Below are 56,125 nucleotides of genomic sequence, written 5' to 3' on the forward strand. Positions count from 1 at the left end.
GGGTCTCGCCGCTCCCGCATGATTGCGCGCGAGGTCGCCGCTCACGGAGTTCCGTGATGGCGGCCTCGAAGTCTTCGAGGCTGTCGAACGCCCGGTACACGGACGCGAAGCGCAGGTAGGCGACGAGGTCGAGTTCCTGCAGGGGACCGAGGATGGCCAGGCCCACGTCGTGCGTGGTCAGCTCGGCGCTGCCGGTCGCGCGCACCGCCTCCTCTACCCGCTGGCCCAGCTTGGCGAGGGCGTCCTCGGTGACGGGCCGCCCCTGGCACGCCTTGCGCACACCCGAGATGACCTTGGTGCGGCTGAAGGGCTCGGTGACCCCGCTGCGCTTGACCACCATGAGTGAACAGGTCTCCACCGTGGTGAAGCGGCGGGAGCAGTCGGGGCACTGGCGGCGCCGGCGAATCGAGGTCCCGTCGTCGGTGGTGCGACTGTCGACGACCCGGCTGTCGGGGTGCCTGCAGAAGGGGCAGTGCATGGCTCCCAACCCTCCTTCACAGCACGACTGAATAGCCTCTTCAGGCCCGGTCAGGGGCCCTCGAAGCGGTCTCAAGCATAGGCGATGACCGCACCCCCGATGGACGGGGGACCACAACTTCTGGGCGGCTGGAACAATCCAACCACTAGATCTTGGGTTCAGCCGCGCATTTGGCCCAGAGCGCGTGTCGCGCCGGAGGGCGGCCGGAAGGCAGCGTAAGGCCGACCAAGAGGGTACGGGAAGCACCCGGACGACGGACGACCGGGCGGCCACCCCGCGACGGCTGCGCGCAGGACGCCGCGCTACGGTCCTGGGGCGGCCGCAAGCACCGCCGAAGCCCGTGGCGGCGTTCCCGGCGACACGCGGTCGTCGCGCACCGTAGGCGGCCTCATACACCTGGCAGTGGACTCCCGACAGTCTTTTATTCGTTTTTCACTCGAACGTGTGTTTGGCGCAACCTTTCGAAAGCTACTACCGTTGTGCAGCCAGGGAGACCATTCGAGAGGGGCCGCCGACGTGACCACCACCGCAGACAGTGCCATCATCACTGCCCAGGACCGCTCCCAGAGCCGACTCGAGCCGGTGCATGCCATGAATGACTCAGTCACGAACACGGAGGGTCCGGAGCCCGGGCGCCCAGCGCGCTCGCTTCCCGGACGACCTCCCGGAATCCGGGCGGACAGCTCGGGGCTCACGGACCGGCAGCGGCGGGTGATCGAGGTCATCCGGGATTCCGTGCAGCGACGCGGCTATCCGCCGTCGATGCGGGAGATCGGTCAGGCGGTGGGCCTCTCCAGCACCTCCTCCGTCGCCCATCAGCTGATGGCGCTGGAGCGCAAGGGCTTCCTGCGCCGCGACCCCCACCGCCCCCGGGCGTACGAGGTACGCGGCTCCGACCAGCCGAGCACGCAGCCGACGGACACCACGGGCAAGCCCGCCGCCTCGTACGTGCCGCTGGTGGGCCGGATCGCCGCCGGTGGGCCGATCCTCGCCGAGGAGTCGGTGGAGGACGTCTTCCCACTCCCCCGCCAGCTGGTGGGGGACGGCGAGCTCTTCGTGCTCAAGGTCGTCGGTGACTCGATGATCGAGGCGGCGATCTGTGACGGCGACTGGGTCACCGTGCGCCGCCAGCCCGTCGCGGAGAACGGCGACATCGTGGCAGCCATGCTGGATGGCGAGGCCACGGTGAAGCGCTTCAAGCGCGAGGACGGCCATGTCTGGCTGCTCCCGCACAACGCCGCGTACCAGCCGATCCCCGGCGACGAGGCGACGATCCTCGGCAAGGTCGTCGCGGTGCTGCGCAGGGTCTGAGACCCGCACCTCACGCTCTCTGGGAGAAGGGGCCCCGGACCGGCTTCGCGCCGGTCCGGGGCCCCTTTTCGTGTACGCCCCTGCGGGAGGGTGTACGCCCCCCGAGGGGCTACCGCCCGTCCGCCTTGGCCGCCGCGTCGATCGCGGCGAGCGAGCGGCGGGCCTGGTTGCGGTCGGTGGTGTACCAGAAGCCGGGGAGCGAGGCCCGCAGATAGCTGCCGTAGCGGGCGTTGGCCAGGCGCGGGTCGAGCACCGCGACGACGCCCTTGTCCCCCGTGGCCCGTACGAGACGGCCGGCGCCCTGAGCCATCAGCAGCGCGGCATGCGTGGCCGCCACCGCCATGAAGCCGTTGCCCCCGGCCTCCTCGACCGCCTTCTGCCGCGCGCTCATCAAGGGGTCGTCGGGCCGGGGGAACGGGATCCTGTCCATGACCACCAGCTGACAGCTCGCCCCGGGCACGTCCACGCCCTGCCACAGCGACAGCGTGCCGAAGAGGCAGGTCTCCGGATCGGCGGCGAAATTCTTGATCAGCTCGCCCAGGGTCTCTTCGCCCTGGAGCAGGATCGGCTGGTCCAGCCGGCCGCGCAGCTCCTCGGCCGCCGCCTTGGCCGCCCGCATGGAGGAGAACAGCCCCAGTGTGCGCCCGCCGGCCGCCTCGATGAGCTCGGACAGCTCGTCCAGCATGTCCGTGCGGGAGCCCTCGCGTCCCGGGGTCGCCAGATGCCGCGCGACGTACAGGATGCCCTGCTTCGGGTAGTCGAACGGCGAGCCGACGTCCAGGCCCTTCCACTGCGGGACGTCCTCGCCCGCAGTGCCCTCCGGAGCGAGCCCCAGGGAGGCGCCCACACCGTTGAAATCGCCACCCAGCTTGAGCGTGGCCGAGGTGAGCACGACGGAGCGCTCGGCGAACAGCTTCTCGCGCAGCAGCCCGGAGACGGAGAGCGGGGCGACGCGCACCGAGGCCCCGAACCGGTCGTGGCGCTCGTACCAGACGACGTCGTACTCGGAGCCCTGCGTGATGCGCTCGGCGACGGCGTGGACGGACTCCACCGAGGCCAGCGCCTGCTTGCGGACCGCGTCCTCGTCCTGGACGGACTTGTCCCGCGTGGCGCCGATCGCGGAGATCACCGTGCGCGCGGCGTCCCGCAGGGCCATCAGCGCGTACCCCAGATCCTCCGGGACCTCCTCCAGGCGGCCGGGGAGCGCCAGCTCCATGACCCGCTCGAAGCCCTCGGAGGCGGTCTGCAGCGCGTCGGCCGCCTTCTCGTTGACCAGCTTCGCGGCGCGGCGCACCGCGCGGTTGACCTGGCCGGGGGTGAGCTCGCCGGTGGCCACACCGGTGACCCGGGAGACCAGCTCGTGGGCCTCGTCCACGATCAGCACCTCGTGCTGCGGGAGCACCGGGGCGCCCTCGATGGCGTCGATCGCCAGGAGCGCGTGGTTGGTGACCACCACATCGGCGAGCTTGGCCCGCTCCCTGGCCTGCTCGGCGAAGCACTCCGCCCCGTAGGCACACTTGCTCGCGCCCAGGCACTCCCGGGAGGAGACCGAGATCTGCGCCCAGGCCCGGTCCGAGACGCCGGGGGTGAGATCGTCCCGGTCGCCCGTCTCCGTCTCGTCGGCCCAGTCGCGCATGCGCAGCAGGTCCTGGCCGAGCTTGCTGGACGGGGCCGCCGCCTCGAACTGGTCGAACAGCCCCTCCTCCTCGTCCTGCGGCACGCCCTCGTGGAGCCGGTGCAGACAGAGGTAGTTCGACCGGCCCTTGAGCATCGCGAACTGGGGGCGGCGGCGCAGCAGCGGATGCAGCGCGTCGACCGTACGCGGCAGATCGCGCTCCACGAGCTGGCGCTGGAGGGCCAGCGTCGCCGTGGCCACGACGACGCGCTCGCCGTGTGCCAGGGCCGGCACCAGGTAACCGAGCGACTTGCCCGTCCCCGTGCCGGCCTGGACGAGCAGGTGGGATTGGTCGTCTACGGCCTCGGCGACGGCGGCGGCCATGGCGGCCTGGCCGGGCCTCTCCGTACCGCCGACGGCGGTCACGGCGGCGTGCAGGAGCTCGGGGAGGGATGGCTTCGTCATAGCCCCGCCAGCCTACGGGGCGCCGCTGACATCGACGGGCACTCCCGGCCTCACTCGGTGGGGTGGAGCGGGTTGGCCACGCTGCCGTGGACCGCCGCGTGCGGGCGTACGGGCCGGTCGCGGTAGCCGTCCAGATGCAGCCGGTTCCGGTTCAGACAGAGGCGGTCGATGCGCGGGGTGAGCATGTCGAACATCTCGAACCGCTCCTTCAGCTCGGGGAAGCGGGCGTGGTAGCGCAGGATCTCCGCCCGGACGAGTGACCAGAACTCGCCCTCGGGGACGCCGAGCTGTTCCTCGCAGAGCGGGGAGAGAAACCTGAAGACACCGGTGAAGAGCCCGGAGTGGATGAACTGGGTGAGGAAGGCCGGTTCCTCGGTCAGCAGGACGCGGCGCACGTCCTCCGGCATGGTGTCGTGCTCGGGCAGCGGCTGCGCGCTCACGTTGACGTCGTCCACGAAGTCCTTGATCGCGAGGCGCACGGGCACGTCCTGCTCGTCGAAGACCACGATCGCGTTCTCGCCGTGTGGGGAGAAGACCGTGCCGTAGCGGTACAGGAAGTGCAGCAGCGGCGGCAGCAGGGCGGCGAAGAGCCGGGTCAGCCAGACGGTGGGCGCCAGCCCGGAGCGGGCGACCAGCTCGGCGGTGAAGGCGCGTCCCCCGGGGTCGGTGTGGAGCAGGGAGGCGAGGGTACGGGCCCGCTCCCCCGGCGCCAGGCGGGGCGGCAGCGGCTCGCGCCAGATCGCCCCGAGGATCTCCTTGAACTGGTACGGAGCCTCGGGAAGGTGGTCGTACAGCGGGTGCTCGACGGTGACCGAGGCGACCTCGCCGAGCAGGATCACGCCGCAGGTGTCGCGCAGGAACGGGTCGTTGTCGCGCAGCCCCAGCACCCAGCCAGTGACAGCGGGCGCGGCGATGGTGCGCTCGGTGGGCAGCCCGCGCCAGACCAGGGTGTTGAGGACCGACAGCGGCAGCTTGACCGTGTGCCGGTCGGGCCGCGCGAGGTTGGCGAAGGTACGGATGGACTGCTGCGGCAGGCGTACGTCCGGGTCGGCGGGCAGCGGCACGATGTCTCCGGCGGCGATGGCCGGCGCGAAGAGGGGCACGATCCACTCGTCCCACTGCCAGGGGTGGACCGGCAGGAAGTGGTAGCCGTCCGGGTCCAGGCCGCGTGCGCGCAGGCTGTCGGCGAAGGACACACGGACGGTCGCGTCGAGCTCCTGGGTGTAGAGCTTGTCCGGGGTGGACAGGGCGGGCACGCCCCGGTAGGCGGCGATCCGGTGGGAGACGGCGAGCCAGGGCAGCCGGACGGGCTCGCGGGCCTCGGGGGCGTAGCGGGCGGCGTCGGTGGCCGAGAAGCCGAGCCGGCCCTTGTTGGCGACGATCCAGGGGTGGCCGGTCTGGTGCCCCTCCAGCTCCGCGTAGCCGAGACCGGCCAGCTCGGCGGCGGTGAGCGCGGTGTGGTCGAGGCGGGCGTCCGCGGCGAGCGTGGTGGTCAGCTCGCGGAGGAGGTGGCCGAGCGTGGCACCGTCGAGGCCGAGGAGGCGGCGGGCCCGGGTCACGAACAGCAGCGGATCGCGGAAGGGAACGCTGCCCGCCGCGGGGTCGGGGCCCTCCGCTCGGATCGATCCCGGTTCCACGCGCCAGCTCCCGTACACACCGCGCCGGGCGGTGAAGGAGAGGCTGCCGCCGTCGTCCAGCGGGAGGGTGTACGTGCTGCCGCCGGCGGTTCGCGGAGCCGGCTCGATGACTTCCTCGTAGGCGAATTCACCGAGCATCTTCGCGAGCATCCGGGAGGCGGCCCGGTCCCAGGTCACCCGGTTGAGCTCCGGGGTGTCGAGCAATGCGGGCGGCTCCGTTGCGTCGTGGTGCGCAGGGTATTTCGGCACGGGGACTCCTCGGGTGGGAACCGATGGGGTTCGAGCGGTGCGGACGGGTCGGGGATGCGTTCATGGCCGGGTGGGGTGGGCTCGGTCGCGGACCATCAGCGCGGCCCGCTTCTCCGGGAGTTCGATCTCGGCGGAGAGGCGGAATCCGGCGCTCAGGAACGCGGAGACGGACGCGGCGTTACGGAGGTCGGGCTCGGCCACGACCCGTGTGCAGAGGGGGGCGTGGTCGAACACGAGGCCGGCCACGGCGCGCAGCAGCGCCGTGCCGGTGCCGCGGCCCCGGTGGCGGCTCTCACCGATGAGGAGGTGGACGCCCATGTCGTGCGGCCGGGACGGGTAGTGGCGGGCGAGCGGGTCGAGGTCGGCGCGGTACAGCTCCCAGTAGCTCATGGGTGTGCCCGACAGCACCCCGATGCACGGGGTGCTGTGGCTGCCGTCGGAGAGCTGGGGGGCGAGGTGCCGGGCGGTGACGCTCTCGTCGCCGGCCAGCTCCCAGAAGGCGGCCACGACGGGGTCGTTCATCCAGCGGGTGAGGGTCGGAAGATCGCGCTCCGGGCGGACGGGGACGAGCTGGAACTCGCCGGCCTGTGTGGGGACCGGGGCCCAGTCCGCCCGGAGGACGAGGCCGGCGGGCGCGTCGGGGGGAGACATCGTGGCGCTCCTCTCTCGGCTCACGGCGATCGGCTCTTCGACCTCGGGTCGCGGCCCGGCTCTCAGCCGTACAGGGGGTTGGTGATGGTGACGTAGACGGACTGGGTGTCGACGGGCCCGACGAGTTCGTCCAGTCCGTGCAGACGGGTCAGCATGTTGGCCTTGCAGCGCAGGCTCGGGTTTTCGAGCAGGTGGGCGGGGAAGGGCGAGCCCAGTTCGCACGCCGACTTGAGGAAGCGCCGGAAGGCGTCGATGAGCATCTGCTCGTCGGCGAGCCGCTGGGAGCCGAAGGCCCCGATCAGTCCGAATACGTTGTTGATGCCGAGGTAGTAGGCGAAGCGTTCGTCGGTGACGGCGTCGGAGACGAAGGTGTCGCTGACCGATCCGATACCGGGGAGCCTGTGGTCGAGCGCGGTGCGGTGCGATTCCCGGAAGTAGTAGCCCTGATTGTCACGGTAACGGCCGCCGATGGGCCAGCCTTCCGCGTCCAGCAGGACGAGGGTGTTCTGCTGGTGGGCTTCGAGCGCCACCCCTGCGTGGGCGTCCAGCCAGAGCACCGGGTGGACGACGCGTTCCAAGTAGCGCAGGAACCACTCGGCGGCCACCGCGGTCGTCGTCCGTCCGGTGGCCGCGGCGAGGCGGTGGACCACGTCGGCGAGGCGCGAGTGCAGACCCGTGCGGCCCGGCCAGGGGCGTGGAGCGGTGAGCCCGGCGATGCACACGGCGTCGTCGTACCGGTGGAAGGGGTTGTGCCGCAGCATCACATCGAGGCCGTGGACGGGCGCGCCGTCCGGGGTGTCGACGGCGAGCCAGGCGGGGTCGCGCACGATGTCGAAGCCGGGGTGCGCCGCGTGCCACTCGCGGGCGAGTCCGGTGCGGAGCAGCCGGTGGACCTCGACGCCCCGATGGAGCTCCTTGCGGAGGTTCTCCCGGCGTGAGTTGGTGATCCGGACGCCGAGGGAGAGCTTCAGCATCAGGTCGGTCCCCGGCCGGTGCACGGTGCGCACCGACGAGGTGGGATGCCATGGGGCGCCGTAGGGGCCGAGGTCGTGCAGGAGGCCGGCGTCGAGCAGGGCGGCGGCTTCGGGCCTGCTCCGCAACTCGCGGGCCTGCCAGGGGTGGAGGGGAATGGGCGCGGTGTGTTCGGGGAAGGCCAGGCCCGGGGCGTGCCGGGCGACGAGGTCGGCGGCGGGCACGGGGCGGCCTTGCTCGGTCCACGCGGAGTCGGTGGCCAGCACGGAGCGGTCGGCGGCCATCCAGTGGAGCGGGAAGGAGCCGTACAGCTCGGGTGAGTAGAGGCGCGCTTCGGCGTCGGTGAGCCCTTCCCTGCTCTTGGGCGAAGGATGCAGGGGGTGGCCGAGCAGGAGTGACTGTTCCGCGGTGAGGAAGAGGTCCGCCTCGTCGGGGGCGGCGGGCCGGCGGCGCCGCTCCTCGATGAACGAGGCGGTGCGCCGTACCGAGTCGGCGACCCGGCCCGCCATGTCGGCGCCGTCGTGGTGGCCGGCCTCCCGGCCGAGGAGGGCGGCCACGGTGACCGCGTCGGCGGTGGGCGCGGCGGCGGGTGCGCGTTCCAGGGCGGGGGGCCCGAAGCGGTGCCAGCCGGTGGCGGACCAGTGGCGGACGGGGACGAGCAGGGCGGTGCCGCTCGCGGGCAGCGGGACGCGCAGGGTCTCCCCGGCCGGGCGGGGCAGGTTGTTCTCGCGGACCCAGCAGCGCAGCAGGTTCTCGACGCCGGCCGCGTCGGCGGCGCGGAGCGGGTCGGGGTGGTCGAGGGGGTCGGCGGCCGGGTCGTCCGGGGCGGTCGCCGCCGGGGCTCCCGGGTGTACGGCGGGCTGCGGCGCGGTGGGGGGCCGCGACGCGTGCCAGAGGTCGTGCGGGGTCTCCTTCTGGCGCGGCACGGTCGTCGCCTCGACGGCGACCGTGCCGGGGGCCTCCGACTCGGGGAGGTGGCTGGGGGGAGGGCCGTCGGCCTCGGGCGCGGGGGTGGGGTTCACGGCGGTCTTCCTGTGCTGGTGTCCGTGGTCAGCGGAGCGATCCGGTCGGCAGGCGGCGGTGCGGTGAGCGCTCCGCCGCTGCCAGGGCGTCGGCGAGGCGGTCGACCACCGCTGTCGCCTGTTCGTCGGTGAGCGTGAGGGGCGGCAGCAGGCGTACGACGGTGGAGTACCGGCCACCGAGTTCGACGATGAGCCCACGGCTCAGGCACTCCTGCTGGACGGCGGCGGCGAGGACCGGGTCCGGCGGCGGTTCGGTGCCGGTGCCCTGCGGGCGAGCTTCGGGGTCCACGATCTCGACGCCGATCATCAGACCCCTCCCCCGGACGTCGCCGACGCACGGGTGGTCGGCGGCTAGAGACCTGAGGCTCGCCAGCATGCGGCCGCCGAGGACCCCGGCCCGTTCGGCGAGGCCGTTCTCGCGGACGTACGCGAGGGTGGCCGTGCCGGCCGCCATGGCGAGCTGGTTGCCGCGGAAGGTGCCGGCGTGGGCCCCGGGCTGCCAGGTGTCGAGCTCCGAGCGGTAGACGATCACGGCGAGCGGGAGGGAGCCGCCGATGGCCTTGGACAGCACCATGACGTCGGGCACGATTCCGCTGTGCTCGACGGCCCAGAAGGCACCGGTCCGGCCGACGCCGGTCTGGACCTCGTCGGCGATCAGCGGGATGGACCTGGTCTCGGTGACCTCGCGCATCCTGCGCAGCCAGCCGTCGGGCGCGGGGTTGACCCCGCCCTCGCCCTGGACCGGTTCGAGGATCATCCCGGCGGGGGCGGGCGTCCCGCTCTTGGGGTCGTCCAGCAGGTTCTCGGTCCAGCGGGCGGCGGTCCGCGCGCCGGCCTCGCCGCCGATGCCGAAGGGGCAGCGGTAGTCCTGCGGGAAGGGCAGCCTGGTCACCCGTACGTCCTCGGCGCCACCGGAAGCCGCGAGGGCGCCCTCCGTCATGCCGTGGTAGGCGCCGGTGAAGGCCAGCAGGCCGCTGCGGCCGGTGGCGGCGCGGACCAGCTTGAACGCCGCCTCGACCGCGTCCGTGCCGGCGGGTCCGCAGAACTGGACCCGGGCGTTGTCGGCGAACTGCCGCGGCAGGGTGCTGAACAGCTCGGTGACGAACGCGTCCTTGACCGGGGTGGCCAGGTCCAGCACGTGCAGCGGGGCACCCGAGTCGAGGACCTTCTTGATCGCCTCCAGGACGACGGGGTGGTTGTGGCCCAGGGCCAGCGTCCCCGCCCCGGAGAGGCAGTCGAGATAGCGCCGCCCGTCCGCGCCCTCGATGGTCAGTCCCCGGGCGCGCACCGGCACGATCGGCAGCGACCGGGCGTAGGTGCGGGCGGCCGACTCACGCAGCGACTGGCGGCGCAGGATGCCTTCGTGGGCGGCCAGGGGTGGCGCCGGAGCTGGTTCGGTCACGGCCACGGCTCTTGATCCTCCCGCTGTAACAGTTGCGTTGCACGTCAGTACGATTTCGCAAGGACGGCCTGCGAGGGTGAACGCTGTCTCCGTGCCCACCACGCGTACCAACGACCGAGGGGGCAAAGGATCACGGGTAAATCCGAAGATCCTTGCGGAGCGCAACCCTGCCGCGCACCGCCGACAGCGGCACCGGCATAGTGGGGGCCGCGCCGGGCTCGGGCACTCCCCGAAGACCGCGCTGCTTCCTGCCCGTTCGGCGGACCATGCGGCGCGCCGGTCACAAATGCAGTACGGAAGCGTTGAGTTACGAAGTCCCAGGGGGATCAGCAGATGCGTCTCGTTCGACCAGGAAACACCGCACGCCGTGGCAGGAGTGCGCGTCGCGCCTCCTCGCCCGTGCTTGTCACCGCCGCGTTCACCGCCGTCCTCGCGCTCACGGCGACCGCCTGCGGGCCGACCGAGGACGACGCGAACTCCGAGCCGAGCAGCAGCAGCTCGGCCGGTGCGACGTCGGACAACAAGATCGCCATCCCGGACGATCTGAAGGACCGGCTCAAGGAACACGGGATCGACATCGACAAGTGGAAGAACGGTGAGTGGAAGAACTGGGACAAGGACAAATGGCTGCGTGAGGCCAAGGACTACATCAACCCGATCATCGCGGGCCTCTGGGACCCCGACCGCATGCAGGACGCCGACAAGCCCCCGGAGAAGCCGGTCGACAACGACATCTCGGGCGACGAGGGCGTGACGGACCCGACGCCCGCGCCGGTCCGGGCCGTGGGCGTGAAGACGCAGTACCACGAGAACGCGCCGGCGTCGGGCAAGCTGTTCTTCGACGGCCCCGAGGGCTCGATGGTCTGCTCGGCCACCGTGGTGAAGGACCCGGCGCACCCCGGCAAGTCCAACATGGTGTGGACCGCCGGTCACTGCGTCCACGCGGGCAAGAAGGGCGGCTGGTACCGCAACATCGCCTTCGTGCCCTCGTACAACAACAGCGGTCTGTCGACGGCCGAGCTGCGGAACAACCCGCCGAAGGAGAAGGTCGCCCCCTACGGCATCTGGTGGGGCACCTGGGCGCAGACCTCCCAGCAGTGGATCGACCAGGGCGCCTCGGTCGGCGGCCTCGGCGCCCCGTACGACTTCGCCGTGCTGCACGTGACGCCCGAGGAGGGCTCGGGCGGCAAGTCCCTGGAGGAGACGGTCGGTTCCGCCCTGCCGGTCGAGTTCAACGCCCCGGCGGTGCCCAAGATCACCGACATGACGGCCACCGGCTTCCCGGCCGCGGCGCCGTACGACGGCCAGAAGATGTTCCAGTGCAAGGACAAGCCGGGCCGTCTGTCGCTCGCCCAGGACGACCCGACGATGTACCGCATCGGCTGCTCGATGACCGGCGGCTCCTCCGGCGGCGGCTGGGTCGCCACCGGCCAGGACGGCAAGCCCGCGCTGGTCTCGAACACCTCCATCGGCCCGGTGACCGCGGGCTGGCTGGCCGGACCGCGCCTCGGCAAGGAGGCCAAGGGCGTCTACGACGCGGTCAGCGACAAGTACGCGGACAAGTAACAGGCAGGGCCGCGCCCGCACGGGCGCGTACGACGGAAGCCCAGGGGCCTCCGGAGCGGCGACGTCCGCTCCGGAGGCCCCTGGCACGCAGACAGCAACTGTGCAGATTTCAGGGGGATTCCTTTTCATGCGATCCATACGTCCGCTGCTCGCCGCGACCGGTCTGGTCGCCGCGCTCGCGCTGACGGCCACGGCCTGCGGCCCCACCGAGGACGAGGGCGCCGACAAGCCGGCCGCCTCCGCCTCCGCGTCGTCCTCAGGCGGCGCCGAGAAGGGCAACGGCCTTCCCGCCGGGCTGGCCGACAAACTCAGGAAGCACGGGATCGACCCGGACAAATGGCGCGACGGCGAGTGGAAGAACTGGGACAAGGACAAGTGGCTGCGTGAGGCCAAGGACTTCGTCAACCCGGTCATCGAGGGGCTGTGGAAGCCGGACCGGATGAAGTCGGCGAAGGACCCGGCCAAGACCATGTCCGCCGGTGACTTCTCCGGCGACCAGGGCGTCACCGACCCGGAACCCAGGCCGGTCACCGCCCAGCGCGAGAAGACGCCGTACCACGACTACGCGGCCCCGGTGGGGAAGGTCTTCTTCGACTCCCCGAAGGGCCACATGGTCTGCTCGGGCACGGTCGTCAAGGATCCGAAGCACCCGAAGAAGTCCAACCTGGTGTGGACGGCCGGCCACTGTGTGCACGCCGGATCCGGCGGCGGCTGGTACCGCAACATCGTCTTCGTGCCCGCGTACAACGACCAGGGCAAGAGTGCCGCGGCGCTGGAGAACGCGCAGCCGCAGGAGATCGCCCCGTACGGCGCGTACTGGGCCGACTGGGCCAGCACCTCCGGCGAGTGGATCAAGGGCGGCGGGCCCACCGGCGGCGAGGGCGCCCCGTACGACTACGCGGTGCTGCACGTGAAGCCGGAGCACGGAACCAAGTCCCTCGAAGAGACCGTGGGCAATGCCCTTGCGGTGAACTTCGACGCCCCCGAGGTCGCGCGGATCAGCGCGATGGGTGCCTGGGGCTATCCGGCGGCCCCGCCGTACGACGGCCTGATCATGCACAAGTGCATCGACCGCCCCGGCCGGCTCTCGATCAGCCCGGCCACGCCCACGATGTACCGCATCGGCTGCTCGATGACCGGCGGTTCGTCCGGTGGCGGATGGTTCAGCGAGGGCAGTGACGGGAAGCTCGCACTGGTCTCCAACACGTCGATCGGCCCGGTCACGTCGGGCTGGCTGGCCGGACCGCACCTCGGCGAGGGCGCCGAGCAGATCTTCACGATGATGAGCGAGAAGTACGGCGCCCAGTAGCGGAGCCGCCCGTACGAAGGCCGGAAGGCCCGACCCCTCACGAGGGGCCGGGCCTTCCGATTGTTCCGGGTGCTGAGCGGCTCAGTGCACGGCGGGGATGAACGTGGCGAGCTCCGCGGCCAGCTCCTCGTTGACCCGTGCCTTGATCAGCGTGCCCTCCGAGGTGTGCTCCTCGGAGACCACTTCGCCCTCGGCGTGCACCCGGGAGACGAGTCCGCCCTGGGTGTACGGCACCAGTGCCTCGACCGCGACCGACGGACGGGGCAGCTCGCTGTCGATCAGCGCGAGCAGCTCGTCGATGCCGGCTCCGGTGCGGGCGGAGACCGCGATGGCGTGCTTCTCGTTGCGCAGGAGGCGCTGGAGGACCAGCGGGTCCGCCGCGTCCGCCTTGTTGATCACGACGATCTCGGGCACGTCCGTCGCGCCGACCTCGCGGATCACCTCGCGCACCGCGGCGAGCTGCTCCTCCGGCACCGGGTGCGCGCCGTCCACCACGTGCAGGATGAGGTCGGAGTCGCCGACCTCCTCCATGGTGGAGCGGAACGCCTCGACCAGGTGGTGCGGCAGGTGCCGTACGAACCCGACGGTGTCGGCGAGGGTGTAGACCCGGCCGCTCGGCGTCTCGGCCCGGCGCACGGTCGGGTCGAGGGTGGCGAACAGGGCGTTCTCCACCAGCACGCCCGCCCCGGTCAGGCGGTTGAGCAGCGAGGACTTGCCGGCGTTGGTATAGCCGGCGATGGCGACCGAGGGCACCTTGTTGCGCCGGCGTTCCTGGCGCTTGAGGTCACGGCCGGTCTTCATCTCCGCGATCTCCCGGCGCATCTTCGCCATCTTCTCGCGGATACGGCGCCGGTCGGTCTCGATCTTGGTCTCACCGGGACCACGGGTCGCCATGCCGCCACCGCCGCTGGTGCCGCCACCGCCCATCTGCCGGGACAGCGACTGACCCCAGCCGCGCAGCCTGGGCAGCATGTACTGCATCTGCGCCAGGGAGACCTGCGCCTTGCCCTCTCGGGACTTGGCGTGCTGGGCGAAGATGTCGAGGATCAGGGCGGTCCGGTCGACCACCTTGACCTTGACGACGTCTTCGAGGTGGATCAGCTGGCCCGGGGACAGCTCACCGTCACAGACGACGGTGTCGGCCCCGGTCTCCACGACGAGGTCACGCAGTTCGAGCGCCTTGCCGGAACCGATGTACGTGGCCGGATCGGGCTTGTCACGGCGTTGGAAGACGGCGTCGAGCACCTGGGCGCCCGCCGTCTCGGCGAGGGCCGCCAGCTCGGCGAGCGAATTCTCCGCGTCCTGCACAGTGCCCGAGGTCCAGACACCGACGAGCACCACGCGCTCCAGGCGCAGCTGCCGGTACTCGACTTCGGTGACGTCCTCGAGCTCGGTGGAGAGGCCGCCCACACGGCGCAGCGCGGCGCGCTCCGAGCGGTCCAGCTGGTCGCCGTCCCGCTCTCCGTCGATCTCGAAGCTCCAGGCGACGTCCTCTTCCATCAGGGCGTCGGCCCGCAGGCCCTCGGTGAGGCTCTCGGTGGCGTTCTCCGTGGCACTCTGCGCGTTGCGCGCGTCCTGGGGAAGGGAAGAAGAGGAGGTCATTGGATCCTTACGTCGATAGGAGTGGTTGCATCAGTCACAACGCGTGACCTGTGCGGAAGATTCCCGAGGGAAATCCCTCCGCTCCGGCCGCCTCGGCGACCCGTCGATAGTGGCACGGCCGGACGCGGGGCGTCACCCGGGTTTACGAAGCGGCCGGCGCGGTGCTGTGCCAGTCCGGGTGCCCCGGCATGGGCGGTGTTCTGGTCCCGTACAGCCAGCCGTCGAAGAAGGCGGTCAGATCGCGCCCCGACACCTGCGAGGCGAGCCGGACGAAGTCGGCCGTGGCCGCGTTGGAGTCGCGGTGCTTGCGGACCCAGAGCCGTTCCAGCCGGCCGAAGGCGTCCCGGCCGATCTCCTGGCGCAGCGCGTACAGGACGAGCGCGCTGCCGTCGTAGACGACGGGCCGGAACAGGCTGATCTTCTGGCCGGGCTTCGGGGGCGCGGGCCGGGCGGGCGGTCCTCCGGCCGCGCGCCAGGTGTCCGACCGGATATAGGCGTTCCGCATACGTGCCTCCAGCGGTGCGTCCATGTGGTCCTCGGTGTACCGCGCCTCGTACCAGCTGGCGTGCCCCTCGTTCAGCCAGAGGTCGGACCAGGACTGCGGGGAGACACTGTCACCGAACCACTGGTGGGCCAGTTCGTGGACCATGACCGACTCGACGTACCACGCGGGGAAGCGCGTATCGGTGAACAGGCGCTTCTCGAAGAGGGACAGGGTCTGGGTCTCCAGCTCGAATCCGGTCTCGGTGTCGGCGACGAGGATTCCGTAGTTCTCGAACGGGTAGCGGCCGACCTGCCGCTCCATCCACTCCAGCTGGGCGGGGGTCCTCTTGAGCCAGGTTTCCACCCGGTCGCGGTCGGCCGTCGGTACGACGTCGCGCACGGGCAGTCCGTGCGGGCCGGTCCGCCGCACCACGGTGGAGGCGCCGATGCTGACCTGGGCCAGTTCGGTGGCCATGGGGTGCTCGGTGCGGTAGGTCCAGGTGGTGCTGTCGCCGTTGCGGCTGCGGCCGGTGGACAGGCCGTTGGCGACGACGGTCAGATCGTTCGGCGCGGTGACGTGGAAGGTGAAGTACGCCTTGTCGGCGGGGTGGTCGTTGCCCGGGAAGACCCGGTGTCCGGCGTCCGCCTGGTTGGCCATGGCGAGCCCGTCGGCGGTGCGCACCCAGCCGCCGCTGTCCTGTTCGCCGGTGGGGTCGCTGGTGTGACGGACGGTAATGCGCAGGGGCACTCCGGCCGGGATGCGGCCCGCCGGCCGCACGACGAGGTCCTCGCCCGCGGTCTCGAAGCCGGCGCGCAGCCCGTTGACCGCGACGGAGCGCACGGCGCCCCGGGTGAAGTCGAGGTTGATCCGGTCCAGTGGCTCGGTCGTCCGTGCGTCGATGGTGGTGACGGCGTCGAGCGGCTCGTCGTTGCGGCCCTTGTAGGTGAGGCCGATGTCGTACGCGAGCACGTCGTACCCGGGGTTGCCGAGGTGCGGGAAGAGCGGGTCGCCGATGCCGAGGGGCACCGGGTCGGCGGGCAGGGCGGCGGCGACGAGGGCGGTCGACGCGGCGGCCAGCAGGGCGGCCCGCGAACGCCGGGAGAGGAACGGCATGGACTACGGCTATCAGCGCCGCCCCGCCGAACGGGCGCGGCGCGCGCCGGGCCACCCGAATGAGAACGCGGTTGACAGGCCCGGTACCCCAGAGCGCCCCGGACCTCAGAGCGTCCCGGCCGGATGCTGGGCGCGGCTCACGTCGTACACGCCGGGCACCTCGCGCATCGCGCGCATCAGCGCGGGCAGACCGGCCGCATCCGGGAGCCGCAGCGTGTAGGTGTGCCGTACGCGCTGTTCGCTCGGGGGCTCCACGGTCGCGGAGATCACCGCGGCGTCGGCCCCGGCGATCGCCTCGGTGAGGTCGGCGAGCAGCCGGGGGCGGCCGAACGATTCGGCGATCAGCGTCACCCGGCACGCCTGCTCGTCGCCCCAGCTCACCACGACCGGCGTCCGCCCGGCCGCCTCCATGCGGGCCACGGCGGGGCACTCCAGCCGGTGAACGGTGACGGCCGCGCCGCCGCGTACGGGGAAGCCGGTGACCTCGTCGGGCGGCACGGGTGTGCAGCAGCCGGCAAGCCGTACCGCGGCGTCCGGCCGCTCGGCCACGGCGGTCGCGGTGCGGGCGCGGGCGGTCCGCGGCAGCGAGGGCGGGACCGGCTGCGGGTCGGGGTCGGCCGGCACACCGGGCTGCCCGGCCTCCGCCGCCTGCGGGTGGGCGTCGAGCCAGCCGGTGATGGCGATGCGGGCGGCGGGGGTGCGCGCGTGGTCGAGCCAGTCCGGCGAGGGGCCGGAGGCGGCGTCCTCGGCCAGCAGCGGCTGCACGGTGTCGCCGTCCTTCAGCACCGTGCTCAGCGTGGCCAGCCGGCCGTTCACCCGGGCCCCGATACAGGCGTGGGCGGCGTCGCCGTGCTGGGCGTAGGCCGCGTCGACGCAGCTGGCGCCGGCGGGCAGGCCGAGCGTGCCGCCGTCCGTGCGGAAGACGGTGATCTCGCGGTCCTGCGCGAGGTCGGCGCGCAGGGTGGTCCAGAAGGTGTCGGGGTCGGGCGCGGACTGCTGCCACTGGAGGAGGCGGGAGAGCCAGCCTGGGCGGGTGGGGTCGGCGCGTTCACCGTCGTCGGCCGGCTCGGCGGTCTGGGGGCCGCCCTCGGAGGCGTACGGATTGCCGAGGGCGACGACGCCGGCCTCGGCGACCTTGTGCATGCGGTGTGTGCGGATGAGGACCTCGGCCACCTCGCCGTCCGGGCCCACCACCGCGGTGTGCAGCGACTGGTACAGGTTGAACTTGGGGGCGGCGATGAAGTCCTTGAACTCGGAGATCACCGGTGTGAAGCAGGTGTGCAGCTCGCCGAGGACGGCGTAGCAGTCGGCGTCCTCACCGACGAGGACCAGGACCCGCCCGAAGTCGCTGCCGCGCAGTTCGCCGCGTTTGATCCGGACGCGGTGGACGGAGACGAAGTGGCGGGGTCTGACCAGGACCTCCGCGGAGATGCCGGCCTCCCGCAGCACCGAGGCCACGTTGCCCGCCATGGCGCCGAGGGGGTCGGGACCGTCGGCCGCCTCGGTGATCAGCGCGTCGGTGCGGGCGTACTCCTCGGGGTGGAGGATGGCGAAGACCAGGTCTTCCAGTTCGGTCTTGAGCGCCTGGACGCCGAGCCGTTCGGCCAGGGGGATCAGCACGTCGCGGGTGACCTTGGCGATCCTGGCCTGCTTCTCGGGCCGCATCACACCGAGGGTGCGCATGTTGTGCAGCCGGTCGGCGAGCTTGATCGACATGACGCGGACGTCGTCGCCGGTGGCAACCAGCATCTTGCGGAAGGTCTCGGGTTCGGCAGCGGCCCCGTAGTCGACCTTTTCGAGTTTGGTGACGCCGTCCACGAGGTAGCAGACCTCCTCGCCGAACTCTTCCCGCACCTGGTCGAGGGTCACCTCGGTGTCCTCGACGGTGTCGTGGAGCAGGGAGGCGGTCAGCGTGGTCGTCTCGGCGCCCAGCTCGGCCAGGATGAGGGTGACGGCGAGCGGATGGGTGATGTAGGGCTCGCCGCTCTTGCGCATCTGCCCCCGGTGCGAGCTCTCGGCCAGTACGTAGGCGCGTTGCAGGACCGAGAGGTCGGCGTCGGGATGGTGGGCCCGGTGCGCCTCGGCGACATGCGCGATGGCGTCGGGCAGCCGGTCGCGGGAGACCGGGCCGAAGAGCGCGGCCCTGCCGAGCCTGCGGAGGTCGATCCGGGGACGGCCCCGCCTGCGGATGGGAGCACCTGGGCTGGTGGCCTCTGCACTCATGGGGGCACCTCCGGCGACGTCGACCGGCGGTGGGGAAACGCGGCGCGCCTCCCGGCCGGTGCTTGATGCTACCGAGCCCACCACGTGGCGGAGTCCCGCTCTCGCCCAGCGTGAAACGGATCACCCATTCGAGCGAAGCGTTACTCGTTCGGCGTTTCGAGCCAGGCCGGATCGATCATGCCCTCGGCGACGATGACGGCCGGTCCGGTCATGTCGATCCCGCCGTCCGGGTGCTCAGTGATGGCCAGGCTGCCGCCGGGGAGGTCGACGGTGTACGTGACGGGCTCGCCGGTCCTCGCGGGGTCGGCCTGGTCCCGGCGGGCGGCCGCGACGGCCACCGCGCAGGCGCCGGTGCCGCAGGAGCGGGTCTCGCCGGAGCCGCGCTCGTGGACGCGCATGGCGACGTGGCGGGGACCCCGGTCCACGACGAACTCGATGTTGACGCCCTCGGTGTAGACGGCGGCCGGGGCGAAGGAGGGCTCGGTGAGCAGATCGCCGGCGTGGGCCAGATCGTCCACGAACGCGACCGCGTGAGGGTTGCCCATGTTGACGTTGCGGGCTTCCCAGGCCCGGTCGCCGACGGTGACGGTGACGCCGTCGGCGGGGAGGAGGGCGCGCCCCATGGAGACGGTGACGTCGCCGTTCTTGGCGAGGTGCACCTTCTTCACGCCGCCCCGGGTCGCGACCGCGAGGTCGCCCGCCTCGACCAGGCCGGCGCGCTGGAGGTAGCGGGCGAAGACGCGCACGCCGTTGCCGCACATCTCGGCGACCGAGCCGTCGGAGTTGCGGTAGTCCATGAACCACTCGGCGTCCTCGGCCATCGCCTTCGCCTCCGGGTGCGCGCCGGAGCGCACGACGTGCAGCAGCCCGTCGCCACCGATGCCCGCGCGGCGGTCGCAGAGCCGGGCGACGACGGAGGCGGGCAGGTCGAGGGCGTTCTCCGGGTCGGGAACGATCACGAAGTCGTTCTCGGTGCCGTGGCCCTTGAGGAAGGCGATCTGCGAGGTGGTCACGGGACAACTGTACGAGGCGGCGCCCACGGCCGGAAAACGGTCCGCCGCGCGGACAGGGGCCCGGACACCGCTTCCGGCCGTCCGGCTCCCGGCCGGTCAGCGCAGCCGGGCCACGCGCCAGACGGCGAGCGCGACGAGCACGGCGCAGACCCCGGCGTAGAGCGCGATCACGCGCCAGTCCGCGCGCTGCGACGAGCCCCTGGAGGGCAGTCCGGGCCAGGCGTAGCCGACGCGGCGGGCGGCCATCATGGACCATCCGGCGGCGCAGCAGCTGATCAGGAGGCCCAGCATGGCGACGACCGCGCCGCCGTCGCCGAACTCGAAGGCCAGCGGGAAGGCGAACATCAGCGAGCCCACCGCGGCGAGCATGACGATGGGCGCGAGCTGCCAGATGCGCAGCCGTCGGGCGGGCCGCAGCTCGACCTCGACCTCGGGGGTCACGTCGAGCTCGTCGGGCCCGTCCGGGCTGAGGCTGTCCGCCTCACGCCCGGCACCCGGTGCGTCTTGTTCCGTGTCGCGAGGGCCGGCCTCCATCGCCACGCGCCCTCCCAACTCGGACTCCAGTCGATCGATGCTCGATGATGGCACGGCCGCGGTCGCCGAAATGACGGGCGGAGCGTCCCGATGCCATCACGTGATCAGGCTGTAACCGCCCGTTCGACCAACGCCAGCGCCCGGCTGGGGAGTTCCCCGAGGTGCTCCGCGGCACCGCTGAGCCATTGGACGCGCGGGTCGCGGCGGAACCAGGAGTCCTGACGGCGCGCGAAGCGTTTGGTGGCGCGCACGGTCTCGGCGCGCGCCTGATCCTCGGTGCACTCGCCGGCGAGCGCGGAGAGGACCTGCTGGTAGCCGAGGGCCCGCGAGGCGGTGCGTCCCTCGCGCAGCCCCTGCGCCTCCAGGGCGCGCACCTCGTCCACGAGTCCCGCGTCCCACATGCGGTCGACGCGCAGGGCGATGCGCTCGTCGAGCTCGGGGCGCTCCACGTCGACGCCGATCTGGACGGCGTCGTAGACCGCGTCGTCGCCGGGAAGGTTGGCGGTGAACGGCTTGCCGGTGATCTCGATGACCTCCAGGGCCCGGACGATGCGCCGGCCGTTGCTCGGGAGGATCGCGCGGCCGGCCTCGGGGTCGGCGGCGGCGAGCCGGGCGTGCAGTGCTCCGGAGCCGTGCTCGTCCAGCTCGGCCTCCAGGGCGGCCCGGACGCCGGGGTCCGTCCCGGGGAACTCCAGGGCGTCGATCGCGCCCTTCACGTACAGGCCGGAGCCGCCGACCAGGATCGGGGTGCGGTCCTCGGCGAGGAGCCGGTCGATCTCGCCCCGGGCGAGGCGCTGGTACTCGGCGACGCTGGCGGTCTCGGTGACGTCCCAGATGTCCAGCAGCCGGTGCGGTACGGCGGCGCGCTCGGCGAGCGTCAGCTTGGCGGTGCCGATGTCCATCCCCCGGTAGAGCTGCATGGAGTCGGCGTTGATCACTTCGCCGCCGAGCTGCTGGGCGAGGTACACCCCCAGGTCGGACTTTCCTGCTGCGGTGGGACCGACGACGGTGATGACCCGAGGTGCGGGAGCTGAGCTTGTCACCGGCTCAGTCTCCCTCAAACCTGCGCCATGTATCCCGAATGAGGGAAGCCCGGGCGGGGAAGGTGACGCGACAGTGCGGTCTTCCCCGTACAGTGGTTGTACATATGGGTTATTTCTCACAGTTTCCGAGCGGAGAAGGTGCCCGATGGGCTTCATGGACAGTGTGAAGGCGAAGCTGGCCCCGGCGAAGGAGAAGGTCAGCGACCTCGCGCAGCAGCACGGGGACAAGATCGACCAAGGGCTCGAGAAGGCCGCCCGGACGGTGGACGAGAAGACCAAGGGCAAGTACAGCGACAAGATCGTGACGGGCCGGCAGAAGGCCAAGGACGCGGTGGACAAGCTGGCGAACAAGGACGGCGGCACGACGCCGCCGCCCCCGCCCGCAGCCTGACGGCGGAACGCGTGGAGGGCCCCGGAGCGGCGACCGCTCCGGGGCCCTCGGCGTGTCCCTCGGGCGTCAGGACCAGGTGGCGACCAGGTAGCCCACGCCGTACGGCGCGTCCTCGTACAGCAGCCGGCCGGCCAGACCGGCTCCCTCCCCCGCCCCCGCCAGCACCTGCCAGGGCGCACGCCCCGCCGCCTTGAGCTCGTACGCGAGCGCCTCGTCCAGCGCGGTCAGTGCCTCCGGGTCGGCGGCGCCCAGGGCCCGCGCGGCCTCCGCGTCGAACGCTGCCGCGCGCTCGTCCAGATAGCCCGGCGCCTTCACGGTGCGGCGGGCGCTGCCGTCGCCCATCACCAGCAGCGCGACCCGGTCCGCCCGGCCGGCGAGCTCCCGCCCGGTCTCCGTGCAGCGTGCGGTCTCCAGCGGGTCGCCCACGCCCAGGCCCTCCACGGGGGCGCCGGCCCATCCCGTACGGGCGAGGAGCCAAGCACCCACCGCGAGCGAGGGCGGGAGGGGACGGCCGTCGGGTGTTCCCCGGTCCCGGCCGAGCCGAACCTCCAGATCGACGCCGAACTCCCGGAAACCGCCGAGGGCCCCTTCGGGGTGGGCGCCGCGCCCGGCGGGCTCGGCCGGGCCGATCACCACGAGCAGGTCGGGCCGGGAGGCGGCGAGGACGCCCAGGGCGTCGGTGCACGCCCTCCTGGCGTCGTCCAGCTCGGGTGCGGCACCGGCGGCCACGTCGGGGACGAGCAGCGGCGGACAGGGGCAGACAGCGGCGGCGACAAGCATGGTCGGCAGCGTACTGCGGCTCCTCCCCCGGGCTGACCGGGCGGCCCGCCCGAACCAGTGCTTCCGGCCCGGGCGGCCCCTCCCGCTTACCTCAGTCGCAACCGCAGCCCGGGGCCGCGCTCGCGGGCAGGGGTGCCGGGGCGCCGATGCCGGGCAGGCCGAGCATGACGCCGGCCGGCTTGGCGGCCGGGGCGGCGTTCCGCTTCTCCCAGGCGTCACCCGAGCGGGTCCTGCGCACGGCGACCGGGGTGCCTTCGGCGAGCAGGTGGTGCGGGGCGGCGTAGGTGATCTCGACGGTCACCACGTCACCGGGGCGGACATCCTGGTCGGGCTTGGTGAAGTGGACCAGGCGGTTGTCGGGGGCGCGGCCGGAGAGCCGGTGGGTGGCGCCGTCCTTGCGGCCCTCACCCTCGGCGACCATGACCTCCAGGGTGCGGCCGACCTGCTTCTTGTTCTCCTCCCAGGAGATGTCCTCCTGGAGGGCGGACAGGCGCATGTAGCGCTCCTGGACGACCTCCTTCGGGATCTGCCCCTCCATGTCGGCGGCGGGGGTGCCGGGCCGCTTGGAGTACTGGAAGGTGAAGGCGTTCGCGAAGCGCGCCTCGCGGACCGCGTGCATGGTCTGCTCGAAGTCCTCCTCGGTCTCGCCGGGGAAGCCGACGATGATGTCGGTGGAGATCGCGGCGTCGGGCATCGCGGCCCGTACCTTCTCGATGATCCCGAGGAAGCGTTCCTGCCGGTAGGAACGGCGCATCGCCTTGAGGACCCGGTCCGAACCGGACTGCATCGGCATGTGCAGCTGCGGCATCACGTTGGGCGTCTCGGCCATGGCGGCGATGACGTCGTCGGTGAAGTCGCGCGGGTGCGGCGAGGTGAAGCGGACGCGCTCCAGGCCCTCGATCTTCCCGCAGGCGCGCAGCAGCTTGGAGAACGCCTCACGGTCGCCGATGTCGGAGCCGTACGCGTTGACGTTCTGGCCGAGCAGGGTGATCTCGGAGACGCCCTCGGCGACCAGGGCCTCGATCTCGGCGAGGATGTCGCCGGTGCGGCGGTCCTTCTCCTTCCCGCGCAGGGCCGGAACGATGCAGAAGGTGCAGGTGTTGTTGCAGCCCACGGAGATGGAGACCCACGCGGCGTACGCGGACTCGCGGCGGGTGGGCAGCGTGGAGGGGAAGGCCTCCAGGGATTCGGCGATCTCGACCTGCGCCTCCTCCTGGACGCGGGCGCGTTCCAGGAGCACGGGCAGCTTGCCGATGTTGTGCGTGCCGAAGACCACGTCGACCCAGGGGGCCCGCTGGACGATGGTGTCGCGGTCCTTCTGGGCGAGGCAGCCGCCGACGGCGATCTGCATGCCGGGGCGCTTGGTCTTCATCGGGGCGAGCCGGCCGAGGTTGCCGTAGAGCTTGTTGTCGGCGTTCTCGCGGACCGCGCAGGTGTTGAAGACGACGACGTCGGCGTCGCCGTCGGAACCCTCGGGCGCGCGCACGTAACCGGCGTCCTCCAGGAGCCCCGACAAGCGCTCGGAGTCGTGGACGTTCATCTGGCACCCGTAGGTGCGCACCTCATAGCTTTTTCTGACGTCCACTGCTTCGCTCCGGTTGCCGCTGCTCATGTGACAAGGGTAGGTGGTGTCCGGGCCCTCTCCGTCTCGGGCGGACGATCCGACGACGCCCCTGGCCACGGCCGGGAATGACCTGGCAGGATCGCCGCCATGCTCCCGGCCCTCTCCCGAATCGGCCGGCGTCGCTCCCTGCGGGCGGGCGCCGCCCTCGCCGTCGTGCTCGGGCTGCTGCTCTGGTGGCTGCTCCCGCTCGGCGACCCGGCACCCACCGGCACCCTGTCGTTCAGTACGGGGGTGCGCAGCGGCGTCTACCAGCGCTACGGGGTGCGGCTGAAGGGAGCCCTGGCCAAGGATCTGCCCGATGTGTCGATAAATCTCCAGACGAGCGAGGGCTCGCAGCAGAACCTGGCCCGGGTCGCGGCGGGCGAGGCGGACTTCACCATCGCCACCACCGATGCCGTCGCCACCTACCTGCGCGCCCGCAAGCCAGGCTACGAGCGGCTGCGCGGCTGCGTCCGGCTGTACGACGACTACATACAGCTGGTCGTGAAGCGGGACTCGGACATCGCCAGCGTGGCCGATCTGCGCGGCCGTAAGGTCGCGGTGGGGCAGCCGGGGTCCGGGGTGAAGCTGGTCGCGGACCGGCTGATGACGGCCGCCGGTCTCGACCCGGTCCATGATGTGACGCCGTTGCCGGTGGGCATCGACACGATGCCGAAGCTCCTGGAGGAGGGAAAGCTCGACGCGTTCTTCTGGTCGGGCGGGCTGCCCACGACGGCGGTGACGGATCTGTCGGAGCGGTTCCCCATCCGGCTGGTCCCGCTGGAGGAGCCGCTGATCAAGCAGCTCCAGGCGGCGGGCGGCCCCACCCGTTACTACCGGTCGGCCGTGATGCCCGCCGACGCGTACCGCGACGCTCAGCAGGGCCAGGCGGTGCCCACAGTGGCGGTCTCCAATGTGCTGGTCACGACGGACCGCACGGACGCGGCGATGACCGAGGCGTTCACCAGGACCGTGATCGACAGCCGCGACCGCATCGGGCGCGAGGTGCACGCGGCGCAGCTGGTGGACCTGCGGACGGCCATCTACACCGATCCGCTCCCGCTGCACGAAGGGGCGAAGCGCTACTACCGCTCGGTCAAGCCGTAGCGCCTTCCCCGGCCGGGCGGGGCGGCTGCGGAAGCGCGGACGCGCTCCTCAGCCCTTGGGGTCGTGGCGCGGCACGGAGACCGTCACGCTCAGCCCGTACGGTTCCTTGCGCGCGTACGAGAGCGAGCCGCCGCCCGCCGCCAGGAGCGCCTGGGAGATGGAGAGGCCGAGGCCCGAGCCCTGGACGTTCTGGTGCTGGGAGCTGCGCCAGAAGCGGTCGCCGACGCGTTCCAGCTCCTGGTCGGTGAGGCCGGGGCCGCCGTCCGCGACGACGACCGTGACGTCCTGGCTCCCGGAGGCGACCGTGACGCGGACCTCTTCGTCGGCGGGCGTGAATTTGAGGGCGTTGTCGATGATGGCGTCGAGTGCGCTGGACAGGGCTATGGGGTCCGCCCAGGCGGTGACGGCGGGCGGCCCGTCGGCTCGGAGCCGTACGCCCTTCTCCTCGGCCACCGGCCGCCAGGACGCGACCCGTTCGGCGGTGAGGGCGCCGATGTCGGTGAGCTGGAGGTCGCTCTCGGCGTGCTCGGCGAGCGCGAGGTCGAGGAGGTCGTCCAGGACCTGGCCGAGGCGGCGGCCCTCGGTGCGCACGGAAGCGATCTCCTCGTTGCCCTGGGGCAGTTCGAGAGCGAGCAGTTCGATGCGCAGGAGCAGGGCGGCCAGCGGGTTGCGCAGCTGGTGGGAGGCGTCGGCCACGAAGGCGCGCTGCTGCTCCAGCACGTCCTCGACGTTGTCGGCCATCTCGTTGAACGAGCGGGCCAGCCGCCTCAGTTCCGGAGGGCCGCCGGAGGCGGCGACCCGGGAGCGCATCCGGCCACTGGCGATGTCGTGGGCCGCGGCGTCCAGGGTCTTGACCGGCAGCAGGACCCAGCCGGTGAGCCGGATCGCGGCGCCGACGGCGACCAGCATCGCGACCGCCTCGCCCGCCGCGATCAGCAGCCAGCCACGGATCGTGTCACCGCGCATCTGGCCGGTGGGCGAGTCGATGACGACGACGGCGATGACGTCGCCGTCGCGTACGACGGGCGAGGCGACGACCACCCGGCCGTTCTGCCAGGGCCAGACCTGGGGCGGGTCGTGGCTGCGGCGGCCGAGCAACGCCTCGCTGAACGCGGCGCGCCCCTCCCCCTCGACGGGCAGCCGCCAGGCGGCCGGGGCCTTCGCCATGGCGGAGTCGTCGCGGTAGAAGACACCGGCGCGGATCCCGTACACCGAGTCGTACGTTTCCAGCTCGGTCTGGAGGGTACGGCGCCGTTCGTCGTAGCCGCGGGTGCGCTCGGTGATGAACTGGGCGAGTGCGGCGAAGCGTGCCGTGTCGTCGATGCGGTCGATCACGACGCGCTGCTGTTCGGCGGCGGCCACGCTGACGGCGAGCGGGAAGCCGAGGGCGAGCAGGACACTCGCCATCAGGATGATGAGCAGCGGGAGCAGCCGGGTACGCACCGGGGACGTACGCCTTTACGCGGGCGGGGAGACGAGGCGGTAGCCGACCCCGCGCACCGTCTCGATCAGGGCGGGCAGCCGCAGCTTGGAACGGAGCGAGGCGACGTGCACCTCCAGCGTGCGGCCCGTTCCCTCCCAGCTGGTGCGCCACACCTCGCTGATGATCTGTTCGCGGCGGAAGACCACACCGGGCCGCTGGGCGAGCAGCGCGAGCAGGTCGAACTCCTTGCGGGTGAGCTGCACTTCCGTCCCGTCCACGCTGACCCGGCGGGTGGGCAGCTCGATGCTGACGTGCCCCAGGCGCAGCGCCGCGACGGGCGTGGACACGGTGTCCTCATTGCTCGCCTTCCGCCGGCTGACGGCGTGGATGCGGGCCAGTAGCTCCCCGGTGTCGTAGGGCTTGGTCACGTAGTCGTCGGCACCGAGGTTGAGCCCGTGGATGCGGGAGCGTACGTCGGCACGGGCGGTGACCATGATCACCGGCACGGAACTGCGCTTGCGGATCTTGCCGCACACCTCGTAACCGTCCTGGTCGGGAAGGCCGAGGTCGAGGAGCACGACGCCGAAGGGCTCGGTGTCGGTGGGCAGGAGCGCCTGGAGGGCCTCGTCGCCACTGCGGGCGTGGACCACCTGGAAGCCGTGCCGGGCGAGGATCGCGGACAGGGCGGCGGCGACATGGTTGTCGTCCTCGACGAGCAGCAGTCTCATGGCCCCCCTCTGGCAGCGGCGTGTCGGCGGTCGGTCCGTACGGTCGCGTACGCCCCCGGTCACTTCCCCGTTCCGGGGTGTTTCACGTAGGGGTGTACCAGGGAATCCACGCCGATGCGCGGTGGACAGTCAAGGGCCTGCCCGTTGTATCCGGGTTTCCGTTATGCACCCGGTATGGCCGGAACGACCGGCGTGACGTCCCGTTCACGCGGAGTGTCCGGTTGCCGCCGGATCGTTATGCTCAATTTCCGCTCAGATGTAATGACGTTCGTAGCACTGCGTCACTAGGGTCCTTCCCAACCGAGGAGGACGGAGCAAGAAGCCGATGAGCGGAGTTTCAGTGACCAAGGGCGCCGAGGACGCTGCACCCGCGCCCGCCGGCGATCTGGTTGTGCTGAGCAACGTCAACAAGCACTTCGGCGCGCTGCATGTGCTCCAGGACATCGACCTGACGATCGCCCGCGGCGAGGTCGTGGTCGTCATCGGGCCGTCCGGGTCCGGTAAGTCCACGCTGTGCCGCACGATCAACCGCTTGGAGACGATCGATTCGGGCGCGATCACGATCGACGGGAAGCCGCTGCCCGCGGAGGGCAAGGAACTGGCTCGGCTGCGTGCCGATGTCGGCATGGTCTTCCAGTCGTTCAACCTCTTCGCCCACAAGACGGTCCTGGAAAACGTGATGCTCGGCCAGCTGAAGGTCCGCAAGACGGACAAGAAGGCTGCCGAGGACAAGGCGCGTGCGCTGCTCGACCGGGTGGGCGTCGGGACCCAGGCCGACAAGTACCCCTCCCAGCTCTCCGGCGGCCAGCAGCAGCGCGTGGCGATCGCCCGGGCCCTGGCGATGGACCCGAAGGTCATGCTCTTCGACGAGCCGACCTCCGCGCTCGACCCGGAGATGATCAACGAGGTCCTTGAGGTCATGCAGCAGCTCGCCCGCGAGGGCATGACCATGGTCGTCGTCACCCACGAGATGGGCTTCGCGCGCTCCGCGGCGAACCGGGTCGTCTTCATGGCGGACGGGAAGATCGTCGAAGAGGCCACGCCCGACCAGTTCTTCAGCAACCCGCGCAGTGACCGGGCCAAGGACTTCCTGTCGAAGATCCTTCACCACTGAACGGAGCCCGCAGTAGCAGTACCGGCTCCCGTATCTGCTGATCACTCACTACGCGTCAACTCTAGGGAATTCCACCATGCAGCTTCGTAAGGTCACCGCCGCCTCGGCCGCCGTGCTCGCTCTCGCCCTCACCGCCACCGCCTGCGGTTCCGACGACAAGGACGACTCGGCCGGTTCGGGCGGCGGCAAGAAGATCACCATCGGCATCAAGATCGACCAGCCGGGTATCGGCCTGAAGACCCCGGACGGCAAGTACACCGGCTTCGACGTCGACGTCGCCACGTATGTCGCCAAGGAGCTCGGCTACGACGCCAAGGACATCGAGTTCAAGGAGACGAAGAGCGCCGACCGCGAGACGGCGATCTCGCGGGGTGACGTCAAGTTCATCGCCGCCTCCTACTCGATCAACGACGAGCGCCTGCAGAAGGTCGACTTCGCCGGTCCGTACCTGCTGGCCCACCAGGACATCCTGGTCCGCGCGGACGACGACTCGATCAAGAAGCCCGAGGACCTGAACAACAAGAAGCTCTGCTCGGTCACCGGCTCGACCTCGGCGCAGAACGTCCACGACAAGCTCGCCCCGAAGGCGCAGCTGCTGGAATACGGCGGCTACTCGGAGTGCCTGACCGGCCTCGAGAACAAGGCCGTGGACGCGCTGACCACGGACGACAGCATCCTGGCCGGTTACGCCTCGCAGGAGGTCAACAAGGGCAAGTTCAAGCTGGCCGGCTTCAAGATGACCAACGAGAACTACGGCATCGGCCTGAAGAAGGGCGACGCCGACCTCAAGAAGAAGATCAACGACGCGCTGACCAAGATGGTCAAGGACGGTTCGTGGGACAAGGCGGTCGAGACCAACTTCGGTCCGGCCGGTTACAAGAACGAGGCCGCCCCGAAGATCGGCAACGTCGTCAAGTGAAGCAGGGCTGACCGGGCGCGCCGCCGCTGAACGGCGGCGCGCCGCGCCCTCCTACACGTGGAAGCACGGGAGATCGTGTTCGACTTTCTTGATGGTTATGACCTGCTGGGGGCCTTCTGGGTCACGGTGAAGCTCACCGTGTTCTCCGCCCTCGGCTCCCTCATATGGGGAACGCTGCTGGCCGGCATGAGGGTCAGCCCGGTCCCCCTGATGCGCGGTTTCGCGACCGTTTATGTGAACGTGGTCCGGAACATTCCGCTGACCGTGATCATCGTCTTCGCCTCGCTGGGCCTCTTCCAGACCCTTCAGGTCACGCTCGGGGGCGGCGGCGACTTCAAGGTCATCAACTTCCGGCTCGCGGTGCTCGCCTTCACCGTCTACACCGCGTCGTTCGTGTGCGAGGCCCTGCGTTCGGGCATCAACACGGTGCCGGTCGGCCAGGCAGAGGCGGCTCGGGCACTCGGGCTGAGCTTCGGCCAGGTGCTGCGGCTGATCGTGCTCCCGCAGGCGTTCCGGTCGGTGGTCAACCCGCTGTCCAACGTGCTCATCGCACTGACGAAGAACACCACCGTCGCGGCGGCGATCGGAGTCGCGGAAGCCTCGTACCTGATGAAGGAAATGGTCGAGAACGAGGCCCAGCTGCTGCTGATCTCCGGTGTGTTCGTCCTCGGCTTCATCATCCTGACCCTCCCGACCGGTCTCATCCTCGGCTGGGTCGCCAAGAAGGTGGCGGTGAAGCGATGAGTTCCGTCCTCTACGACGCGCAGGGGCCCCGCGCCAAGCGGCGCAACATCCTGTACACCGTTCTCTTCGTACTGGCCGCCGCAGCGGTGGTGTGGTGGGTGTACGACGGCCTCGCCGAGAAGCACCAGCTCGACTGGGTCAAGTGGAAGCCGTTCTTCGCCAACACCCAGGCGTGGGAGACGTACATCTGGCCGGGCTTCCAGAACACGATCAAGGCGGCGTTCTTCTCGCTGCTCATCGCGCTGCCGCTGGGCGCGCTCTTCGGGATCGGCCGGCTCTCGGACCACCGCTGGGTGCGCGTTCCGGGCGGGGTGGTCGTGGAGTTCTTCCGCGCCATTCCCGTGCTGCTCCTGATGATCATCGCCAACGCGATGTACTCCGAGTACACCGGCCTCGAACCGGACACGCGTCTGCTGTACGCCGTGGTGACGGGTCTGGTGCTCTACAACGCCTCGGTGCTCGCCGAGATCGTGCGGGCCGGCATCCTGACGCTCCCGCGCGGGCAGACGGACGCGGCCAAGGCGATCGGCATGCGCAAGGGCCAGACGATGGTCTTCGTGCTGCTGCCGCAGGCGGTCACCGCCATGCTGCCGGCCATCGTCAGCCAGCTCGTGGTGATCGTGAAGGACACCGCACTCGGTGGCGCCGTGCTCAGCTACCCGGAGCTGCTGGCCTCGGTACGGCCGATGTCCGCGAACTACGGGGCGAACACCATCGCCTGCTTCACGATCGTCGCGTTGGTCTACCTGGCGCTGAACTTCGCCCTGACGTCCTTCGCCAGCTGGCTTGAGCGGTGGCTCCGGCGCGGCAAGAAGAGCACGGGCGCGGTCGTGGGCACCGGCCCGGGGGGCGAACTGGAGACGATCGGTGCGCCGTCGCTCAGGACGGACGACGGAAGCGCCGCCTGACGGCTCGTCGCACGAGGCCCGCGAGGGGCGGTGGCACACCTGCCACCGCCCCTCGCCGCGTTCCGGCGTCGCTTGACGCAAGCACCGGCAGTAGGTTGCATACGTTCTGTGATCGCGCACCGAGTCCCCGACGCCTCAGCACCCCCTTCGACGCCCGCGCACCTTCCGTTCCGTTTCACCAGCCTCTCGACGGGGGACGCGCCGTGGACCCGGTGATCGTCGTCGGTGCCGGGCCGGTCGGCCTGGCGCTCTCGCTGGCCCTCGCCGCGCAGGGTGTGCCGTCCGTGCTGCTCGACGAGGACCCCGACAGCGACGAGACCCGCCCCGCCCGCACGGTCGTCCTGCGCGAGGACACCGCGGCCTTCCTGGAGCGGCTGGGCTGCAAGGCGCTGCGGGACGAGGGGCTGCGCTGGTCCGGCTGGCGTTCGGTACGGCGCCGGCAGCTGGTGCGCGAGCTGCCGCTCGGCGAGGACCCGGTCCCGGGCAGCGGTGTCCCCGCCGCTCCCGTGCACGTACCGCAGCACGCGCTCGTACGGGGTCTGCGGGATGCGGTGGCCGCGCGGGAGCTGGTGCAGATGGCAGGGCCCAGCCGGATCGACACCCTGGAGCAGGACCCGGCCGGGGTCACCGTGCACACCAGGGAGCCCGGATCGACCTGGTGGCGAGGGAGTTACCTGGTCGGCTGCGACGGGGCCCGGTCCACCGTGCGCAAACTCCTCGACATCCGGTTTCCCGGGCGTACGGCGGTGGAACGGCACGCCGTGGCCGCGCTGCGCGCCGAGCTGCCCCAGCCCGGTGAGGCCGTGCTGCACCGGTCGCCGCCCTGGCGCACCGGCGGCGCCGAAGTGACCGCCAGGCCCCTGCCCGACGACGTGTGGCGGCTGGACTGGCTGCTGCCCGCGCGCGGCGAGCTGGTCACGCCGGACGCGCTCGTCACCCGGGTCCGGGACACCCTGGCCGGCTGGTGCGGCGAGACACCTCCGTACGAGCTGCTGGACACCGGGGTCTACACGCTGCACCACCGGCTGGCCCGCCGGTGGCGGGTGAAGCGGTCCTTCCTGGCCGGGGACGCCGCCCATCTGCTGGGGGCCCTCGGAACCCAAGGGCTCGACGAAGGGCTGCGGGACGCGGAGAACCTGGCCTGGAAGCTGGCCCTGGCCTGGCATCACGGGGCGTCCGACGCGCTCCTCGACAGCTACCAGGCCGAACGCCGGGCCGCCGTCGCCGCACGGCTGCGCGCCGCCGACCAGTCGCTGCCGATACTGCGGGGCGGCGGAGGGCTGCGGACGCTCGTACCGGGGAGCGCACGGGGGCACGACACCCTGCTGATGGACGGGCATCTGGGCTGCGGCCCCCTCGGTGCGCCCCCTTCCTACGCGCTGTCCCCCCTTGCGCCCGCGCGCAGCGAGGCGCACACCTCGGTGGGCACGCCCCCCGGTGCGCCGGTGGCCGATGTACGGGTCACGGCGCCCGACGGCACCCCGGTGCGGCTGCGGGAGCGGCTGGGGCAGGGGCAGCTCCTCGTGGTGCTGGTGGCGCCCGGAACCGGAGTATGGGACCGGCGCCACTGGATGCGCGCCGGAGTGATGCCCCGGCTGGCGGAGGCGGTCGCGGGGCTTCCGGTAAAGGCCGAACTGCTGGTGGCCGAGAGCTATCCGGGGGCCTCCGCGCACACGGTCCTGCTGGTCAGGCCGGACGGCCATCTCGTGGAGGCGTTCGGCGGGGTGCGTCCGGCCGAACTGTTCGCGGCGGCGGACGCGGCGCGCGGCGGTGCGGCCACGACCTCGGTGCGTGCCGACAGGACCGCGGACGTCAATTGACCCGCACGGGCGCGCATGGTCTACTCCCGGTCATGACCGACACCGATGTGCGCCTGTGGCGGAGGGTCCATATGGACCTGCTCCGCTATGCGGGCTGCGTGTGTCGCCCGTCCTGCTGAATCGCCTTCACCTGCCTTCGCCGTGCGCTGTGCCGTACGGCGGGGCGTCCGCGCGAACTCTCAGGACGGTCTCCATGTCTGCCTCGCCCTTCCCCGCTGCCCCCGTGCCCACGCGCACGTCCGCTCCGGCTCCGACCGCCGCGGAACTGCTCGACTTCGTCCGCCGCACCGCCGAGGACGCCGCACTCATCGCCTCCCTTCCCCTCGACCCCGAGGGCCGAACCTGGATCCGGCTCGACGGTCCCGGCGGCAGCGAGGCGTGGCTGATCGGCTGGCCGCCGGGTACCGGCACCGGCTGGCACGACCACGCCGACTCGGTCGGCGCCTTCCTCACCGCGGCCGGCACGCTCAAGGAGCACTCCCTCGCGGCCAGGCTGCCCACCGACGGCTGGAAGACCCTGGAACTGGCCGAGGACATCGACCGCACCCGGGAACTGACCCCTGGCCGGGGCAGGGCCTTCGGCCGCCATCACGTCCACGAGGTGCTGAACGAATCCCCCACGGAGCACGCCGTCTCCGTCCACGCGTACTACCCGCCGCTGCCGCGCATCCGCCGCTACAGCCGCACCGGCGCGGTGCTCCGCCTGGAACAGACCGAGGGACCGGAGGATTGGCAGTGAGCGACGGGCCCCTCGGGATCGATGAATTGCTGGAGCGGGTCAGGGCCGGTTACGAACGGCTCGGCCCGCAGGAGGCGCGAGCGGCGGCCTCCGAGGGCGCCCTGCTCGTGGACATCCGCTACGCGGAGCTGCGCGAACGGGACGGGCTGATCCCGGGGGCGCTGGTGATCGAGCGCAACGAACTGGAATGGCGGCTGGACCCGCGGGGAAGCCACCGTGTCCCGGAGGCGGTGGACCACGGCCTGCGGGTGGTGGTGATCTGCAACGAGGGTTACGCGTCGAGCCTGGCGGCCGAGTCGCTGCACCGGCTCGGCCTGTACCGGGCGACGGACCTGGTGGGCGGCTTCCAGGCGTGGCGCGCGGCGGGCCTTCCGGTCGATACGTGAGGTGAGGGGGCGGCCCGGGCCGCCCCCTCATGTCGTCCTCGTCACCGGCCCGCGGCCACCTCCACCGGACGGGTCCGCAGCGCGAACCGGCCGGGCAGTGCCGTCGCCACCAGGGCGAGCAGCGCGGCGGCGCCGACCACGGCCCCGTACACCAGTGGCAGGACACCGGGCGCCGCGCTCCCCGTCATGCCGAGGCTGAACGCCGTCAGTACGGCGAGTGCGATACCGGTTCCGAGGGCGGCGGAGATCACCAGGACCGACAGGGTCTCGGTACGGAGCATCCGCAGCACCTGACGGCGCGTGGCGCCGGCGAGGCGCAGGAGCGCGAACTCCCTGAAGCGCTCCGACACCGACATGGCCAGCGTGTTGACGACGGCGATGGCGGTGAAGGCGAGAACCAGCCCCATGGCAAGGAGGTTGACCTCGCCGTTCTCCTGGCCCCGGTCGGCCTGGAGCCGGTCGGCAACCGCGGGTTCGACGACCTCGACGCCGGGGAACTTCTCCACGGCGGCGGACAGTTCGGCCCCGGACGCGTCCCCGGCCACCAGGACCGTCGCGGCGAGGGGGTTGTCCATGTGCCGGGTGAGCAGGTCGTGCGGCAGAGTGAGGTCCCCGAAGCCGAGACCCCGGTGGTAGACGGCGGCGACGGTGAGGGTGGTGGGGGTGCCGTCCCCGAGGTGCAGGGCGAGTTCGCTGCCGACGTGCAGCCCGAGCCGGTCGGCGGCCAGTTCACTGATCGCGGCGGCCCGCTCGTTCGTGGCGAACGTGGCGAGGGAACCGCTCGTCACGCCCGGGTCCCAGGTGCGGGTGAGCCCCGGACCGGTGACGCCCTGTGCGGCGTACTTCTCAAGACCCACCCGCACGGTGGTGCGTACGACCTCCGTGGCGGCGGTGACCCCGGGCGTCGCGCGGACCGCGTCCGTCGCCGCCGACGGAACGCCCGGCCCCTGCGCGCCGAGCACCCAGGTGGCGCGAGTGCCTTCCCCGGCCTGGGCGCGCGCGGCGTCGCCGACGGTCGGCTGGAGGAAGAAGACCGTGCAGGTCATTCCGATGAGCAGGGTGAGCGGCGTGACGACGGAGGCCATCCGGGTGGAGTTTCCCCGGACGTTCGCGGTGGCAAGGGTGCTCATGGGACCCGTCCGTCGGAGCACACCCGCCATCAGGAAGGCGGCGGCCCGCACAAGGAGGGGCCCCAGTAGCGACACAGCCGTGGCCAGCACCACCACGGCCAGGAAGGTCACGGGGGTCGAGGCGGCCTCGGTGTGCAGCACGCTCAGGACACCGGCCAGCGCACCGCCGCCGGCGAGCAGGAGCAGCCCCGCGAGGACGCGTCCCCGGGCCGGGCCGCGGCGCTCGACCGCGGACTCGGCCATCGCCTCGGCCGGACGCAGACCGGCGATCCGGCGGCCGGAGATCCGGGCGGCGGCCCAGGCGCCGAGCAGGGTGACGGCGACGGCGGCGCAGGCGGGGAGGATCCCGGCCGTACGTTCCAGGGTCGGCGGGATCACGCCCATGCCGGTGAACCGGTCGTGCAGCCAGGCGGCGAGCGGCAGCCCGGCGACTGCGCCGAGGACCCCGGCGAAGGCCCCGACGACCAGGGCCTCCCGGCCGAGCAGCCGGCGGACCTGCCGCGAGGTGGCGGCGATGGTACGGAGCAGGGCCAGCTCGCGGTGGCGTTGCTGGATGGAGAGGGCGAACGTCCCGACCACGACGAGCACGGCGACCAGCAGCGAGGTGCCGCCCATGGCTCCGCCCATCGAGACCAGCTTGACGCGGGCCCCCGCAGCGTCGAGGAATTCGACCGGTCCGCGTCCGTCGCCCGTCGCGACCTGGGCTGTGGTGGCCTTGAGGGCCGTCGTGACCTGCTCCTTCAGCGTGCCGGTGTCCGTACCGGGCTCGGGCAGGACGCCGATCGCGCTGACCCGGCCCGCGCGGTCCGCGAGCCGCTGGGCCTCCGCCGCGGAGAAGAACAGCGAGCGCTGCTGCCGGAGTTCGGCCCGCCCCCGGGGGGTTGCGATGCCGCTGATCCGGTACGTGTGAGGGGCGCGGGTCGACTGCACGGTGACCTGGTCCCCGGTCGTGAGGCCCGCCCGTACGGCGAGGGTCCGGTCGATCACCACGTCGTCGGGGGACGCCGGGGCACGGCCGGCGGTCAGCGCGAAGGGGGTCAGTGGGGCGGACGACCAGGCGTGCCCGTAGAACGGGATGTCGTCGTCCGCTCCGTGGTCGGGAAGACCGAGCGGCTGGGCGAGGAAGGTCAGTTCGGGGATGACCGTGCGAACCCCCGGCAGGCGGCGCAGCCGGTCGGCGGTGGCGGCGGGGAGCCAGGCCCGTTCGGCTACGGGCTTCGCCTTGTGCTTGGTCTTCGTCTTGCCGTTGCCCTTGTGCTTGACGGTCGTGCGGTGAACGTTCTGGTCGGCCGAGACGATCAGCGGGGTGGCCGCGTACCGCTCGGTGGCGATCCGGCCGCGCAGGCCGGTCTCCAGCAGGGTGCCGCAGGCGGTGACGAGCGCGGCGGCGCACATGAGGGCGAGGAACGCCCCGAGGAATCCCGCCTTGCGGTGCCGGATCGTCCGCAGGGCGTAGCGCTGCATCATGAGGCGTCCGTCTCTGGTCGGCCGGTGGGGGTGGGCGGGGTCGCGCGGTCCGGATCGGGGGCCGGGAAGGCGAGCAGTCGGGTGTGAACCGTCCGGGCACCCGGCGCGGTGCCGGCGCCGGGGCGCCTGTAGCGGTTCATCAGGGCGATGTACTCCTCGAAGAACGCGCGGAGCTCGGGGAGAGTGAGGCTCAACGCGCCCCGCGAGTACGCGAAGGCGTCGGCCCACTCGTCCGGCGCCGCGTCGGCGCTCTCGCGCTGGAGCCGTTCGAAGAGGGCGAGGTCGGCGGCGTACGCGTGACGGTTCAGTTCGTCGATGACGAAGCTCAGTTCGGGCGTCCGCCGGGACGGCGGCGGAAAGCGCCGGTCCCCGGGAACGGCCCGCCGCCACCGGCTCCGACGCCCGGCCGGCTCCTGCGGCACGGTGTCCGCCACGAAGCCGTAGCGGGCCAGCTCACGCAGGTGGTAGCTGGTCGCCCCGGTGTTCAGCCCCAGTGCGCGGGCCAGGATCGCGGAGGTCGCGGGGCCGTGCAGGGTGAGGTGCTGAAGGATCTGCTGGCGTCGCGGCTGGGCGAGCGCTTTGAGGGCGGCCAACTCCGTGATCTCTGTACCACCGGGCTTCTCTGGCATGTGTCACACACTGCTCTGTGCACAGATACCTGTGCACTGGAGCAACCCGGCGTCTCCACAGGGGGGTTGTCCCCCGGAGAGGGCCGGGCGGGGCACTCCCCGGAGGGGCTGGGTGGGGCGTGTATACGGCTGTGTACGCGAGGGCGGGGTGCGGCTGCGGGGGGTGCAGGGGCAGCCTTGCGCGGTCCTGGGTGCGGGCGCGCTGAAGACGGGGAGCGGCTCACCTCCCTGACGCCGCGCTCGGGGGCGGGCAGCGGGGCTTCGGGCGGTACGGCCGCACGCCGGACCCGGGCGGTACGCCGCACGCCGGACCCGGGCGCGCCTCCGCTCAGGGGGGCGATGCGGCGCAACGCCGGACGCCGGGGCCGGCGGACCGAGCGCGGGGCCGACGCACCGCCGGGCACCGGAGCCGGCGAACGGGGCGCGGTGCCGTCGTCCCCGCCGGGCGCGGCGCCCCGCCGGGGACGACGGCACCGCTCATCGCCCCGCGCGGCCTCCGCGTCCGCTCATCGCCCGTCCGGGCGCGCCGCGTCCGGACGACGGGCTCTCGTCTCACCCGTGACCGCCACCGGAATGCCCCGTGACACACCCGTATGGCGTCGCTCAGGTGGAGCGCCCCGGGCGACGGACGGACATTCGCCTCACGGCGGGCGCTGCCGCTCCGGCCGCCCCGCCCGCCGGAACCGCCATCAGGGCGCCGGTACGCCGCTACGACGGGGAGCACGCACCGATGCCGACCACCGCCACCGCCCTCACCCCCGACGAACTCGACGCCCAAGCCGCACGCCTCCATGACACGGACGCCTGGCAGCACATCGTCAGCGGCTGGGACCTGATCGCATCCGCCCCCGAGTCCCCCCGCCCCACGAGCACCGCCGCGTCCGCCGACGTGCCGGACGCAGCCGCCCCCGCTGCCGACTGGCACGCCCTGCTCTCCGTGCCGGTGGACCGGCTCATCGCCGACGCCGTCCGGACGCTGCCCCCCGCCGCGCCGCGCGAGCGCCCCCTCCCCGGGCGCATCGGTGCGATCCTGCCCGACCGGCTCCACGCGTGGCGGCGCGTCGGACGGCCCGATGTCCAGCCGTCCGTCCATCTCGCCCATGCCCGGCGGATCCTGACCGAGTGGGGCTGGCAGAACACCCCGTACCGGCTCCGCAACATCCGGGGCGCTCGCTGCGTCTGCGGCGCCATGCTCACCGCGCACCGCCTGGGCTACGGCTCGGCGGAGACGGTCGACCGGGCCGGGGCCTGGCTGATCGCCGAGCTTCGCTCCCAGGGTTGGACCGGGCTGATCGGTCCCTGGAACCGCTACCCGGGGCGCACAGCCGAGGACGCCCTCGCGCTGATCGACGCCACCATCAGCCGCGCGGCCCGCGTCGGCCAGTAGCGGCCCCGGCGGCACGGCGTCGCTCCCCGTCAGAAGGGCTCGTCCAGCCCCTCCGTGTCCTCCCCCTCTTCCTCCAGCGCCCGGCGCACCACGCGCAGGGCCATCCCCTCGCCGTACCCCTTGCGAGCGAGCATGCCCGCCAGGCGGCGCAGGCGTTTGTCGCGGTCCAGTCCCCGGGTGGACCGGAGCTTGCGGGCGACGAGCTCCCGCGCGGTCTCCTCCTCCTGCTCGGAGTCGAGCTGCCCGACGGCTTCATCGATCACGGCGGCGTCCACCCCCTTGGTCCGCAGCTCACGGACCAGCGCCCGGCGGGCGAGCCCGCGGCCGTGGTGCCGGGACTCCACCCAGGCGTCGGCGAACGCGGCGTCATCGATCAGCCCGACGTCCTCGAAGCGGGACAGCACCTCTTCGGCCGCCTCGTCCGGGATCTCCCGCTTGCGGAGGGCGTCCGCGAGCTGCTTGCGGGTGCGCGGTGTGCCGGTGAGCAGGCGCAGGCAGATGTTGCGGGCCTGCTCGACCGGGTCGCGCGGTTCCCCCTTCTCGGCCCTCGACGAGGAGGGGGAACCGCTGTCACTGGACCGGGAGCGGGAACGGCGTCCCGCTCCCTCACCGGATCCGGAGGCCGCGCCGGGGTCGGCGGCGCCGGCCGGCCACTCAGTACGACGCGTCACGGCTTAGCTCTTGGCCGCGGCCGCCTTGGCCGGCTTGGCCTTGCCGGCCGCCGCCGTCGCCGGCTTCGCCGCGGCTTCGGCCGGAGCCGCCGCGCCAGCCGCATCCGCACCGGACTCGGCGGAGGCGTCCTCGGGCTGGACGCCGATGCCCAGCTTCACCAGGATCTTCTTCTCGATCTCGTTGGCGAGGTCGGGGTTGTCCTTGAGGAAGTTGCGCGCGTTCTCCTTGCCCTGGCCGAGCTGGTCGCCCTCGTACGTGTACCAGGCGCCGGCCTTGCGGACGAAGCCGTGCTCCACGCCCATGTCGATCAGACCGCCCTCGCGGCTGATGCCCTGGCCGTAGAGGATGTCGAACTCGGCCTGCTTGAAGGGCGGCGCCACCTTGTTCTTGACGACCTTGACGCGGGTGCGGTTGCCGACCGCGTCGGTGCCGTCCTTGAGCGTCTCGATCCGGCGGATGTCGAGGCGCACCGAGGCGTAGAACTTGAGCGCGCGGCCACCGGTGGTGGTCTCCGGCGAGCCGAACATCACACCGATCTTCTCGCGGAGCTGGTTGATGAAGATCGCGGTGGTCTTGGACTGGTTGAGCGCGCTGGTGATCTTCCGGAGCGCCTGGCTCATCAGGCGGGCCTGGAGACCCACGTGCGAGTCGCCCATCTCACCCTCGATCTCCGCGCGCGGCACCAGGGCCGCGACGGAGTCGATGACGATGAGGTCGAGGGCACCCGAGCGGACCAGCATGTCGACGATCTCAAGGGCCTGCTCGCCGTTGTCCGGCTGGGACAGGATGAGGTTGTCGATGTCGACGCCGAGCTTCTTCGCGTACTCCGGGTCGAGGGCGTGCTCCGCGTCGATGAAGGCCACCGAGCCACCGAGCTTCTGCGCGTTCGCCACGGCGTGCAGCGTCAGCGTCGTCTTACCGGAGGACTCCGGTCCGTACACCTCCACCACACGGCCGCGCGGCAGGCCGCCGACGCCGAGCGCGACGTCGAGCGCGGTGGACCCGGTGGGAATCACCTCGATGGGCTCGTTCGGCCGCTCGCCGAGGCGCATCACCGCGCCCTTGCCGAATTGCCGTTCAATCTGTGCGAGTGCGGCGTCCAGCGCCTTCTCGCGGTCGGTTCCTGCCATGGGTTCCACCCGATTTGCTTGAGTCGATCGCTTCACGTCAAAGACGCTAACCCCTGCCACTGACAATGGGCCTCGACGTCCTCCCGGCCTGTGGACAACTCCACGGTCGGGCCCGGGAAAACCCGGCCGGAATCCCATAAGAATGGATGTTCGATTTTAGTGTCAAGCGCACCGCGCCGCCTCTCCATGACAGGCACGGAGGGGCGGGCCCGGTCAGCTCCGGGGGCGGTCGCGGGGGCTGTAGGCGAGCCTGAACTGCGGGAAGCGTTCGCTCCGGGGATCCAGGAGATCGATCAGCGCGACCAGCTGGACCTGGAGATCCTTGAGGCGGTCGACGGCCCGGGACGTGTCGGCCGCAAGCCTGTCCACGTCCGCCAGGGGACCGGAGAACCACGCGGCGAACTCCTGGTCGTGTGCCAGCTTCGAGCAGAACTCCGCGTAGCCCAGGCAGCGGCGGCGGCCCGGCTCACTGTCGGGATGGACCATGAGCTCACCGACGGCCCGCTGCTGGGCGCCGAACAGACGGAGTTCGTCACTCACCGTGTCGATCTTGGACAGGCTGGTGCCGATCCGGGAGATCCGCGTCATGACCCGCGCGTTGACGCGACTCCTGCCCAGGTCCAGGAACTGGATGTCACGGCGCAGGATCTCCACCCAGCCCAGATACTCGGCCAGCACGAAGACCGTGCTGCGCCGGACGAACTCGGCCTCGCGAGGAGTGCCCCGCGTGAGGAAATTCGTCAGGAAACCGTTGCCGCGCGCGGGATCCTGGTCGGTGTCATGCCCGTGCAGGATGTTGTACAGCCTGCTCTGCAGATCGAACGCGGCCCATGCCAAGGCAGCCCTGTACCGGTCCATGTAGTCGCGCTGCTCCCTGGACCGCAGACGGCGCTGCTGCCAGTAGCTGAAGAGCGCGGCTGCCGCCGCACCGCAGACCGCTACGGCCGCCGACGCCAGGGACAGCCATTCCATATTCCCCCCCAGGGTCGGCACGACATCCCGCGCCTCAGCCTACGGGGCCACCCAGATCGCTCCCCCGGGATGGGGGTCTCAACTGCCGCTCGGCCCCGAAGGCCCCTCCGGCCGGCGCGGCTCCCCCGGCTCCTCGCCGTCCGGCTGCCCGTCCGTGCCCCGGCCGTCCTCGCCCGCGAGCGCGGCGCGCAGGCGTCTCAGGCGCGTCCACAGGGGCTCGCCCCGCACGCCGGGGCGGCTGCCGTGGACGCGCGGGTCGTCGGTGACGTCGTAGCGCTTCACGTACGCGCCGAGGAACGCCTGGAGCGTGGCCACGGCCGGGATGGCGATCAGCGCGCCGACGGCGCCCAGGAGCGCCGTACCCGCGATGACCGAGCCGAACGCCACGGCGGGGTGGATGTCCACCGTCTTCGCGGTGAGTTTGGGCTGGAGCATGTAGTTCTCGAACTGCTGGTACACCACGACAAAGCCGAGGACCCACAGCGCGTACCAGGGATCGACGGTGAAGGCGATCAGCATCGGCAGGGCGCCCGCGAGGTAGGTGCCGATCGTGGGGATGAACTGGGAGACGAGCCCGACCCAGACCGCGAGCGCCGGCGCGTACGGCACTCCGAGGGCGGCCAGCAGGATGTAGTGCGCGATGCCGGAGACAAGCGCCATCAGGCCGCGGGAGTAGAGGTAGCCGCCGGTCTTGTCGACGGCGATCTCCCAGGCCCGCAGCACCTCCGCCTGGCGGGCGGGGGGCAGCACGGAGCACAGTCCGCGGCGCAGCCGGGGACCGTCCGCCGCGAAGTAGAAGGAGAACAGGAAGATCGTCAGCAGGCGGAAGAGGCCGCCGAGGACGGTCGCCGAGACGTCGAGCACGCCGGTCGCGCTGTTCTGGACGTACTTCTGCAGCCAGTCGGAGTGCAGCAGGCTGTCCTGGACCTCGACGCGGGAGAGCTCCGTGTGAAAGGTCTGGTTGACCCAGTTGATCACCGAGTCGAGGTACTTCGGGAAGTCCTCCACCATGTCGACGATCTGGCCCGCGAGCATCGAGCCGAGCAGGACGACGAAGCCGGCGCCGGCGATCAGCACGCCGAGGAAGACGAGGAGGGTGGCGAGGCCCCGGCGCATGCCGCGGGCGGACATCCGGCTCACGGCGGGTTCGATGGCGAGCGCCAGGAAGAAGGAGATCAGCACATTGATCAGCAGGCCGATGAGCTGGTCGAACGCCCAGCTGCCGAGCCGGAAGCAGGCGTAGAGCGCGAGGGCGAGGACCATGGCACGCGGCAGCCAGGCGGGCATGCGGGCGGGCCCGGCGCCGGACGGCGGGGCCGGTGGTACGGGCGGCGTGCGGGGCGGCTGGATCTGAGCGGTCTCGTCTGTGGGTGCCACGGAGCAAGTCTGGCCTATGTGGGTGACAAGGCCTCGCGCACCCCGGAAGGTCGCCTGCCCGCCCCGTCGTCAGCGCCTGTCGGCGGGGATGTCCATCGCGGCGCAGACCCCGCGCCAGACGTCCTTCGCCTCCCAGCCGGCCGCCAGTGCCTCGTGGACTGTACGTCCGCCCAGCTCGGCCATCACGTGGTCGCGTGCGAAGGAGTCCGCGTAGCCCGCGCCGAAGTGGTCCGCCATCCGTTCCCAGAAAATCGTCAACCGCATGCCTTCAGTATCCCGCTCCTGAGAGTGCAGCCGGGCCGCATCGGCCCTGCTCGGGGGGCCGAAGCCCTACGGTCGGTCCATGGCTGCAACTGGAACAAGTCCCCTCGACCGGGCCGAGCAGTTCATCTGGCTCACGGCCCGTGTCCTCGAACAGCGGCGGTTCGCCCATCAATATCTGGAGGGAGGCGCGGACGCGGTGGAGACGGCCCTCACCGCGTATGCCAATGAGGACGGCGGTTACGGCCACGCGCTCGAACCGGATCTGCGCGGCCCCGTCAGTCAGCCCCTGCACACCGCCCACGCGCTCAGTGTCCTCGACTCCATCGGCCGGTGCGGAGGCCTGCGGGTGGAACGGATCTGCCGGTATCTGACGGAGGTGTCCACCAAGGAGGGCGCCCTGCCCGCGCTGCTGCCCTCCCAGCGCGACTATCCGGCGGCCCCCTTCATCCCGATCGTGGACGACCCGCCGGCCGAGCTGCTGGCCACCGGCCCCGTCGTCGGGCTGCTGCACCGCAACGCGGTGTGGCACGCCTGGCTCTTCCGGGCGACAGACTTCTGCTGGTCGGCCGTGGACGCCCTGGAGGTGTCGCATCCGTACGAGATCGAGGCGGCGGTCGCCTTTCTCGACGGGGTGCCGGACCGGCCCCGGGCGGAGGCCGCCGCCGAACGGCTGGGGCGGCTGGTACGCGACCAGCGGCTCGCCGTGCTCGATCCGGACCGGCGCGCGGAGTACCCGGTGGCCCCGGGGTACGCACCGGGAGAGCAGCACTTCCCGTACGACTACGCCCGTACACCCGCGTCGCTCGCCCGGCGGTGGTTCTCCGACCCCGAGATGGAGCGCTCGCTCGACCATCTCGCCGCCGCGCAGGAGGCGGACGGCGGCTGGCCGGTCACCTGGCGGCAGTGGGCACCCGGGACGGCGCTGGAGGGTCGCCCCCTGGTGACCCTTAGGGCGCTGGAAACACTGAGGGCGCACGGCCGCATCCTGGCTTGAGGTCCGGTTTCCGGCTTGAGGGGCGGCGCGGCGGGGAAAGCCCGCGCCGGTAAGGGGCACGCTCCAGGAGGCATGCCCCTTACGATCCCAGCCGGACAGCCGGACAGCCCAACAGGCCCTAACCCAGCGCACGCACTCCCGCGGTGACGGCCACGGCGGCGCCCACGACCACCAGGAAGGGGGCGCGCAGGACAAGGGCGAGTGCGGCGGCCGCGAGGCCCGCACCCCTGGCGTCCAGGGCCAGGTGCTGTCCGTCGCCGAAGGTCTGCTGGGCGGTGAGCGCGGCCAGCAGGGCCACCGGCAGCAGGGCGGCCAGGCGCTGCACCAGCGGGCGTTCCAACGCGCCGGCGGGCACCAGAAGACCGAGGAGTTTGGCCAGGTAGCAGCCGACGCAGGTCAGCGCGATGGCGATCCAGACGTTCATCGGTCCCCCTCCACCCGGGTCGCACCGGCGTCCTCGGTCTCGGTCCCGCTCACGCCATGCCCCTTGGCCCGCCCCATGAGGAACAGGACGACGGGCGCGGCCAGCGCGGACAGCAGCACCGGCACCCCGGCCGGCAGCACCGGCAGGAGGCCGAGGGCGAGCAGCACGGCGAGCGCCGCCGTCACACGCTCCGTCGTGGACTTCAGCATCGGGGCGAGCAGCGCGAGGAAGACGGCCGGGCTGGCCGCGTCGAGCCCCCAGGCGTCGGTGTCGCCGAGCGCCTCGGCGCCCATCGCGCCCACCAGGGTGGTCAGGTTCCACAGCACGTAGAGGGTGAGTCCGGTGACGGTGAAGCCGATGCGCGCGGCCCGCCGGGTGGGCTGGGGCAGCGTCACGGCGGTGGTTTCGTCGATGACCCACTGGGCGGCGAGCGGGCGCAGGGCGCGCGGCAGGGCGAGGAGCTGGGAGAGCCGCAGGCCGTAGAAGGCGTTGCGCACGCCGAGGAAGAACGCCCCGGCGGCCGCGGTGTACGGGTTGCCGCCGGCGGCGAGCGCGCCGACCAGGGCGAACTGGGAGGCGCCGGTGAACACGAGCAGGCTGAGCGCGCATGTCTGGAGCAGACTCAGGCCGGAGCCCGCCGAGGTGACGCCGAAGGCGAAGCCGGAAAGACCGACGGCTATGCCGACGCCGAGTGCGTCGCGTACGACGGCCGAGTCCGGCTTGGTCCCGGCGGCAAGTGCGCTGCCGCCGGGCGGGTCGGCGGTGGTGCGGAGGGGTGCTGTCTGTTTCGCCACGTTCAGCACGCTACCGGGGCCGTTCCGGGTCGGTCTTGTACGTTCTTGCACGTTCACGCTGGTAGGCGCCGGGGGTCACTCCCACGATCCGGGTGAAGTGACGGTTGAGATGCGGCTGGTCGGTGAAGCCGACCTCCGCGGCCGCGACCGAGGGGGCCGTGCCCGCGTCGAGCATCCGGCGCGCACGCCGCACCCTGGCATCGGTGAGCCAGGTGTGCGGGGGCATGCCGTACTGCTTCTTGAACGCGCGCAGCAGCGCGAAGGGGCTTGTGCCCAGCTCGGCGGCCAGCGCCTCCAGGGTGGGCGGTTCGGCCATCCTGGCTTCCAGGACGGCCCGGGCGCGCGCCGCGTCGCGGGCTCCGGCGGCGCGGGGGGCCGAGACGGGAAACGCGGTGCCGTGCCGGGTGAGCAGGCGGGTGACGACGACCCGCAGCACGCTGTCGGCGGCCAGTGCGTTGCCCTCCTCGGCCGCCCGGTGGACCTCGGCTATCAGCCGGGCCGCGTACGGATCGGCCACCCCGGTCTCGGCGAAGCCTATGGTGCCGCGCAGGCGCGTCGTATCCGCGGCGATGTCGTTGATCACCTGCGCGGACGGGTAGAGCGTGTCGTACACCCAGCCTTCGGGGACACCCGCGCGGGCGGTGTGCGGCACCTCCGGGTTGATCATGACGACGGTCCCGGGCCCCGCGTGCAGGGTGCCGGCGGGCGTTCCGATGTCCTCGACACCGTGGCTCACCGTGGCGACGACATAGCCCTCGTGGCTGTGGCGCGGGAAGGTGTGCCGGATGTAGCGGGCCCGCAGCAGGTCGAGGTCGGGCAGCTCCGCGTAACTCCAGTGCCGCGCCCACTCCCCCGGTTGCTGTGCTCCTGCCATGCTGGAATTGTCCCAGCTCGCGGGCGGTCCGGCCGTGGGCCCTGCGGCCCGCCCGGCGGTTGTCGGGGCCGTTGTCAGTGGCGGGGTGCACGATGGGGGACATGACCGGCTCCGCACTCGATTCCTTCTCCCCCGCGACCCGCAGCTGGTTCGCGGGGGCCTTCAGCGCGCCGACCGCCGCGCAGGAAGGCGCCTGGCGGGCGATCGGCGAGGGGTCGGACGTGCTGGTCGTCGCCCCGACCGGCTCGGGCAAGACGCTGGCCGCCTTCCTCGCCGCCCTGGACCGGCTGGCGGCCGTCCCCCCGCCGGCGGAGGCGAAGAAGCGCTGCCGCGTGCTGTACGTGTCGCCGCTCAAGGCGCTCGCGGTCGATGTGGAGCGCAATCTGCGCTCACCACTGACCGGCATCCGCCAGGAGTCGGTGCGCCAAGGGCTGCCCGAGCCCGAGGTCAGGGTGGGCATCCGTTCGGGCGACACCCCGGCCGCCGAGCGCCGCTCGATGGCGACCCGCCCGCCGGACATCCTGATCACGACGCCCGAGTCGCTGTTCCTGATGCTGACCTCATCGGCCCGCGAGGCCCTGTCCGGCATCGAGACGGTGATCCTGGACGAGGTGCACGCGGTCGCGGGCACCAAGCGCGGTGCCCATCTCGCCGTATCGCTGGAGCGCCTGGACGAGCTGCTGCCCCGGCCGGCCCGGCGCATCGGTCTGTCGGCCACGGTCCGGCCGGTCGACGAGGTGGCGCGCTTCCTGTCGCCCCGGCGCAAGGTGGAGATCGTCCAGCCGCCGTCCAGCAAAGAGTTCGACCTGTCGGTGGTCGTGCCCGTCGAGGACCTGGGCGAGCTGGGCGGTTCCCCCGCCACCGACGACTCCTCGGGGCAGGCCGAGAAGCCGTCGATCTGGCCGCATGTGGAGGAGCGGATCGCCGATCTCGTCCAGGCGCACCGCTCCACGATCGTCTTCGCCAACTCCCGCCGCCTCGCGGAGCGCCTGTGCAACCGGCTCAACGAGATCGCGTACGAGAGGGCCACCGGCGAGACCATGCCGGAGGCCCACTCCCCCGCCGAGATCATGGCGGAGTCCGGGGCGGCCAAGGGAGCTCCCGCCCTGCTGGCCCGGGCCCACCACGGATCGGTGTCCAAGGAGCAGCGCGCCCAGGTCGAGGAGGACCTGAAGGCGGGGAGGCTGCCCGCGGTCGTCGCCACTTCCAGCCTGGAGCTGGGCATCGACATGGGGGCGGTCGACCTGGTGATCCAGGTCGAGTCCCCGCCCTCGGTCGCCTCCGGGCTGCAGCGCGTCGGCCGCGCCGGCCACCAGGTGGGCGCGGTCTCCACCGGCGTCGTCTTCCCGAAGTACCGCGGCGACCTGGTGCAGGCGGCCGTGGTCACCGAACGGATGCGGACGGGCTCGATCGAGGCGCTGCGCGTCCCGTCCAATCCGCTGGACGTGCTGGCCCAGCAGCTCGTCGCGATGGTCGCGCTGGACAGCTGGCAGGTGGACGACCTGCTCGCGGTGGTCCGCCGGGCCGCCCCCTTCGCGTCGCTGCCCGAGTCGGCGTTCACGGCCGTCCTCGACATGCTCGCGGGCCGCTATCCGTCCGACGCCTTCGCGGAGCTGCGGCCCCGCGTCGTCTGGGACCGCGTCGCCGGTACGGTCACGGGCCGTCCCGGTGCGCAGCGCCTCGCCGTCACCTCGGGCGGGACCATCCCCGACCGGGGCCTCTTCGGGGTGTTCCTCGCCGGTGCCGACCCCAAGAAGGGCGGTGGCCGGGTCGGTGAGCTGGACGAGGAGATGGTCTACGAGTCCCGGGTCGGCGACGTCTTCACGCTGGGCACGACCTCCTGGCGGATCGAGGACATCACCCGTGACCGGGTCCTCGTCTCCCCCGCGCCCGGTGTCCCCGGGCGGCTGCCGTTCTGGAAGGGAGACCAGCTGGGCCGCCCGCTGGAGCTGGGCCGCGCCCTGGGGGCCTTCCTGCGCGAGCTCGGCGGGCTCTCCCCCGAGGACGCCCGGGACCGCCTGCTCTCCGCCGGCCTGGACACCTGGGCCGTCGACAACGTCCTGGCGTATCTGGACGAGCAGCGCCGGGCCTGCGGTCACGTACCGGACGACCGGACGATCCTCGTCGAGCGCTTCCGGGACGAGCTGGGCGACTGGCGGGTCGTCGTGCATTCCCCGTTCGGCGCGCAGGTTCACGCCCCGTGGGCGCTGGCGCTGAGCGCCCGCCTCGCCGAGCGGTACGGCATGGACGCACAGGTCATGCACGCCGACGACGGCATCGTCCTGCGGCTTCCCGACGCCGACATGATGGGCCTGGACCTCCTGGACTTCGACCCGGCGCAGGACCCGCCCCAGGAGCCCGGCCAGGACGCATCCGCACCGCTCGCCCCCGCCAACACCGCCTTCGACAGCGACCAGCCCCCGGTCGGCGCCGCCGATGTGGCCTTCGACAAGGGCGAGATCGAACAGATCGTCACCGACCAGGTCGGCGGCTCCGCCCTGTTCGCCTCGCGGTTCCGTGAGTGCGCCGCCAGGGCGCTGCTGCTCCCCCGCCGCAGCCCCGGCAAACGCACCCCGCTCTGGCAGCAGCGTCAGCGGGCCGCGCAGCTCCTCCAGGTCGCCTCCGAGTTCGGCTCCTTCCCCATCGTTCTCGAAGCGGTCCGTGAATGCCTCCAGGACGTCTTCGACGTCCCGGGGCTCACGGAGGTGATGGGCGACCTGGAGGCCCGGCGCATCCGCCTGGTCGAGGTCACCACCCCGGAGCCCTCCCCCTTCGCCCGCTCCCTCCTCTTCGGATACGTTGCGCAGTTCCTGTACGAGGGCGATTCGCCGCTCGCCGAACGGCGCGCCGCCGCGCTCTCCCTGGACTCCCGGCTGCTCGCCGAGCTGCTGGGCAGGGCGGAGCTGCGCGAACTGCTCGACGCCGATGTGCTGACCGAGCTGGAGCGGGAACTCCAGTGGCTGGCGGACGACCGCCGGGTCAAGGACGCCGAGGGGGTCGCGGACCTGCTGCGGGTGCTCGGCCCGCTCACCGACGAGGAGCTGGCCGAGCGCGGGGCCGAGGCCGCCTGGGCGCGGGAGCTGGAGTCCGCCCGCCGCGCCATCCGCGTCCGGATCGCCGGGGCGGCCCACTGGGCGGCGATCGAGGACGCGGGCCGGCTGCGCGACGCCCTGGGCACGGTGCTCCCGGTCGGCGTTCCCGAAGCGTTCACCGAGCCGGTGAAGGACCCCCTCGGCGACCTCCTCGCCCGGTACGCCCGTACGCACGGCCCGTTCACCTCCACCGCGGCAGCGGCCCGGTTCGGACTCGGCACGGCCGTCACCGACGGGGCACTGCAACGGCTCGCGGCGTCGGACCGCATCGTCCAGGGCGAGTTCCACCCCGCCGGAATCGGCCAGGAATGGTGCGACGCCACGGTGCTGCGGCGGCTGCGACGCCGTTCGCTGGCCGCCCTCCGGCACGAGCTGGAGCCGGTCCCGCCCGCCGCCCTGGCCGGGTTCCTCCCGCAGTGGCAGCACCTCGGCGGCAACAGCCTGCGCGGCATCGACGGACTGGCCCGTGCCGTCGAGCAGCTTCAGGGTGCGCCCGTCCCCGCCTCCGCGCTGGAACGGCTCGTCCTGCCCGGCCGGGTCACCGGATACAGCCCCGCGCTCCTGGACGAGCTGACCACCACCGGCGAAGTCGTCTGGGCCGGCGCGGGCGCCCTCCCCGGCAAGGATGGCTGGATCTCCCTCTACCTCGCCGACAGCGCGCCGCTGCTCCTCCCCCCGCCCCGCCCCCTGGAGCTGAGCGCACTGCACGAGTCCGTGCTGACCGCGCTCGGCGGGGGTTACGGGCTGTTCTTCCGCCAGATCGCCGATCAGGTCCGCGCCACCACCCACCCCGACTGCACCGACGCGCAACTGGCGGACGCCTTGTGGGACCTCGCCTGGTCCGGCCGTCTGACCAACGACACGCTCGCGCCGCTGCGCTCCCTCCTGGGCTCGGGCCGTACGGCCGGCTCGACCGCGCACCGCGCCCGGCGCAATGTCCCGCGCGGCCGTTACGGCACCCTCACCGCTGCCGCCCGCCCGGCTTCCCGCACCGGGCCGCCCACGGTCTCGGGCCGCTGGTCCCTGCTGCCGGCCATCGAGCCCGAGCCCACGCACCGCGCCCACGCCCTGGCGCGCACGCTGCTCGACCGCCACGGGGTGGTCACCCGGGGCGCGGTGCAGGCCGAGGGCGTCGAGGGCGGCTTCTCGGCGGCGTACCGGGTGCTGTCGGCCTTCGAGGACAACGGGCAGGCGCGTCGGGGGTACGTCGTGGAGGGGCTGGGGGCCGCCCAGTTCGCGATGGACGGCGCGGTCGACCGGCTCCGCGCGGTGTCCACAGCCCGGGACCGTACGGAGCCGGGGGCGGACCCCCGCGCCCTCGTCCTCGCGGCGGCCGACCCGGCCAACGCGTACGGCGCCGCCCTCCCGTGGCCGGAGCCGCCGGACGGGGCCGGGCACAAGCCGGGCCGCAAGGCGGGCTCGCTCGTGGTCCTGGTCGACGGTGAGCTGACGCTGTACATGGAGCGCGGTGGCAAGACGCTGCTGGCCTGGCCGACCGATCCGGACGATCCCGCGCTCCGGGCGGCGGCCGGAGCGCTGGCCTCGGCCGCCCGTGCCGGGGCCCTCGGCACGGTGACCGTCGAGCGCACCAACGGCGCCTCGTCCCTGACCTCGCCCCTGGGGCGCACGCTGGAGGCGGCCGGCTTCCTCGCCACCCCGAGGGGCCTGCGCCTGCGCGCGTAACCTGCACCGGGCCCGCCTCACCCCAGGAGCCCCGGCCCCCCGCATCATGGAGGCATGCCCGAAGGAGACACCGTCCTGCAGACCGCCGCGCGGCTGCATCACGCGCTGGCCGGACAGGTCCTCACCTCGTCCGACCTCCGCGTCCCCCGGTTCGCCACCGCCGACCTCACAGGCCGGGCCGTCCTCGACGTCACCGCCCGGGGCAAGCACCTGCTGACCCGGATCGAGGGGGGTCTCACCCTGCACAGTCACCTCCGGATGGACGGCGCCTGGCGGATCTACGCCCCGGGCGAGCGCTGGCGCGGCGGCCCCGCCCACCAGATCCGCGCCGTCCTGGGCAACGCGGCCCACACCGCCGTCGGCTACCGCCTCCCGGTCCTGGAGCTCATGCGCACCCAGGACGAGGAGCAGGCGGTCGGCCATCTCGGCCCCGATCTGCTCGGGCCGGACTGGGACGCCGACACGGCGCTGCGGAATCTGCTGGCCGACCCCGCCCGCCCGCTCGGCGAGGCCCTGCTCGACCAGCGCAACCTGGCCGGAATCGGGAACATCTACAAGGCCGAGCTCTGCTTCCTGGCCCGCGCCACACCCTGGCTCCCCATCGGCGAGCTGCCTGCCCGGACGGCGGCCCTGCTGGTCAGCACGGCGCACCAGCTCCTCGACGCCAACCGCGACCGCCCGAACCGCGTCACGACGGCCGGAGGCCGTTCCCGTACCGTCGCGAGCGCCGCCGCCCGCGCGCGGAGGCCGAGCGAAAACCTGTGGGTCTACGGCCGGACGCACCGCCCGTGCCTGCGCTGCGGAACCCCGATCCGCGCAGCCGAGCAGGACGACCGCCCCGCGTACTGGTGTCCCAGCTGCCAGACCGGCCCGGGGCCCACCTGACGTCCCCGCTGCCGGACCGGACGGGCCTCAGCGGCTCGCGCAGCCGAAGGGGCCGCCCCAGCACCCCTACCTGACCACCCACCGCCGCCACCGCCCCGCCCGCCTCCGGGCCCACGCCGTACCGCGCCGCAGCAGGCCCGTACCCGCGTCGAAGATTCCGAGGGGCCTGGCCGTTGCGGCCACGTGCACCGGCAGGAGGCTGAGCCCCCATCCACCCGCCGCCACCGCTCCCTCCACCACCCCCGCGTGTGCCGGGGCCAATATCAGCCGCAGCACGGCCCACCACCACACGCCGCAGAGAACGAGCGCCGGCACCCATCGCCGTACCATGGCCGCCTCCTCCGGCTTGATCCAAACGAAGGACCTTAGTCGCGCCCGTTCTTCCGGGGCGAGAGCGCACCGTTGCACCCCCGGCGCGCACGGGGCGGTCGCACCACCCCGCCCCGCTCCGACCCCTCTCAGCGCGGAGCCCCCACCGCGCGGGTGGGGGCTCGCCGCTGACCGAGGGGTCAGCCCTTGTCGTCGTTCAGGGAGTCCTTGACGCCGTCCGCCCGGTCACGGGCGCCGTCCATGGCGTCCTTGGCCTTGCCCTTGGCCTGGTCCGCCTTGCCCTCGGCCTCCTTGCGACGGTCGCCGGTCATCTTGCCCATGGCTTCCTTCGCCTTACCGGTGACCTTGTCCTTCGCGCCTTCGTTCCTCATGCTCATACCTCCGTTGGAGAATTCGGTTGAGTGACGGCGTGGCTCAGGCGCTCTCGGCCTGGAACATCCACGCGTGCTTCTCGAGATCGGCGGTCAGCGAGATCAGGAGGTCCTGGCTGACCGGGTCCGGGGACTCGGTCGCCTCGATGCGCTCGCGCATGCGCCCGATCACCACGCCGAGGGCGTCGACCAGGGTCTTCACCGCGTCCACGTCCTTGATCCAGCCTTCGGACACGGAGGCGATGGCCGTGCTCTTGGCGATCGTCGCGGATCGGCCGTCCGGGTTGACACCGAGCGCGGACGCCCGCTCGGCGACCGTGTCGGAGTGCTGGCGAGCGGTGTCCACGACATCGTCGAGCTGGAGGTGCACGGACCTGAACCGCGGCCCGACCACGTTCCAGTGGACCTGCTTGGCCACCAGAGAAAGGTCGAGGAGATCCACCAGAGCGCCCTGAAGGGCGTCTCCGACAGTCTTGAGGTCGGTCTCGGACAGTGGGCTCTTCACCACAGACATGCACGTCTCCGATCTGGAATCCGTTCCGTTCAGCACCACCCACGATGGCACAAACGAAGCAAAACGGTCATTTGAGAAAGTGCCCGAGGACATCGACGGTCCGTTCGGGAGGCTTCCTCGGTCTCTCATCCACGCACCTGCCCCCCATCGCCGCGCTGACACACGAGCCGGCACACAAAACCGCCTCATCCACCCAGGGCATACGAAAGCCCCGGCCCTCCCCACAACAGAGGGAGAACCGGGGCCTCGGCTTCACACCGAACCGAACGGTCAGGCGGCGACTACGTCCACCGCTTCCGCAGGTGCCTTGATGGTCACCCGCCCCGTCGGTACACCCGCCACCGAGGTAACGGAGACGGAGTTGAGCATGGGGCGCACCGGTACAGGTACCGGATCGCTGGCCGCTGCCGACTCGGCCAGTTCGGCCAGGGACAGCTCATCGCTCACTTCACGCATGAGCTCGGACATCCGTACGTCAAGCGCGTCGCAAATGGCGGAGAGCAGTTCGGAGGATGCCTCCTTCTGCCCCCGCTCCACCTCGGAGAGATAGCCGAGCGAAACTCGGGCGGACGAGGAGACTTCGCGCAGAGTACGGCCTTGGCGCTGGCGCTGCCGACGCAGCACGTCACCCAGCAGGCGACGGAGCAGAATCATCGGTGGCTCCCTCCTCGGACCGCGTAGCCGCATCCTTCACGCCCCACCGTACCGCCTAGCGCTGCGGCCGTGCGGGGAGCGATGTCGTGTTCACTCAGGGCTGCAAACATCAATTCCCCCCGTTCTCTTCCGTATCCTGTGCGCTCGCATTCTCGTGGAGTTCGCCTGAGAGCAGGTCGAGCGCGCTTCGTACGCTCTTCTTACGGATGTCCGCCCGGTCGCCGTTCAACCGCAGCGCGGCCACTTTCTCGGTGCCGTGCGGGCCGCTGACCGCGACGAAGACCGTTCCGACGGGTTGGCCGTCCTGGGGTTCGGGGCCGGCGACGCCGGTGGTCGCCACTCCCCAGTCTGCGCCCAGAGCCCGTCGTACGCCTGTCGCCATCTGACGCGCGACGTCCGCGTCGACCGCTCCGCGCTCCGCCAGGAGACCGGCGTCCACCCCCAGGACTTCACTCTTGAGGGGGGTCGCGTAAGCCGTGACCGAGCCCCTGAAGGCTTGGGAGGCACCCGGTACGGACGTGAGTTCGGCCGCGACCAGGCCGCCTGTCAGCGACTCCGCGACAGCGAGGGTCTGCCCCCGCTCGGCGAGCAGCCGCAGCACCCGGCCCGCCGCAGTCACCGCTCGGCCTCTGCCGATCCCCGGGCTCCCGCCGCCTCGGCGACCGTGCCGGTCTTCTCGGAGGCTGCCTGGGGCGCCTCCGAGGCCGCCCGTTCCGCCGCGAGGCCCTGGCGCCGCAGCACGACGGCCTGGCGGACGTAGTCCAGACCGGTGACGACGGTCAACACGACGGCCACCGCCATCACCCAGAAGCGCAGGGTGGCCAGCGGACCGGTCAGCGCCAGGACGTACATCCCGACGGCCGTCCCCTGCGCCAGCGTCTTCATCTTGCCGCCGCGGCTGGCCGGAATGACCCCGTGCCGGATCACCCAGAACCGCATCAGCGTGATGCCCAGCTCGCGGAAGAGGATCACGCCCGTGACCCACCAGGGCAGGTCGCCCAGGTACGACAGACAGATCAGCGCCGCGCCCATGATCGCCTTGTCGGCGATCGGGTCGGCGATCTTCCCGAAGTCGGTGACCAGGTTGTACGTGCGCGCCAGATGCCCGTCGAACAGGTCGGTGATCATGGCGACGGCGAAGGCGGCCCAGGCGAAGGAGCGCCAGGCCGGGTCGTATCCGCCGTTGTGGAGCAGCAGCACCACGAAGCCGGGGACGAGCACGAGCCGGGCCATCGTCAGGAGGTTGGCGATGTTCCACAGACTGGCCTGATCGACCGCAGCGGCGCCCAGCTTTCCGCCGCGGACCGGCGTCGCGCCGGAACCGCCTGCCGCGGATGCCGGGACTCCGGTCATCTGGCTACCTCCACAAGCTCACTGCACTCGGCGATCAGGTCCACGCCTTCCGTCCCCACGACCTTTGCCTCGACCATACGGCCCGGGACCAGGCCCTCGCGTGTGGTGAAGAGCACCTGGCCATCGGTTTCGGGCGCCTGGTGCGCGGCGCGGCCGTAGGCGCGCGGCTCGTCCTCGGTGGGCTCGACGGACTCGACCAGGACCTGGAGCGTCTCGCCCATGCGCTCCTCGGCGCGCTGCGAGGTCAGTTCCTCGGCGAGCTGCGAGATGTGCGCGAGGCGCTCCGCGATGACGTCGGCGTCGAGCTTGTTGTCGTAGCCGACCGCCTCGGTTCCCTCCTCGTCGGAGTAGCCGAAGACGCCGATCGCGTCGAGACGGGCGCCTGTGAGGAACCGTTCCAGCTCCGCGAGGTCGTCCTCGGTCTCGCCGGGGAAGCCGACGATGAAGTTGGACCGGGCGCCGGCCTGGGGTGCCTTGCCCCGGATCGTGTCCAGCAGCTCCAGGAAGCGGTCGGTGTCGCCGAAGCGGCGCATCGCCCGGAGCACGCCGGGCGCGGAGTGCTGGAAGGACAGGTCGAAGTAGGGCGCGACCTTCGGCGTCGAGGTGAGGACGTCGATCAGGCCGGGACGCATCTCGGCGGGCTGCAGGTAGCTGACGCGGATGCGCTCGATCCCGTCGACGTCCGCGAGCTCGGGCAGCAGGGTCTCCAGGAGGCGGATGTCGCCGAGGTCCTTGCCGTACGAGGTGTTGTTCTCGGAGACCAGCATGACCTCCTTCACACCCTGCTCGGCGAGCCAGCGGGTCTCGCCCAGCACGTCCGAGGGACGGCGGGAGATGAAGGAGCCGCGGAAGGACGGGATGGCGCAGAAGGAGCAGCGGCGGTCGCAGCCGGAGGCCAGCTTGACCGAGGCGACGGGGCTGGTGCCCAGCCGGCGGCGCAGCGGGGCGCGCGGCCCGGAGACCGGGGCGACACCCTCCGGCAGGTCGGCGGGGGCGGGGGCGGTCTCCTGCGCGTGGCCGGGCAGCGACACGGCGGCGTCCTGCCGCTCGGCGGGGCTGATCGGCAGCAGCTTGCGGCGGTCGCGGGGGGTGTGGGAGGCGTGGACGCCGCCGCTGAGGATGGTCTGGAGGCGGTCGGAGATGTCGGCGTAGTCATCGAAGCCGAGGACGCCGTCCGCTTCCGGCAGGGCCTCGGCGAGGTCCTTGCCGTAGCGCTCGGCCATGCAGCCGACGGCGACGACGGCCTGGGTGCGGCCGTGGTCCTTCAGATCATTGGCTTCGAGGAGGGCGTCGACGGAGTCCTTCTTGGCGGCCTCCACGAACCCACAGGTGTTGACGACGGCGACATCGGCATCGGAGGCATCCTCGACGAGCTCCCAGCCGTCCGCTGCCAGGCGGCCTGCGAGCTCCTCCGAGTCCACCTCGTTACGGGCGCAGCCAAGAGTGACAAGGGCGACGGTACGGCGTTCGGGCATGGACTCAAGACTACTTTGTCCCGGCACCGACCCCGCCGCGGAGGGTTGCGCCCTCACCCACCGTGACAAAGACGGCGAGCGCCCGGCACGGTGGCCGGGCGCTCGCCGCGCCGCGATGTCTCCGGGTGACCGGTCAGCCGACCTCGGGGTCGCCCTTGGTGTACGAGAGGCGTTCGACCTGTCCGGGCTTGAACTGGTCCTCGACCTTCTTCCCGTTCACAAAGAGCTCGATCGAGCCCGCGTTGCCGAGGATGAGGTCGACGCGCTCCTTGTCCTGGAAGGTCTTCGACTGGCCCTGCTGGA

General features: G+C 71.9%; 51 protein-coding genes (2 of these 51 only partly in view). 17 read left to right on the plus strand and 34 right to left on the minus strand.

Annotation, left to right across the window (positions count from 1 at the left end; translation table 11 throughout):
• Positions 1-478: the 5' portion of a transcriptional regulator NrdR gene (nrdR, locus tag ABZ565_RS14165; protein WP_361025134.1), read on the minus strand. Its footprint begins 35 nt before the window's first position; the window shows 478 of its 513 coding nt (coding positions 1-478); its start codon is at positions 476-478; its stop codon lies off the left edge, out of view.
• A gap of 516 nt (positions 479-994) precedes the next feature.
• Between nrdR and lexA the strand changes: the two genes are divergently transcribed.
• Entirely contained in the window at positions 995-1,789 is a 795-nt protein-coding gene (lexA, locus tag ABZ565_RS14170; RefSeq protein WP_026171816.1) for a transcriptional repressor LexA, read from the plus strand.
• 109 nt (positions 1,790-1,898) lie between these two features.
• Here lexA and ABZ565_RS14175 read toward each other — a convergent pair whose 3' ends face one another.
• The 5 genes from ABZ565_RS14175 to ABZ565_RS14195 are packed head-to-tail and all read right to left on the minus strand — an operon-like array spanning position 1,899 to position 9,808.
• A complete protein-coding gene (locus ABZ565_RS14175) occupies positions 1,899-3,869 on the minus strand; it encodes an ATP-dependent DNA helicase (RefSeq protein WP_361025138.1) in 1,971 nt (656 codons plus the stop codon).
• A gap of 50 nt (positions 3,870-3,919) precedes the next feature.
• Entirely contained in the window at positions 3,920-5,755 is a 1,836-nt protein-coding gene (locus ABZ565_RS14180) for an IucA/IucC family siderophore biosynthesis protein (RefSeq protein ID WP_361025141.1), read from the minus strand.
• A gap of 60 nt (positions 5,756-5,815) precedes the next feature.
• A complete protein-coding gene (locus tag ABZ565_RS14185) occupies positions 5,816-6,574 on the minus strand; it encodes a GNAT family N-acetyltransferase (protein ID WP_361025304.1) in 759 nt (252 codons plus the stop codon).
• Positions 6,469-8,400, minus strand: coding sequence for an IucA/IucC family protein (locus ABZ565_RS14190; RefSeq protein WP_361025144.1), 1,932 nt, complete (start codon positions 8,398-8,400; stop codon positions 6,469-6,471). Before ABZ565_RS14190 ends, ABZ565_RS14185 begins: the two co-directional genes overlap by 106 nt.
• 28 nt (positions 8,401-8,428) lie before the next feature.
• The gene (locus tag ABZ565_RS14195) at positions 8,429-9,808 is read right to left on the minus strand and encodes a diaminobutyrate--2-oxoglutarate transaminase family protein (protein WP_361025147.1); all 1,380 of its coding nucleotides are present in this window, start codon (positions 9,806-9,808) and stop codon (positions 8,429-8,431) included.
• Between the two features lie 393 nt (positions 9,809-10,201).
• Here ABZ565_RS14195 and ABZ565_RS14200 point away from each other — a divergent pair, with 393 nt between their 5' ends.
• Together ABZ565_RS14200 and ABZ565_RS14205 are read left to right on the plus strand one after the other, a co-directional pair.
• Complete coding sequence (locus ABZ565_RS14200) at positions 10,202-11,368, plus strand: hypothetical protein (RefSeq protein WP_361025150.1); 1,167 nt, start codon at positions 10,202-10,204, stop codon at positions 11,366-11,368.
• A 127-nt stretch (positions 11,369-11,495) separates the two neighbouring features.
• A complete protein-coding gene (locus ABZ565_RS14205; protein WP_361025153.1) occupies positions 11,496-12,677 on the plus strand; it encodes a hypothetical protein in 1,182 nt (393 codons plus the stop codon).
• Between the two features lie 81 nt (positions 12,678-12,758).
• Here ABZ565_RS14205 and hflX read toward each other — a convergent pair whose 3' ends face one another.
• The 6 genes from hflX to miaA form a co-directional block, all read right to left on the minus strand.
• Positions 12,759-14,279 carry a GTPase HflX gene (gene hflX, locus ABZ565_RS14210; protein ID WP_361025156.1) on the minus strand — a complete coding sequence of 507 codons (1,521 nt, stop codon included), beginning with the start codon at positions 14,277-14,279 and terminating at the stop codon, positions 12,759-12,761.
• Between the two features lie 142 nt (positions 14,280-14,421).
• Entirely contained in the window at positions 14,422-15,876 is a 1,455-nt protein-coding gene (locus tag ABZ565_RS14215) for a M1 family metallopeptidase (protein ID WP_361025159.1), read from the minus strand.
• Positions 15,877-15,981: 105 nt separating this feature from the next.
• Complete coding sequence (locus ABZ565_RS14220; RefSeq protein ID WP_361025162.1) at positions 15,982-18,099, minus strand: HD domain-containing protein; 2,118 nt, start codon at positions 18,097-18,099, stop codon at positions 15,982-15,984.
• Between the two features lie 140 nt (positions 18,100-18,239).
• Positions 18,240-19,112: a diaminopimelate epimerase gene (gene dapF, locus ABZ565_RS14225; RefSeq protein ID WP_361025165.1), complete on the minus strand. Its 873-nt coding sequence runs from the start codon at positions 19,110-19,112 to the stop codon at positions 18,240-18,242.
• A 96-nt stretch (positions 19,113-19,208) separates the two neighbouring features.
• Positions 19,209-19,646, minus strand: a complete 438-nt coding sequence (locus tag ABZ565_RS14230; protein ID WP_361025307.1) for a hypothetical protein — start codon at positions 19,644-19,646, stop codon at positions 19,209-19,211.
• A gap of 104 nt (positions 19,647-19,750) precedes the next feature.
• On the minus strand, positions 19,751-20,689 hold the full coding sequence (miaA, locus tag ABZ565_RS14235) for a tRNA (adenosine(37)-N6)-dimethylallyltransferase MiaA (protein WP_361025168.1): 939 nt from the start codon (positions 20,687-20,689) through the stop codon (positions 19,751-19,753).
• 145 nt (positions 20,690-20,834) lie between these two features.
• Here miaA and ABZ565_RS14240 point away from each other — a divergent pair, with 145 nt between their 5' ends.
• On the plus strand, positions 20,835-21,080 hold the full coding sequence (locus ABZ565_RS14240) for an antitoxin (protein ID WP_143617665.1): 246 nt from the start codon (positions 20,835-20,837) through the stop codon (positions 21,078-21,080).
• 66 nt (positions 21,081-21,146) lie between these two features.
• On the opposite strand, the gene ABZ565_RS14245 is transcribed toward ABZ565_RS14240, so the two are convergent.
• Positions 21,147-21,860: a class III extradiol dioxygenase subunit B-like domain-containing protein gene (locus tag ABZ565_RS14245; RefSeq protein ID WP_361025172.1), complete on the minus strand. Its 714-nt coding sequence runs from the start codon at positions 21,858-21,860 to the stop codon at positions 21,147-21,149.
• Positions 21,861-21,951: 91 nt separating this feature from the next.
• On the minus strand, positions 21,952-23,472 hold the full coding sequence (gene miaB, locus ABZ565_RS14250) for a tRNA (N6-isopentenyl adenosine(37)-C2)-methylthiotransferase MiaB (protein ID WP_361025175.1): 1,521 nt from the start codon (positions 23,470-23,472) through the stop codon (positions 21,952-21,954).
• A gap of 99 nt (positions 23,473-23,571) precedes the next feature.
• Between miaB and ABZ565_RS14255 the strand changes: the two genes are divergently transcribed.
• On the plus strand, positions 23,572-24,570 hold the full coding sequence (locus tag ABZ565_RS14255; RefSeq protein ID WP_361025178.1) for a TAXI family TRAP transporter solute-binding subunit: 999 nt from the start codon (positions 23,572-23,574) through the stop codon (positions 24,568-24,570).
• 48 nt (positions 24,571-24,618) lie between these two features.
• Here ABZ565_RS14255 and ABZ565_RS14260 read toward each other — a convergent pair whose 3' ends face one another.
• Positions 24,619-26,013, minus strand: a complete 1,395-nt coding sequence (locus ABZ565_RS14260; RefSeq protein ID WP_361025181.1) for a HAMP domain-containing sensor histidine kinase — start codon at positions 26,011-26,013, stop codon at positions 24,619-24,621.
• Positions 26,014-26,028: 15 nt separating this feature from the next.
• Positions 26,029-26,721 (minus strand): response regulator transcription factor, encoded by a 693-nt coding sequence (locus ABZ565_RS14265; protein ID WP_361025184.1) that lies wholly within the window; start codon positions 26,719-26,721, stop codon positions 26,029-26,031.
• Between the two features lie 325 nt (positions 26,722-27,046).
• Here ABZ565_RS14265 and ABZ565_RS14270 point away from each other — a divergent pair, with 325 nt between their 5' ends.
• The 8 genes from ABZ565_RS14270 (at position 27,047) to ABZ565_RS14305 (ending at position 33,351) form a co-directional block, all read left to right on the plus strand.
• Positions 27,047-27,835: an amino acid ABC transporter ATP-binding protein gene (locus ABZ565_RS14270; RefSeq protein WP_361025186.1), complete on the plus strand. Its 789-nt coding sequence runs from the start codon at positions 27,047-27,049 to the stop codon at positions 27,833-27,835.
• A 76-nt stretch (positions 27,836-27,911) separates the two neighbouring features.
• Entirely contained in the window at positions 27,912-28,754 is an 843-nt protein-coding gene (locus ABZ565_RS14275) for a glutamate ABC transporter substrate-binding protein (RefSeq protein WP_361025189.1), read from the plus strand.
• Between the two features lie 75 nt (positions 28,755-28,829).
• Complete coding sequence (locus ABZ565_RS14280; RefSeq protein WP_361025310.1) at positions 28,830-29,498, plus strand: amino acid ABC transporter permease; 669 nt, start codon at positions 28,830-28,832, stop codon at positions 29,496-29,498.
• Positions 29,495-30,406 (plus strand): amino acid ABC transporter permease, encoded by a 912-nt coding sequence (locus tag ABZ565_RS14285; protein WP_361025192.1) that lies wholly within the window; start codon positions 29,495-29,497, stop codon positions 30,404-30,406. The genes ABZ565_RS14280 and ABZ565_RS14285 overlap by 4 nt, the downstream gene beginning before the upstream one ends.
• Positions 30,407-30,609: 203 nt before the next feature.
• On the plus strand, positions 30,610-32,226 hold the full coding sequence (locus tag ABZ565_RS14290; RefSeq protein WP_361025195.1) for an FAD-dependent monooxygenase: 1,617 nt from the start codon (positions 30,610-30,612) through the stop codon (positions 32,224-32,226).
• A 32-nt stretch (positions 32,227-32,258) separates the two neighbouring features.
• Complete coding sequence (locus ABZ565_RS14295) at positions 32,259-32,345, plus strand: putative leader peptide (RefSeq protein WP_311307652.1); 87 nt, start codon at positions 32,259-32,261, stop codon at positions 32,343-32,345.
• Positions 32,346-32,419: 74 nt separating this feature from the next.
• Positions 32,420-32,965 carry a cysteine dioxygenase gene (locus ABZ565_RS14300; RefSeq protein ID WP_361025198.1) on the plus strand — a complete coding sequence of 182 codons (546 nt, stop codon included), beginning with the start codon at positions 32,420-32,422 and terminating at the stop codon, positions 32,963-32,965.
• Positions 32,962-33,351 carry a rhodanese-like domain-containing protein gene (locus ABZ565_RS14305; protein WP_361025201.1) on the plus strand — a complete coding sequence of 130 codons (390 nt, stop codon included), beginning with the start codon at positions 32,962-32,964 and terminating at the stop codon, positions 33,349-33,351. The genes ABZ565_RS14300 and ABZ565_RS14305 overlap by 4 nt, the downstream gene beginning before the upstream one ends.
• Positions 33,352-33,392: 41 nt before the next feature.
• Here the strand turns inward: ABZ565_RS14305 and ABZ565_RS14310 are convergent, their stop codons facing one another.
• Positions 33,393-35,948, minus strand: coding sequence for an FtsX-like permease family protein (locus ABZ565_RS14310; protein ID WP_361025204.1), 2,556 nt, complete (start codon positions 35,946-35,948; stop codon positions 33,393-33,395).
• On the minus strand, positions 35,945-36,577 hold the full coding sequence (locus ABZ565_RS14315) for a helix-turn-helix domain-containing protein (protein WP_361025207.1): 633 nt from the start codon (positions 36,575-36,577) through the stop codon (positions 35,945-35,947). The genes ABZ565_RS14310 and ABZ565_RS14315 overlap by 4 nt, the downstream gene beginning before the upstream one ends.
• A gap of 730 nt (positions 36,578-37,307) precedes the next feature.
• On the opposite strand from ABZ565_RS14315, the gene ABZ565_RS14320 reads away from it, so the two are divergent.
• Entirely contained in the window at positions 37,308-37,964 is a 657-nt protein-coding gene (locus tag ABZ565_RS14320) for a hypothetical protein (RefSeq protein ID WP_361025210.1), read from the plus strand.
• A gap of 29 nt (positions 37,965-37,993) precedes the next feature.
• Here ABZ565_RS14320 and recX read toward each other — a convergent pair whose 3' ends face one another.
• From recX to ABZ565_RS14345, 5 genes are all read right to left on the minus strand, one after another.
• Positions 37,994-38,635 (minus strand): recombination regulator RecX, encoded by a 642-nt coding sequence (gene recX, locus ABZ565_RS14325; RefSeq protein ID WP_361025213.1) that lies wholly within the window; start codon positions 38,633-38,635, stop codon positions 37,994-37,996.
• Positions 38,636-38,638: 3 nt separating this feature from the next.
• Entirely contained in the window at positions 38,639-39,766 is a 1,128-nt protein-coding gene (gene recA / locus ABZ565_RS14330; protein ID WP_361025216.1) for a recombinase RecA, read from the minus strand.
• A gap of 213 nt (positions 39,767-39,979) precedes the next feature.
• Positions 39,980-40,738 carry a hypothetical protein gene (locus ABZ565_RS14335; protein ID WP_361025219.1) on the minus strand — a complete coding sequence of 253 codons (759 nt, stop codon included), beginning with the start codon at positions 40,736-40,738 and terminating at the stop codon, positions 39,980-39,982.
• A 78-nt stretch (positions 40,739-40,816) separates the two neighbouring features.
• Positions 40,817-42,025: an AI-2E family transporter gene (locus tag ABZ565_RS14340; protein WP_361025313.1), complete on the minus strand. Its 1,209-nt coding sequence runs from the start codon at positions 42,023-42,025 to the stop codon at positions 40,817-40,819.
• Positions 42,026-42,184: 159 nt separating this feature from the next.
• The gene (locus ABZ565_RS14345; RefSeq protein WP_018105295.1) at positions 42,185-42,379 is read right to left on the minus strand and encodes a DUF3046 domain-containing protein; all 195 of its coding nucleotides are present in this window, start codon (positions 42,377-42,379) and stop codon (positions 42,185-42,187) included.
• Between the two features lie 79 nt (positions 42,380-42,458).
• Here ABZ565_RS14345 and ABZ565_RS14350 point away from each other — a divergent pair, with 79 nt between their 5' ends.
• Complete coding sequence (locus ABZ565_RS14350; protein WP_361025223.1) at positions 42,459-43,373, plus strand: hypothetical protein; 915 nt, start codon at positions 42,459-42,461, stop codon at positions 43,371-43,373.
• 118 nt (positions 43,374-43,491) lie between these two features.
• Here ABZ565_RS14350 and ABZ565_RS14355 read toward each other — a convergent pair whose 3' ends face one another.
• The 3 genes from ABZ565_RS14355 to ABZ565_RS14365 are packed head-to-tail and all read right to left on the minus strand — an operon-like array spanning position 43,492 to position 45,465.
• On the minus strand, positions 43,492-43,797 hold the full coding sequence (locus ABZ565_RS14355) for an AzlD domain-containing protein (protein WP_361025226.1): 306 nt from the start codon (positions 43,795-43,797) through the stop codon (positions 43,492-43,494).
• The gene (locus ABZ565_RS14360) at positions 43,794-44,591 is read right to left on the minus strand and encodes an AzlC family ABC transporter permease (RefSeq protein ID WP_361025229.1); all 798 of its coding nucleotides are present in this window, start codon (positions 44,589-44,591) and stop codon (positions 43,794-43,796) included. Before ABZ565_RS14360 ends, ABZ565_RS14355 begins: the two co-directional genes overlap by 4 nt.
• Positions 44,592-44,601: 10 nt before the next feature.
• On the minus strand, positions 44,602-45,465 hold the full coding sequence (locus ABZ565_RS14365; RefSeq protein WP_361025232.1) for an AraC family transcriptional regulator: 864 nt from the start codon (positions 45,463-45,465) through the stop codon (positions 44,602-44,604).
• 101 nt (positions 45,466-45,566) lie between these two features.
• Between ABZ565_RS14365 and ABZ565_RS14370 the strand changes: the two genes are divergently transcribed.
• Together ABZ565_RS14370 and ABZ565_RS14375 are read left to right on the plus strand one after the other, a co-directional pair.
• Complete coding sequence (locus ABZ565_RS14370) at positions 45,567-50,240, plus strand: DEAD/DEAH box helicase (protein ID WP_361025235.1); 4,674 nt, start codon at positions 45,567-45,569, stop codon at positions 50,238-50,240.
• Positions 50,241-50,294: 54 nt separating this feature from the next.
• Positions 50,295-51,125, plus strand: coding sequence for a DNA-formamidopyrimidine glycosylase family protein (locus tag ABZ565_RS14375; RefSeq protein WP_361025238.1), 831 nt, complete (start codon positions 50,295-50,297; stop codon positions 51,123-51,125).
• A gap of 66 nt (positions 51,126-51,191) precedes the next feature.
• On the opposite strand, the gene ABZ565_RS14380 is transcribed toward ABZ565_RS14375, so the two are convergent.
• The 8 genes from ABZ565_RS14380 to ABZ565_RS14415 all read right to left on the minus strand — a co-directional run.
• Positions 51,192-51,455, minus strand: coding sequence for a hypothetical protein (locus ABZ565_RS14380; RefSeq protein ID WP_361025241.1), 264 nt, complete (start codon positions 51,453-51,455; stop codon positions 51,192-51,194).
• Between the two features lie 179 nt (positions 51,456-51,634).
• Entirely contained in the window at positions 51,635-51,826 is a 192-nt protein-coding gene (locus tag ABZ565_RS14385) for a CsbD family protein (RefSeq protein WP_361025244.1), read from the minus strand.
• A 43-nt stretch (positions 51,827-51,869) separates the two neighbouring features.
• A complete protein-coding gene (locus ABZ565_RS14390; RefSeq protein ID WP_361025247.1) occupies positions 51,870-52,340 on the minus strand; it encodes a DNA starvation/stationary phase protection protein in 471 nt (156 codons plus the stop codon).
• A 270-nt stretch (positions 52,341-52,610) separates the two neighbouring features.
• On the minus strand, positions 52,611-52,994 hold the full coding sequence (locus ABZ565_RS14395) for a helix-turn-helix transcriptional regulator (protein ID WP_018105285.1): 384 nt from the start codon (positions 52,992-52,994) through the stop codon (positions 52,611-52,613).
• Positions 52,995-53,103: 109 nt separating this feature from the next.
• Positions 53,104-53,613: a nicotinamide-nucleotide amidohydrolase family protein gene (locus ABZ565_RS14400; protein WP_361025250.1), complete on the minus strand. Its 510-nt coding sequence runs from the start codon at positions 53,611-53,613 to the stop codon at positions 53,104-53,106.
• The gene (gene pgsA / locus ABZ565_RS14405; RefSeq protein WP_361025253.1) at positions 53,610-54,347 is read right to left on the minus strand and encodes a CDP-diacylglycerol--glycerol-3-phosphate 3-phosphatidyltransferase; all 738 of its coding nucleotides are present in this window, start codon (positions 54,345-54,347) and stop codon (positions 53,610-53,612) included. The genes ABZ565_RS14400 and pgsA overlap by 4 nt, the downstream gene beginning before the upstream one ends.
• Positions 54,344-55,822 carry a 30S ribosomal protein S12 methylthiotransferase RimO gene (gene rimO / locus ABZ565_RS14410; RefSeq protein ID WP_361025256.1) on the minus strand — a complete coding sequence of 493 codons (1,479 nt, stop codon included), beginning with the start codon at positions 55,820-55,822 and terminating at the stop codon, positions 54,344-54,346. The genes pgsA and rimO overlap by 4 nt, the downstream gene beginning before the upstream one ends.
• A gap of 133 nt (positions 55,823-55,955) precedes the next feature.
• On the minus strand, positions 55,956-56,125 hold the end of the coding sequence (locus tag ABZ565_RS14415; RefSeq protein ID WP_361025259.1) for a RodZ domain-containing protein. Its footprint extends 634 nt past the window's final position; the window shows 170 of its 804 coding nt (coding positions 635-804); the start codon falls outside the window, past its right edge; it ends in the stop codon at positions 55,956-55,958.

Origin of the sequence: Streptomyces sp. NPDC016469 (genome assembly GCF_040632905.1) — a bacterium.
In the GTDB taxonomy this organism is placed as follows: Bacteria; Actinomycetota; Actinomycetes; order Streptomycetales; family Streptomycetaceae; genus Streptomyces.

What these genes read in the sequence shown, in the direction of transcription:
- ABZ565_RS14285 (WP_361025192.1), top strand. Translation starts at nt 29,495, where the DNA reads ATGAGTTCCGTCCTCTACGACGCGCAGGGGCCCCGCGCCAAGCGGCGC.
- rimO (WP_361025256.1), bottom strand. Translation starts at nt 55,822, where the DNA reads ATGCCCGAACGCCGTACCGTCGCCCTTGTCACTCTTGGCTGCGCCCGT.
- ABZ565_RS14255 (WP_361025178.1), top strand. Translation starts at nt 23,572, where the DNA reads ATGCTCCCGGCCCTCTCCCGAATCGGCCGGCGTCGCTCCCTGCGGGCG.
- ABZ565_RS14340 (WP_361025313.1), bottom strand. Translation starts at nt 42,025, where the DNA reads ATGCCCGCCTGGCTGCCGCGTGCCATGGTCCTCGCCCTCGCGCTCTAC.
- recA (WP_361025216.1), bottom strand. Translation starts at nt 39,766, where the DNA reads ATGGCAGGAACCGACCGCGAGAAGGCGCTGGACGCCGCACTCGCACAG.
- ABZ565_RS14335 (WP_361025219.1), bottom strand. Translation starts at nt 40,738, where the DNA reads ATGGAATGGCTGTCCCTGGCGTCGGCGGCCGTAGCGGTCTGCGGTGCG.
- ABZ565_RS14265 (WP_361025184.1), bottom strand. Translation starts at nt 26,721, where the DNA reads ATGAGACTGCTGCTCGTCGAGGACGACAACCATGTCGCCGCCGCCCTG.
- ABZ565_RS14275 (WP_361025189.1), top strand. Translation starts at nt 27,912, where the DNA reads ATGCAGCTTCGTAAGGTCACCGCCGCCTCGGCCGCCGTGCTCGCTCTC.
- ABZ565_RS14310 (WP_361025204.1), bottom strand. Translation starts at nt 35,948, where the DNA reads ATGATGCAGCGCTACGCCCTGCGGACGATCCGGCACCGCAAGGCGGGA.
- ABZ565_RS14395 (WP_018105285.1), bottom strand. Translation starts at nt 52,994, where the DNA reads ATGATTCTGCTCCGTCGCCTGCTGGGTGACGTGCTGCGTCGGCAGCGC.
- pgsA (WP_361025253.1), bottom strand. Translation starts at nt 54,347, where the DNA reads ATGACCGGAGTCCCGGCATCCGCGGCAGGCGGTTCCGGCGCGACGCCG.
- ABZ565_RS14385 (WP_361025244.1), bottom strand. Translation starts at nt 51,826, where the DNA reads ATGAGGAACGAAGGCGCGAAGGACAAGGTCACCGGTAAGGCGAAGGAA.
- ABZ565_RS14215 (WP_361025159.1), bottom strand. Translation starts at nt 15,876, where the DNA reads ATGCCGTTCCTCTCCCGGCGTTCGCGGGCCGCCCTGCTGGCCGCCGCG.
- ABZ565_RS14295 (WP_311307652.1), top strand. Translation starts at nt 32,259, where the DNA reads ATGACCGACACCGATGTGCGCCTGTGGCGGAGGGTCCATATGGACCTG.
- ABZ565_RS14245 (WP_361025172.1), bottom strand. Translation starts at nt 21,860, where the DNA reads ATGCTTGTCGCCGCCGCTGTCTGCCCCTGTCCGCCGCTGCTCGTCCCC.
- ABZ565_RS14350 (WP_361025223.1), top strand. Translation starts at nt 42,459, where the DNA reads ATGGCTGCAACTGGAACAAGTCCCCTCGACCGGGCCGAGCAGTTCATC.
- ABZ565_RS14240 (WP_143617665.1), top strand. Translation starts at nt 20,835, where the DNA reads ATGGGCTTCATGGACAGTGTGAAGGCGAAGCTGGCCCCGGCGAAGGAG.
- ABZ565_RS14205 (WP_361025153.1), top strand. Translation starts at nt 11,496, where the DNA reads ATGCGATCCATACGTCCGCTGCTCGCCGCGACCGGTCTGGTCGCCGCG.
- ABZ565_RS14355 (WP_361025226.1), bottom strand. Translation starts at nt 43,797, where the DNA reads ATGAACGTCTGGATCGCCATCGCGCTGACCTGCGTCGGCTGCTACCTG.
- ABZ565_RS14390 (WP_361025247.1), bottom strand. Translation starts at nt 52,340, where the DNA reads ATGTCTGTGGTGAAGAGCCCACTGTCCGAGACCGACCTCAAGACTGTC.
- ABZ565_RS14270 (WP_361025186.1), top strand. Translation starts at nt 27,047, where the DNA reads ATGAGCGGAGTTTCAGTGACCAAGGGCGCCGAGGACGCTGCACCCGCG.
- ABZ565_RS14220 (WP_361025162.1), bottom strand. Translation starts at nt 18,099, where the DNA reads ATGAGTGCAGAGGCCACCAGCCCAGGTGCTCCCATCCGCAGGCGGGGC.
- ABZ565_RS14320 (WP_361025210.1), top strand. Translation starts at nt 37,308, where the DNA reads ATGCCGACCACCGCCACCGCCCTCACCCCCGACGAACTCGACGCCCAA.
- ABZ565_RS14315 (WP_361025207.1), bottom strand. Translation starts at nt 36,577, where the DNA reads ATGCCAGAGAAGCCCGGTGGTACAGAGATCACGGAGTTGGCCGCCCTC.
- hflX (WP_361025156.1), bottom strand. Translation starts at nt 14,279, where the DNA reads ATGACCTCCTCTTCTTCCCTTCCCCAGGACGCGCGCAACGCGCAGAGT.
- ABZ565_RS14175 (WP_361025138.1), bottom strand. Translation starts at nt 3,869, where the DNA reads ATGACGAAGCCATCCCTCCCCGAGCTCCTGCACGCCGCCGTGACCGCC.
- ABZ565_RS14365 (WP_361025232.1), bottom strand. Translation starts at nt 45,465, where the DNA reads ATGGCAGGAGCACAGCAACCGGGGGAGTGGGCGCGGCACTGGAGTTAC.
- ABZ565_RS14230 (WP_361025307.1), bottom strand. Translation starts at nt 19,646, where the DNA reads ATGGAGGCCGGCCCTCGCGACACGGAACAAGACGCACCGGGTGCCGGG.
- ABZ565_RS14300 (WP_361025198.1), top strand. Translation starts at nt 32,420, where the DNA reads ATGTCTGCCTCGCCCTTCCCCGCTGCCCCCGTGCCCACGCGCACGTCC.
- miaB (WP_361025175.1), bottom strand. Translation starts at nt 23,472, where the DNA reads ATGAGCAGCGGCAACCGGAGCGAAGCAGTGGACGTCAGAAAAAGCTAT.
- ABZ565_RS14380 (WP_361025241.1), bottom strand. Translation starts at nt 51,455, where the DNA reads ATGGTACGGCGATGGGTGCCGGCGCTCGTTCTCTGCGGCGTGTGGTGG.
- ABZ565_RS14370 (WP_361025235.1), top strand. Translation starts at nt 45,567, where the DNA reads ATGACCGGCTCCGCACTCGATTCCTTCTCCCCCGCGACCCGCAGCTGG.
- ABZ565_RS14375 (WP_361025238.1), top strand. Translation starts at nt 50,295, where the DNA reads ATGCCCGAAGGAGACACCGTCCTGCAGACCGCCGCGCGGCTGCATCAC.
- ABZ565_RS14345 (WP_018105295.1), bottom strand. Translation starts at nt 42,379, where the DNA reads ATGCGGTTGACGATTTTCTGGGAACGGATGGCGGACCACTTCGGCGCG.